This is a genomic window from Mesobacillus boroniphilus, from assembly GCF_018424685.1.
Lineage (GTDB): Bacteria > Bacillota > Bacilli > Bacillales > Cytobacillaceae > Mesobacillus > Mesobacillus boroniphilus_A.
Genome location: NZ_QTKX01000005.1, coordinates 1 through 57,671, shown reverse-complemented (window position 1 = coordinate 57,671; position 57,671 = coordinate 1). Strand labels below are relative to the sequence as shown.

The window sequence follows — 57,671 nt, the reverse complement described above, 5'->3', positions numbered from 1 at the left end:
GAGATATTTTACCGTACGGTAAATCATCCATGGGTTTCCGAGAGCAGCGCGGCCGATCATGACTCCATCTGCGCCTGTCTCGTCAAGCATCCTCCTGGCATCCTGAGGAGTCTGAACATCCCCGTTGCCGATCACAGGAATGTTTACAGCCTGCTTCACGTCACGGATGATATCCCAGTTTGCTGTTCCTTCATACATCTGTAAACGTGTACGGCCGTGTAGCGCAACTGCCTTACCACCGGCGCGTTCTACAGCCTGCGCATTCTGGATCGCGAAAATATGTTCATCATCCCAGCCCATACGCATTTTAACTGTAACCGGCTTTTCAACAGCATCCACTACTGCCGATACCATTTCGTAAATTTTGTTTGGATCTAGCAGCCACTTCGCACCCGCGTCACATTTTGTGATTTTTGGCACCGGGCAGCCCATATTGATATCAATGATATCGGCATTCGTATTTTTATCCACGTATTGCGCCGCCTGGACAAGCGTTTCCTTTTCACCGCCAAAAATCTGCAGGCTGAGCGGCTTTTCTCGTTCATCTATATATAACATATCAAGTGTTCTATTGTTTTGAGAAACAATGCCTTTGTCGCTGACCATTTCGGCACAGACTAGCCCGGCGCCGAATTCTTTTACGGTCAAACGGAACGCTGAGTTGCAGATGCCAGCCATTGGCGCAAGGACAACCCGGTTTTTCATTTCGATATCGCCAATCTTGAGCATAATCTGCCTCCTTTTAATTTATCAATATATCAAACCTATTGCGGTGTTAGTTCATCTAATTCGACACCCAGGAATTCTGCGATTTTGACAATCAGTCTTTCATCAGGCATCCTGTTGCCACGTTCGATTTCTCCAAGGATGGAAACCGATACTCCCAGCTCTTTAGCGAAGCTTTCCTGTGTGTAACCCTTCAGCTTTCGATAAGCGCGAATACGTCTTCCCCATTTTTCTGCTTCCATATTCGTACTCCTTCTCTATCCGGTATACTTAGCAAACAGTTTTTCAGCGGCTCCTTCATGTTCGGGAGCGTGAGATTTGGGTCCATTTCAAGCAACGGAAGGATTACAAATGCGCGTTCGCTCATCCGAGGGTGAGGAATTGTAAGCTTCTCCGTTTCAATATTTTCGTGACTAAACAGTAAAATGTCAAGGTCTAAAGTTCTGGGACCCCATTTTATTTCCCTTTTTCTCCCAAGCTTTAATTCGATTTCAAGGCAGGTATCCAGAAGTTCCACCGGCCCAAGGCTTGTCCTTACTTGGATGGCCATATTTAAAAACTGATCCTGGTCAGTGAAGCCTACCGGGTCGGTCTCATAGATAGAAGAAGTATTTTCCACTGCGATATTTTCATGGCTTTCAAGGAGGATGATTGCCTGGGTCAAATACCCAAACCGGTCACCCATATTAGACCCTAGCGCAATATATGCTTTGTTTTCCACTGTCATCTGCTCCTTGTGATCTCAACTGCGACTGATTTGTAATGGCCAGGTATCGGTGGGTCCGGTTTGATGACTTTTACGTGGCAAGCATCTACAAGTGAAAAACGTTCAAGAATCGTCCCGGCAATTTTTTCAGCAATCGCTTCTACAAGCTTAAATGGCTGGCCTTCAACGATATCCTTGCAGACCATATATAAATCCGCATAGTTAATTGACTCATTAAGATTATCGCTTTCCCCTGCTTTTGAAAGATCCAGTTCCACCGTTAAATCTACCGTAAAACGCTGGCCCAGCCTTGTTTCTTCAGGAAAAACACCGTGGTACCCGTAAAACTCCATTTGGTTCACATGTATTTTATCCACAGTATTCACCCTTTCCCATCATCGCGTCCATCATTTTTGCCATCCGCGACATCTCTTTCACATCATGAATCCGGACAACCTGGCAGCCTTTCTGGATCCCGTAACACACGGTTGCTCCGGTACCTTCTGTTCTTTCCGTAACAGGCAGATCGAGCACACCGCCGATCATCGATTTTTTCGATGTGCCAAGGAGGACAGGATACCCTAAAGACACAAGCGTATCAAGGTGACGCATCATCTCAAGGTTTTCCCTGAGGTCTTTTGCAAACCCGATCCCCGGGTCCAAGATGATTTGCTCGTCGCTGACCCCTGCTTTTTTAGCTATTGTGATACTTTCATACAAGTCATTCAAAACGTCACGGATGAAGTTTGAATATTTGCGATCATTCCGATTGTGCATCAGGATGATCGGAACTCCGGTTTCTGCAGCGACATCCGCAATTTCCGGGTCTTCCTTCGCTCCCCAGATATCGTTGATGATAGCCGCTCCAGCATCGACGGCACTTTTGGCAACCGTCGATTTATAAGTATCTATAGAGATTGGTGCATGAACTTCTTTCGAAATGGCTTCAATCGCCGGCACAACCCTGCTGATCTCCTCTTCGTCGGAGATCCGTTCATGTCCCGGCCTTGTCGATTCACCGCCGATATCAAGAATATCCGCTCCGTCGGCGACCATTTGCTTGGCATGTACGACAGCACGATCAAGGTGATTGTATTTTCCGCCGTCCGAAAAAGAATCCGGAGTGACGTTCAATATTCCCATAATCAGTGTTTTATTGGTGAAGTCCAGTGTATATGGACCGGCTTTTATCACGGTATTCATGTATGTGCTCCTCCATCCAATTTTGTTCTGCTCCATACTGTTTCCCGGCAAGCTTCATATTTGCCAAACAAGCTATTCACCAGCATCCCCGCTTTACCAGGAAAGCTTTTACCAGAGAACTCTGTGACGGGGACGATTTCCTGGATTGAATTTGTCAGGAACATTTCATCTGCAGCCTCCGCTTCTTCCTTTTTGTAAAAGCCTTCACGAACCTCGATGCCTGCGTTGCGGGCAAGTGCGATGACGAACCTGCGGGTGATTCCATTTAAAATTCCCGTTTCAACAGCCGGGGTATGAAGGACACCCTCTTTGTACCAAAAAATATTCGAAACAATCCCTTCGGCCAAAAAGCCTTCACTTGTCAGGAAAATTCCTTCTGTATCCATTGCAGGGCCTGCCTCACGCTTGGCGAGGACATTATTGAGGTAATGGTGGGATTTTAGCCGCTCTGTTCCCTCAGGTGTGTTACGTTTCAGATCCAGCATTAAAGCCTTTTTCTCACTCATACCTCCTGCTGGAGACAGCGGCTTGGCAAAAACTATCACATTCGGCTCCCTATATCTCTCCGTCTGCAATCCTATTTCGCCATTTCCTGCCGAAACATTGAAGCGGATATAGGCATCCCGGAAGTTATTTTTAGCTAATAGCCCATCAAGGATATTCACCGTTTCCTCTCGGGAAAATTCTGCTTCGATGTTCAAAACACAAAGACTGGCATTCAGCCGTTCCAGATGATCATCCAGCAAAAATGGATGGCCATTATAGATTCTGAACGTTTCGAATACACCTAACCCATATAGAAATCCATGGTCAAAAGGAGAAATGGTGATTTCATCCTTTTTAACGAACCGGCCATTTATATAAACAAACATTATAAACTTACTTCCTTAGCAGTCTTATAATGAGCAATGAAATTACGCAGCAACTGCTTTCCAGGCGTCGTCAAAATCGATTCCGGGTGGAATTGGACACCTTCGACAGGCAGCGTTTTATGGCGGAGCGCCATAATCTCGCCTTCCTCCGTCCAGGCAGAGACCTCCAGGCAGTCAGGAAGGGTTTCTTTTTTTACGATGAGCGAATGGTAGCGTGCCGCAGGGAATGGATTCTCCAATCCTTCAAAAATCGTCTTGCCGTCATGGTAGACCAATGAAGTTTTTCCATGCATGAGCCGCTCCGCACGGACCACGTCACCGCCAAATACCTGGGCAATGGACTGATGGCCGAGACAAACACCGAAAATCGGAGTCTTGCCTGAAAAATTCTTGATCGCTTCCAGGCTGATGCCCGCTTCATTCGGGCTGCATGGGCCCGGCGAGATCATCAGGAACTGTGGATCAAGGTCCGCAATTCCTCTTATGGACGTCTGGTCGTTGCGGATGACCCTAAGTTCTTCGCCCATTTCACCTAAATACTGAACAAGGTTATATGTGAATGAGTCATAATTATCGATCATCAATATCATGCTTTACCCTCCGCAAGCTCTTTCGCCTTCCAAAGAGCAATTGCTTTCTTTAACGATTCTTTGTATTCATTTGCAGGAATGGAGTCGATGACAACACCCGCTCCAGCCTGAACATGAGCCATCCCATCCTTAACCAGCATCGTGCGGATAATGATGTTCAGTTCCATATTGCCGTTAAAACCGAACCAGCCAAGCGAACCAGTATAAGGTCCGCGTCTCACCGGCTCTAGCTCTTCAATGATTTCCATCGTCCTTACCTTCGGGGCACCGGTAATCGTGCCGCCAGGGAAGGTCGCGTTTACAACATCGAACCAAGTTTCACCCTCTGCCAGCTCCCCCCTCACATTGGAGACAATATGCATGACATGGGAGTATTTTTCAATGACCATGAACTCATTGACTTCGACCGTACCGTACTTGCACACCCTGCCGAGGTCATTCCTTTCAAGGTCTACAAGCATGACATGTTCGGCGCGCTCTTTTTCATTGTTGATCAGTTCACTGGCAAGCTGCAAATCTTCTTCATCTGTCCGGCCCCTCGACCTCGTGCCTGCAATCGGCCTTGTGCTGACCTCTGAACCTTTAACTTTTGCTAAAAGTTCAGGCGAACCGCTGACGAGCTGGAAGTCTTGAGTATGCATGTAACCCATATATGGAGAAGGGTTAAGCTTACGGAGCTGTCGGTATACTTCCAGCGCTTCCGTCTCAATCGGCTTGGACTGCCTGACAGATAGATTCACCTGGAAGACGTCCCCCTGCGAAATGTAATGCTGTACCTTCTCAACTGCCTCAATGAATTCAGCTTCATCCATGGATACTTGCAATTCTTCTGAAGCAGGCGTTTTTTCAGCAACAACTGCAGGTACGTCAGCATCCCACCGACCTATCCACTCTGTTAGCCTGTCCTCCGCCTGGTTTTCCTGTCCTTTTTCCATTAAGGCCATCAGCCACAGCACATTTGTCTGGTGGTCAAACACAAACCATTCCTTGAATAGTTGAAAATAGACCTCCGGGATCCCGGAATCATCCTTTGCCAGTGAAGGAAGCTTTTCAATATAACGGGCATAATCATAGCTCAGATAACCGATCGAACCGCCCTGAAAATCCGGCAAGCCTTCTACTTCAGACACCTGATATTTTTCCATATGATTTTTCATTAGCTCAAGAGGATTTCCCTCAAGAATATTTGACGAACCATTTTGTGTGATCGTCAATTTATTATTTTTACCCGAAAACACAATCTCAGGATTGAACGCCGCGATACTGTAACGCCCGCCTCTTCCGCTTTCGAGGATGACATGCTCTTTATATTGTTGTGCAATATGATCGTACTGATGAAAAAAACGTGAAGCTGTATATGGGATCGTTTTTGATTGAATGCTATAGTGCGGCAAGCTTTTCACTCCTATTTTTTTCTCTTTATTCATCATACATGATGAAGGGCGTGCTTTCATTTTTAATTATTTATTTTTGTCAGTTTTCTTGGGAATTCAGTTAAAAAACAAAATTAGGTAAAATCAGGAGCCTTTGCACTCAGGTTCATTTAAACCGAAAAAATAACCGCCTTCTTTGGCAGTTATTTTTTGACAAGTCGCAAACATTCATACACTTGCGACACTTGTATTCTTTTCTCCAACTTCATCTGGCAATTCTGCTTCTAATTGACGAACACGAGGGTTCAAATAAATGAATATGGTTGTAATCATATAAATAAACCCTATACAAACGAAGAGTAATCCAATCCCTCGCCCATCTCCAGCACCAATCACAGATCCGACAGTTGCTGCAAGTGGTCCTTCTTTTTCCATTAGGGGCTGAAAAACTTTTTCAACAATCGGTCCTGCTAAAACAATCGCTAACGGACTTAAGGATCTGCCAATCATCGATCGCAATGCAAAAACACGCCCTTGTACTTTCGGATCCACTTTCGTTTGCCACAACACACGACTGCTCGTGTTTGAAATTGGAAGGCTGAAAAGTGCAAAAGTAATCGAACCAATAATAAGAGGTATGGAATCACTCATACCAGCAATGGCTATACACATGCCTATGACAAAACCCCAGCCTAAAAGACCTTTGATTTTATTGGATGGCCCTTCCCAGGAACTCATGAGGATACTTCCTGCCAGCATACCGATTCCAGTGATTGATAGTGCAATCCCCAGTACTTGTTCATTACTAAGGGATAAAATCATTGGCTGAAGAAGGACATTAAAGAATCCTAGCAAAAAGTTTACAGTGGCAAAGTATATAAGAAGCCATTTCAGTCCCGGACGTTGTTTTATATACTTCCATCCAAACTGGACCTCCTTTATGAAAGACGAAAAATTCAATGGTTCCGTTGGCTTTTTCTCGAGTTCCGGAAGCTTTACCAGTAACAAGGTAACAATAGCGATCACGAATGTAATGACATCGATCATGATCAAGGACTCGATCCCGAATGTATGAAGTAAGAAACCTGCTGTAATTGGGGCGATGACAATTGAGGAAGCGTCAGAAAGCTGCATTAAACCATTTGCTCTGCCTAATTGCTTCTTAGGGACCAATAATGATACGGTTGACTGATAAGCTGGCATTTGCAAGGAGCTGAACAATGAGGATATTGCGGTGATGATATAGATATGCCAAATTTCAAGCTGATTAAAATATAAAAGGATAAATAATCCGATGGTGGATACACCTGCTACCCCATCGCTGATGATCATGATCCACTTACGTTTGAACCGGTCCACGATGACGCCAACCAAAGGCATCAGTATGATGCTTGGCAAAGTTGCACTCAGGATGATCATCGAGAATTTTGTAACAGACCCTGTTTGTTGCAGAACCCAAATCCCTAATCCAAAAGCAGTTAAAGATGAACCAATTACCGAGAAAAACTGGCCAAACCATACAACCAAAAAAGTTTTCATACCATTTAATTTCAAGACTTTATTCTCCTCCTTTTTTCGGGTATATCCCGAACACAAGTCCATATAGAAGGCTTTCTTTTGAATCCTGCCCTTTTGCTTTTTCGGCCCATCTTTCGAAGACTTCATCAAGTTCCGCTAAAAATTGTTCTTTTTCTTCTATGGTCAAATCAATGTAAAAGGACATGACTTTTTGTTTTTCTTCTGGAAAATTCTTGGTGCTGTCTTTGATTTCTAATGAAGTATTCCTCAATAAGCTAATTTTCGGATCAACAAAATCCTCATCTATCTCTTCTTTATTCAAATTAACCCGGAATAATTTTGCGACTGGCAGATAATACTTTTCGATGATTCCTGAATTCTCGCGTGTATCCACCAGTTCCAACAAACCAACTTTCACAAGCTCTTTCACATGATAGTGGATCTTGGAGGGAGCCATCCCTAACTCATCAGCGATGTGAGTAGCCGTTTTTGGTTTCTCTTGCAAGAAACACCTCATGATTCTCATTCGTAATTCATGAGAAAATACTTTTGCCTGCTCGATTGTTGTAATTTCATAGACTTCTTTCATTAAGCGAGCTCCTTTCAATTTTACATTATCAAGAAAATATTTTTTATCGTTCAAAATATTTTGAATGATAAATTTAATTTTATTATATAGAATCACCTTCATGATTTCAACCCATATTTTAGAAAAGTTCAGAAAAGCTTCCGATTATTGCACCAAACTTTAAATAACAGCGCAGAACGGCAAAAAGAGACATGCTCAAAGCATGCCTCCCTGCAAAAAGGTGTTTTCACTTCTGGCTTTCTCGTTTTGAAAAAATCAAGATAAAGATAGTGCTGTTAGTCTTCAAATTGGTAAAGTGGCGTGCTCAGGTAGCGTTCTCCGTTACTTGGGATTACCGCCAGTACTTTTTTTCCTTTGCCAAGTTTTTTCGCTGTTTCCAAAGCTGCATAAATGGCTGCACCTGAAGAGATTCCGCCGAGGATTCCTGCTTCTTTTGCCGCGCGGCGGGCATAGTCGAATGCCTGCTCATTTTCAACTTTGATAATTTCATCGTACACTTTTGTATCAAGTACACCCGGAACAAAGCCTGCACCGATTCCCTGGATCTTGTGAGGACCTGGTTTTCCGCCAGACAGTACCGGGGAGTCTGTTGGTTCAACAGCTATAATCTTGATATCCTTGTATTTTTCACGAAGGACTTTTCCTGCTCCTGTGATGGTTCCGCCTGTGCCGATGCCAGCGATGAAGGCATCCAGCTGGTCACCCATCTGCTCAACGATTTCTGGTCCGGTCGTTCTTTCGTGGACAGAAGGGTTGGCTTCATTTTCAAACTGTTGAGGCATGAAGTACCCATTTTCCTTTGCCAGTTCCTCCGCTTTACGGATCGCCCCGCCCATTCCTTCAGGTCCAGGAGTTAACACAAGCTCCGCTCCATAGGCTCGCAGAAGATTCCTGCGTTCCATGCTCATCGTTTCTGGCATGACGAGAATCGCTTTATATCCTTTGGCTGCTGCTACCATCGCCAGGCCGATCCCTGTATTTCCGCTCGTTGGCTCAATGAGTGTATCCCCTTGCTTCAGGACTCCTTTTGCCTCAGCATCCTCAATCATCGCCAATGCAATACGATCCTTGACACTGCTGCCGGGGTTCATGTATTCAAGCTTCAAATATACATCTGCACTTTGCTCATCAACAAGTCCGTTCAGCTTCACGATTGGTGTCTGGCCGATCAGTTCTGTAATAGAATTTGCAATACGTACCAAATTACCCACCCCTTTAATCCGACTATTTTAATTGGTTTTATTAAAATTTACCAGTACTTTCAGCTTATGTCAATTAGTATGATTCGACAAAAACACATCATTTTTAAACTATCCTATTTTATAACCCACTAAACAGGATATTAAAAAAGCACCGGTATTATAACCAGTGCCTCCTATCTATTTCTTCCCGCTGTCACCATAAAACCAGCTAACTTCCGCGTCATTCCAGAACGCCCGTGCAGAAACAGGAATGTCCATTTGTTCAAGGGCAATCTGCCTGCGAATCTGGTTCTTTACTTCGCTATAGGCATATTTCTTCCCTTCAAGTTTTTCATGAAGATAAACAATTGCATAACCATTCTCCACTTTTACAGGGCCTGTCCATTCTTCGGGTTTCAGCGATTTCGCTGCATCGACTACCTCTGGGAAAACAAGCTCGTCTTCTTCGGTAACAAAGCCGATGTCTCCTCCCTCATTCGCTGAAAACTCATCGATCGAACGCTCCATTGCGAGAGCAGCGAAGCTGGAGCCATCTTTTAGCTCTTTCACTGCTGAGTCAGCTTCTTTTTTCGTTTCGACGACTATTTGCGACAGATGATAGGATGCAGGGATGTCAAAAAGGCTATTATTCTGTTCATAAAAGGACTTCATATCCTCTTCCGAAACTTTAACATCCTTCGTTAAAATTTCTTCGAGCAGTAAACTGTATTTAATTTGCTGCTTCCATTTATCTTCTGTCTTCGGCTCATTGCCAGCTGCAGAGTACATCGCTTTATAAATTGTCAGTTCACGCTCTACGGCCTGGTCTGACACTTTGATGTTATATTCATCGGCCATTTGTTTGACGACTTTCTGATCAATCAGGTCCCTGAGTGTTTCCTGACCGTATCTTTCCTCAAGCTCAGTGAGCCACTCCTGGCGTGTGATTGAATCCTTGCTAATCTCCGCAACAATCTCCTTATTCCCCTCGAGGATAGCAGGCTTGGCGATCAGCATCACAAGCGTTATAGCGTTCAATATGGCTAACCCGGCAATAATGTACCAAAGCTGCTTTTTTTCCACTTCTCTTCCCCCAGATTACGCTTATTTCGCTTCTTTCTCTATCTCTTCCAGTTCTTCTTTTGTGAACATGTACTTCTCGTTGCAGAAATGGCAGTGCGCTTCTGCCTGTCCCTCTGTCTCGATCATATCACGGATTTCTTCTGTGCCAAGGCTGATGAGAGCATTGCTGAATCGGTCCTTTGAGCAATTGCACTCAAAATTCACTGGCATTGTATCAAGGACTTTTACATTCTCTTTTCCAAGTAATTCTTCCAACAATTCTTCAGGAGATAATCCTTTTTCAATTAGCTTTGAAACTGGCGGGATAGATTGCAATCGTTGTTCGATCGCTGTAATGGTTTCTTCTGTCGTCCCAGGCATCAGCTGGATGATGAATCCTCCCGCTGCTTTGATCGAGTTATCAGGATTAACCAGCACCCCGACGCCAACGGAAGAATTGACCTGTTCAGAAGTTGCGAAGTAATAAGTGAAGTCCTCTCCTAGCTCGCCTGATACAATCGGCACTTGTCCTGTAAAATAGTCGCGTAAGCCTAAATCCTTAACGACAGTAAGCGTCCCGTCTGTACCAACACCTTGTCTTACATCAAGCTTGCCATGCTCGTTCAAATCGAAGTGGACATGAGGGTTTGAGACAAAGCCCCTTACCTCTCCTTTGGCATTGCTGTCCACAAGAATGAGTCCAAGCGGACCTCCACCTTCGATTTTGATTGTCAATTTATCATCGCCCTTGAGCATAGCACCCATCATTACGCCAGCTGTCATTGTCCGGCCAAGTGCAGCAGATGCTACAGGCCATGTATAATGGCGACGCTGTGCTTCTCCAACTGTTTCTGTCGTTTTTGTGGCATATGCTCTTATCTGCCCGTCAAAAGCCAGTGCCTTTACTAAATAATCACTCATTTTTCTACTCCCTTCGTGCTGTAAAATTGTATGCGTCCTCTCATTAAGGAAGCTTAATTGTTTTTTTCGATATTGCGCTTATAGATAAGCTGCAGTCCCTTTAAAGTTAAAAATGGATCCACAGCATCGATCATATTCGATTCCTGGGCGATTAAGTTTGCCAGGCCGCCTGTCGCGATTACTTTAGGAGGGACTTTACTCTTATCTTTCATCCGTTTAACTATTCCCTCTACTTGTCCAACATATCCATACAGAATACCAGCCTGCATTGCTGAAACTGTGTTCTTTCCTACCACGTCATCAGGTCTGCTGATTTCAATACGCGGAAGCTTGGCTGCCCTGGAATATAGGGCCTCAGTAGAGATGCCAACCCCCGGCGCAATCGCTCCACCCATATATTGATTATGCTCATTAATATAGCAGTAAGTTGTAGCTGTACCAAAGTCGACAATGACCAGCGGGCTTCCATATTCATGAATGGCCGCGACCGCATTGACTATACGGTCCGCTCCGACCTCTCTTGGATTTTCATATTTAATGTCCAGTCCGGTCTTGATGCCAGGACCGACGACCAAGGGCTTAAGGTGGAAGTACTTCTGGCACATCCGCTCAAGCGAGAACATGATTGGCGGAACAACAGACGAAATAATAATTCCATCAATATCTGAAAAAGAAAGTTCGACATGGTCAAATAGATTTTTAACAATCATGCCAAATTCATCTTCCGTTCTATGACGGTTCGTTTCTATTCTCCAATGGTGCTTCAACTCTTCTTTATCATAAACACCTAACACGATATTTGTATTCCCGACGTCAAAAACAAAAATCAAGCTATTCACCAACTTATTAATAGTTTTCTGGATCAATACTGAAAATATCATACCATAATCAATAGGAATTCACTAAATAAACTAAACCGTTTCATCTTGGATTTATGAAGGTTTAACCCCGTCAAACACGCCATGTGTTAGACAGGAAGAATAACTAAGAAAGAAGTACAAAGGGGCAAAAAACAAAAAACAGGTACCCCACAAGGAGCACCTGTTTTTTAGTCTATTCTTTTGGATTTTCATCGATTGCCTTTGGATCTTCGATGACTGAGTCAACTTTCTTATCCGTCTCTTCGATTGCAGGCATTTCATCCTTTTTCTTATTGATCGTTACTTTCATGTCATCGTTCTCAACACTGACTTTGCGTTCAGGAAGACGGCCATGGTCGATCAAATGCTTGATTTGTTCTGCATCAAGAGTTTCAACCTCTAACAATGTGTTCGCAATTATGTCCAGCTTCTCACGATGCTCTGTTAGCAGGTTTTTCGCTCTTGCATAGCAATCCTTGATAATAGTCTGAATTTCAAGGTCGATTTCATATGCGATCTTGTCAGAGTAGTTTTGTTCATTGTTCAGGTCACGGCCTAAGAATACTTGACCCTGTGCCTGGCCGAATTGTAATGGACCGAGCTTATCACTCATCCCGAATTCAGTTACCATTCTTCTCGCAATGCCTGTAGCACGCTGGAAGTCATTATGGGCACCTGTACTTACTTCACCAAAGACGACTTCTTCGGCAACACGGCCGCCAAGGAGGCCAGTGATTTTATCAAGAAGCTCCGGCTTTGTCATGAAGTAACGGTCTTCCTTAGGAAGCATGACAGCATAGCCGCCTGCCTGTCCGCGTGGGACAATCGTTACCTTGTGGACCATTTCCGCTTCATCAAGGACAACCCCGATGACGGTATGGCCAGCTTCATGGAAGGCAACAATATTTCTTTCCTTCTTGGAGATGACACGGGTCTTCTTGGCAGGGCCAGCTATGACGCGGTCTGTTGCTTCATCTAGATCTTCCATGTCAATCTTCTTCTTATCTCTTCTGGCTGCAACAAGCGCAGCTTCGTTCAATAAGTTTTCAAGATCCGCTCCAGAGAAACCTGGAGTGCGGGCCGCAATACTTTTTAAGTTAACTGATTCATCCAGAGGCTTATTTCTAGCATGTACCTTCAATACAGCTTCACGGCCTGTAACATCAGGACGGTCAACTGTGATCTGGCGGTCGAAACGACCCGGACGAAGCAATGCTGGGTCGAGAATATCAGGGCGGTTTGTAGCGGCGACGATGATGATCCCTTCGTTAGCACCGAATCCGTCCATTTCTACAAGCAACTGGTTAAGTGTCTGTTCACGCTCATCATGTCCTCCGCCAAGACCAGCGCCACGCTGACGGCCGACAGCATCAATTTCATCTATGAATATGATACATGGAGCATTCTTTTTAGCTGTTTCGAATAAATCACGTACACGTGATGCACCGACACCGACAAACATCTCTACGAAGTCGGAGCCACTGATTGAGAAGAATGGCACTCCAGCTTCCCCTGCAACAGCACGGGCAAGCAAAGTCTTACCAGTACCCGGAGGTCCTACCAAAAGGATTCCCTTTGGAATGCGAGCCCCAAGGTCAGCAAATTTGCGAGGGTCTTTCAGGAATTCAACAACCTCGACAAGTTCTTGCTTTTCTTCATCTGCACCCGCAACATCCTTGAAGCGGACTTTCTTCTTTTCTTCGTTATAAAGCTTCGCTTTGCTCTTGCCGAAGTTCATGACACGGCTTCCGCCGCCCTGAGCCTGGTTCAGCAAGAAGAAGAACAGAATGAAAATGATGATAAACGGAATGATTGATGTAAAGAACGTTACCCATCCACTCGTTTCCTTAGCAGGCAAAATTTCAACATCTGCATCTGCGGCCGCTTGTTCGATTCTGTTAAGGGTTTCAGGATTGTTCCAGACATATGTGATGAAGCCTTTGCCTTCCTCCTGGCCTCTCAACTGCCCTCTTACTTCATACACACCGCGTTCAGGCTGCAGCGTCAGGTCACCATCGACATTACCTGCCTCTAGTTCCTGCATGAATTTATCGTAAGAGATTGGTTCTGTTGGCTGGTTATTGCCATTAAAGAAACTCACAACTCCGATAATGACTAAAAATATCAATAAATAAAAGATGGTATTACGGAAGATCCGATTCATCCCTTACCTCCTCCCACGGTAGACAAACTATACTAAATAGTATCATAGCAAATTATGCTAATACAAGAAATTAACATTCAGAATATTTGCTTCTTACTCGAAATGTGAAATTTCATTCACTAAATCGTAACCGTTTTAATTTGAATAGACTTCTGGCTTCAGAACACCGATATATGGCAGGTTGCGGTATTTTTCCGCATAATCAAGACCATAGCCGACAACAAACTCATCAGGAACGATGAATCCAACATAGTCAGCAGTAATATCAGCTTTTCTTCCTGTTGGTTTATCAAGCAGAGTGACGATTTTGATTGATTTTGCCTTGCGGTATCTGAATAGCTCAACTAGGTAGCTGAGAGTCAATCCGCTGTCGATGATGTCCTCGATGATCAGGATGTCTCTTCCTTCTACTGAAGTATCGAGGTCCTTAAGGATTTTCACCTCTCCGGAAGATACCATGGCATTTCCATAGCTGGAAACATCCATGAAATCCATCTCAAGATAAGTATCCATACGCTTAAGCAGGTCGCCCATGAATGGCATGGCACCTTTTAAAACTCCAATTGCCAGTGGAAAGCGGTCCTGATATTCATCAGTCAATTGAGCCGCTAGCTGCCTTGTCTTTTCCTGAATTTCCTCTTCTGTAAACAATACCTTTTCAATATCATTTTTCATCATGATCCTTGTGCCCCCTGGAAGATATCAATACTTTATATAAGTTAATAGTAATAACCTGTTTCCTTCTGTTGATTCATGGTTCGATTTTTTCAGGCCTGGAAGCCAAAGGATCCTGCCTTCCCTGTCTGTAACAATCGGCCATTCATCTCTTTGTGATAATGGAACTTTCATATCGATGAAAATATCCTTTACCTTTTTTGAACCCGCCATCCCCTTCAATGACATCCGGTCGCCGTTTTGCCTTGTCCGGATTATCAGCGGAGTCCCTGTCTGCTCCATGTCAACGATAAAACAATCATTGGAAATATCCCTGTCATGAGCACCATTGAGCAATTGAGCCTCAATGACACCACCGGTTGGCAAAATCAGCTGATCTGGTCCCGATAATTCGAAGCGATAGCTTTGCCTTTCTGGCGGATTCAATTCGAAGTGGCAATTTCCATACGATCGTATGATTCTTAAACCGCTGGGGAAATCAAGAGTTCCAGATGGATGGGGATTGCGAATTATTGAAAAAATCTTTTCAATATGTATAGCGGAAAGAGAAGCAGGTTGATCATTGTAAAGATAATTTAATATTAGTTTAATCCCTCTTCTTTGTAAAGGCATTGGCATTTCCTGAAAGGAACTAATACTAATCGTTATCCTTTTGCCCTCTTTCTTCATTACTTTATTCAATTCTTCGCTTGTTAATTCAATAAGATACTCTTCATCCATCTGCAGTTCTTCACTGAAACGCTGGAAGTGCTCATGGACCGCTGGATTCTCTTCTTTTAAAAAAGGGAGAACAAATTTCCTGAACCGATTCCTGCTGTAGTCTGTCTTCTCATTGCTGGGATCGATTCTTGGCTCCAAAAAATTCACGGAGCAATACGTTTCCAATTCCTCTTTTGTCAGGCATAAAAATGGCCTAAAAATTGTGAACGGACCAAATTCCCGCGAAAAAGGCATCCCCGCCCTAGCTTTCCCGGAACTTCCCCTGGTAAGCCTCATCAATACCGTTTCTACCTGGTCATCACCATGGTGGCCCAATGCAAGATACTGAAGATGATGCTTTCCCATTACTCGCTCGAAAAAGTTGTATCTGCACGCACGGGCAGCCTGCTGGGAACTTAGCCCTGTCTCACGTATATAGGCCGGCACATCGACTCTTTCCATCTCGAAGGGGATATCTCGTTTTTCACAAAATGCTTTTACAAACAGGGCATCCTGATAAGACTCATCACCTCGGAACATATGGTCCACGTGGACAGCCACTATCTTCAGAGACATCTGTTCCCGCTGCTCTGATAAAAAGTGCAGCAGTGCAAGCGAGTCCGGACCTCCAGAAACCCCAACTGCAATGGACTTGTTATTCAGCTGAAAATCATGCCTTTCAAGGAAGGCATTTACCTTCTTATCAATCATCTTGTTCTTCCTTACTGATATTGCCGGTTTAAGTCTATACCCATGCCGGCAACCCATTAATCTTCTAAATAAAGAGGTTTATTAATTTCCAGCTTAACACTTTTGGGCATCTTTTTTCAAAATACAGAGCTTTAATCCCTTATGTACGGATGAGGGAGCAAAAAGTTTCAAAAAATCATGTAATCTGGCTATAAATATAGAAAAAATATAATAAAGAGATAATCAAAATAATAGTAACCGTTTCAAGAGCCGAGGATTTTTTCTTTTTCTGCTTGTATCCCATCCGCGCTTGGCGGCCAGCTGGACTTGACTTCGCCCTAGAAGGACTTGATACATTGTGTTGTTGAGTTTGCTTTTGTGGAGCAGCCTTTTGCTGTGCCGTGCTTTTTTTCGATGGAGAAGCCGGCTGATGGACTTGCAGCAAATCAGACCTCATTTCCATGGCAGAAAGGTATTTACCCGCGAGTGCGTTATAAATCACCTTTTCATAAATCCTCAATTCCACGCTTTGCTTCACTTTATCCATTATTTCGCTTATCCCGCCCGACTTCTTCGTAAACCTTTTCGGATATGCCGTGTTGACCATGATCATACCGACAGCGAATAAATCATAGCCAGGTTCTGCTTTCCTGCTCCCTAGCCCCCAATAACCCCGGTCAAAGAATTCGGTGAACTCTTTAATTGACCTGCCTTGCATTGTCGTACCGCCGACATCTATGCATCGTATCCTTGCTGGCGGTCCAGTCACAATCAAGTTATCCGGCTTCAAATCTCCAAATACCCAGCCATTTTCATGGAGCAGCTGCAAATCAGTAAGCAGCTGGAGTATCATCACACCTTTCCAGTCCGGCCCTTTTTGCTGCAGGAAAGCGAGAAAATCTGGTCCTTTAATGAATTCCATAGCATAAAAGCTGACTTTTTTTCCCGGACGTTCCCAATCATCCACATCCAGCAAAGAAGGCCCGAGGGCAGATCCCTGGACCTTGGCAAAAGATTTCAACACATTGACCTCAGAAGTGATCGACATTCCATTGTCGCTCATTTTCAATGCTACTTGTTTATTATTGTACCTCGCCAGATAAACAATCCCATTCGCACCAAAACCAAGCTCTTTTATGATTGTATATCGATTGTGATGCCATTTCCCTTCGATGATCGTACCAGGAATGACCTTACACAGATTCTTCAAAGAAGGATTCATCATCACCGGACAATAGGCTCCTTAAAGATCGTTTTTTATTAAAATGGGAAAGTGCTTCGCGAATGGCAGGACCGGTAGGCGTAATTCCTCCCGTCGTCAGCTTGGCGAAAATGCTCGTGAGCGATTCAAGCTTCGGTGTCCAGTCCAGCAATTTTTCGACATCATTTCTTTTCCCGGGAAATACAAATACCGAAAAGCGATTATCCCCTGACCTTGCATTCAAGCTTAAACTCAAGTCCAGCAAGGCTTCTTTCACTGTAGGCAGCTTGTGCTTCATGCTTGCGCTTGTATCGACAAGAATCAACACATCGAGCTCGACTGTCTCCCCAAGCTCATCCACAACCTCCATCACTTCGCCGCGCTGCTCCGGCGGAAGGTCTTCCACTGTCCGGCCGCCGCCAAGAATTTGCTGGAGTTCCTTGTTCACTACCCCTTGGAGAGTCTGGGTCATCGCTTTCCTTGTCACCATCTGGACTGTCTGGGAAAGCTGCTGGGCGTACACAATCTGGCTGACTCCTCCGCCTGACATAGCAATCCCCTCGATCTCTGTCATGCTCTGTTCATCTATAACATCCTGTTCCATCACTCCAATTACGTTAACGGTAATCCCTTGTTCCTTTGCCATCGCAGCCATCGCAATCGGATCTTCACCCTGGTTTGAGCAGCCATCTGTTATGAGCAATATTTGCCTGATTGTACCTGTTTTCATGCAATCCCCTCACTTCCAGGCTTTTTTACGTTTTACAATCTAGTAAAAGGAAAAAGCCTTTAATAAATTTGTTACCATTTTCGACGAAGTAAAGGGGAATTATACATAAAGGAAGAGTATATTGGTCAAATTAAACTATTAAGCTCTTTTTTGATAATTGGTCACTGGGATAGAAGCCCATTTTGGGATATTGTGGTCGATCTTTGCGACTACAACTGTCATGTCATCCTCAATCGAGCCCTCGCGGGAACGGATGACCTCCTCCATAATCAAGTCTGCGATTGCCTGAGGATCTTCTGTCTGAAGCTCATTGATTTTCCGCTTCATCCATAAATCATAATTTTCGACATGCTTAGGCCCTTCAAATACGCCATCGCTCATCATGACCAGCAAGTCGCCTGCCTTCAGCTGTTCGCTGACGACATCTACCTCGAATTCCTGCAATATTCCCATCGGCAAGTTGCTCGCCTGGACTTTCATTACCTTTCCACCACGCTTGATGAAGCTTGGCGTTGAGCCGATTTTCAAGAAACGGGCAGACGCATTTTGCAGGTCGATCATGACCAAATCGAGAGTTGAGAAAATTTCATCAGTTGTCCTTAAAGATAAAATTGAGTTCACTGACTTGATTGCAACTTTTTCTTCAATACCGGATTGCAGGATTTGCTGCAGCAGTAATAAAGTATCCCTGCTTTCAGAATGAGCTCTTTCTCCATTGCCCATCCCGTCACTGATGGCAATTGCGTATTTTCCGCCGCTCAGCTCAATGGTTGAATAACTGTCTCCTGAAATGAGGTCCCCATCCTTAGCCGCATGCGCCACGCCTGTAGACACTGCATAGGCTTTAGCCGACCGGAATGTCACATGGCAAAAACCATTCGGGAATGTCGAACACTCTTCTGAATTGACAACGATGTTTTCTTTTAGGATATCGGAAAGCATTGGTGCGATTAATTTTTCACATTCACCATGTCCCTGGCAATACGGAATCGTCATGTCAATATCCACATTTCCTTGTTCCAGACTATAGATCTCCACATGCTCGATATGGATGCCGAACTCCTGGAGCGCCTCGAGTATTTGTTCTTCTTGTTTCGAGTGGTTTTCGCGTTCACGCTGGATTTCTTTAGCGAAATCTCCCATTACCTCTGAAACACCAAGCAATTGGTCAGCCACAAGCCGCCTGCTTTCCTGGACCTGTTTCTTGAGTTTCTTGTTCGCCTGATAATAGGTCAGCTGCTGCTGCATGATTTCCATTACTTTTTTCGATCTTGTGCAGTGTTTGTCCCATTCACGGGAGAGCTTTTGCGGTACTGCACCAGAATTTTGATCCATCTCCTGCATAATCTCGCTCATATAGTCATAGGTTGTATTAAAGTTCCTTGTCCAGCAATGGTCTTTCTTAAAGCAAGTCTGGCATGTTTTTTCTGTGACATTGCTCAAGAAATAATCCATATCACGGTCCGTTTCAATTGTTTCATCCTGAACCTGCAATGTAGAAAAGCTTTTCGACAGCGCTTCAAATACATTTGAGAACTGGACGACACGCTGTGCTGTCACATCTCTCATTTTTCTCATATATTGCTGCTGTTCGGCTGAATACTCTGGTGTACCTGGAATATGTTTGGCGATTTTTGACGTAAGTGATTGAGGAGTAAGAAAGAATAGCAAGACTGCCGCTGCTGATTCGGTCAATGTCTGGCCGAGAGCGCCTCCACCCTCGCCATACATGCCAATTAACAGTGTGGCGATAAACAATCCAAGTGCCACCCCTGGTTTCCTTCCCTCTTTTAGCAAGCCGCCAAGCAAACCAGCGAAGGCAAGCAGGCTCATATGGTAAAAGCTCGACACGTTCGCGAGACTGAAAATCAACCCTGTTACGACTCCGACTGTGGAACCCACTGTGGCACCGGCGACAAATGAAAATATGAGGACCAGATAACGGGACATTACGTGCTCTACCGACAAATCATAGATTGTCCAACCAATTGTTCCTGTCATCACTGAAGCAAGCATGATGATCAAACAGACTATTTCCTCCGTTTTCAATGACTGCTTGCGCTTACTTGCTGTCATCAATGGAATGCTTTGCATGAAGATAAATGTCAATACTAGGCCTAGACCAGCTTCGACTCCCGTCATCATTCCCTCATACAAAGTAATATTTCCTGACAAAATAAGAACTTTCACCATTTTGGCTATTAAAATAGTGAAAAATATATAAAACGGAAGGACTTTCATAGAATTCTGGATCCATTTTTTCGTCAGCTTGTATAACAGTAAAAATAAGAATACAGAACCAAACGTGAAAACGGCGTCTGTAAATGACAGGGTTGCAGCCCCAGCAACCAACCCAAACAGCGCGATAGGCGCACGGTCTTTTCGGATAAGATACACAGCCGCAAAAAATGGAAGGCTAAAAGGAGTCAACTTCGCCAGTATCAAGGCACGGCCAAGCAAGAATCCAATGATCAGAAAAATATAGCCTTTTTTCAGGAAAAGGTTTTCAACTTTGGATTGTAGCTTCGACATGCCTTTCGCAAACCTGAATCGTGATTCCTCAAGATGAACTTCACCGATCGGTTCCATCATGTTCCTTTCTACCTTTTGCATTTAATACACTCCCCGTTTTTTTATCGTTGCTGATTATTATAAAAGGGAGCAATCCAGAAGTTTGTCAAAAATAAGGACAAGCAATAAAGTTTCGTTCGACGCATTTCCCCGAAAATAAAGCAATTCCTCGAAATACCACGTATTATTTTAGTAACCACTCCAAACACCGCTAAAAATTACCTATTATTATTTTTGACTTTTCTTTTAAAAATCCATTGACACTATTTTAATATCTATGTATTATATTTCTTGTGCCTCAAAACACAATATCAATATGGCGGTGTAGCTCAGCTGGCTAGAGCGTACGGTTCATACCCGTAAGGTCGGGGGTTCGATCCCCTCCGCCGCTACTTAGAAAAGCGCAAGCGCCTTGGTCAGCCCCGACAAGCGTTGGAGGGCCGACCAGTGAAGTCGCTCTTTGACTTCATTGGACGGACCGAAACGTCTCGAGGGGCTAGGCGCTGAAGCTGGACAATATAAATACAATACTAATACGGCCCCTTGGTCAAGCGGTTAAGACACCGCCCTTTCACGGCGGTAACACGGGTTCGAATCCCGTAGGGGTCATCACACAAAAAACCCTCGTTCCTTTTAAAGGAGCGAGGGTTTTTTATGTATTTCCATGCATTGCAACTGCTGTACTTTTACTCTTTCCTGTGCATTTTCAGGCAATGCAGTCACTCTGCTCTTACCCAATTTACTCTCTAGCTGTTTTTTGGGTAATGCAGCTACTCTACTTTTACCAAAATTCACTTCCGCCCCATTTTTCGGGGAATGCACTCCTAAACAAAACAAAAAGACAAGCCCTTTAAAAGACTTGTCTTGGTATAGCATGATTCCTGCTATTATATATATTCATTTAGCAGCAAGTTACCCTCTTCTAGCTCCTCTTCCGCCGCGCTTAGACTCAGTAGCACGTTTTAGAGTGGACAGGCGGTCTTCGCTGTCCTTCAAGAATTTCGCCATTTTTGATTCGAAATTTTCCGGACGGGCATTGCGGTTGTCGTTTCCTCTGCCGCCACCGCCGCGTGGACGCTGTGAGTAAGGTCTTGATTCAGATCTTTCTGGTCTTGCAGGTCGTTCTGGCCTATCAACAGCCTTCTTGATAGATAAACCGATTTTACCGTCTTTTTCAACATTGATGACCTTCACTTCAACCTGGTCGCCCACTTTGAGGTGGTCATTAATGTCCTTTACATAGTTGTCTGCAACCTCGCTGATATGAACCAGTCCAGTTGAGCCTCCCGGCAGTTCCACAAACGCCCCGAAATTTGTAATACCTGTTACCTTTCCCTGTAGCTTGCTGCCTACTTCGATTGACATAAAAAAGTTTTGCCTCCTTAAAGATATAAAAAATCAAACTTACATTATATTATACAGAATATCAAAAAAGAGTGTCAATAAGGCGAATCTTGGGAGTCATTTTTCTCTTTGGGAAGGTTGAAGATGATTTCATTCTTTTCGGACAGGAAGTATTCCTTGCGGGCAAGCTTTGCTATGTATTCATCATCGTTTAATTTGACGATTTCCTCATCAAGAATCTCCTGCTGTTTTTGAAGGTTTGCTAAATTTTGTTCGAGCTGTTCCTTTTCCTCCTGCTTCTTTTCGAGGGCTGCAGACTGGGAAATGAACGTTGAGATCATTAAATAAGAAATGACCGATGCGAATAGAGCAAAGACTGCGAGGCGCCTGAAAAGCAGTTTTCGCTTCCTGGTTTCTGCAATCCCTGCTTTTTCACGCTGCTGTACATATTGATTTTCAATCTTGGCTATGTTCTTTTTCCTGATGACACCCATTCCTCGCAGTCCTCCTTATAATTTATTTTTTTGCTGTATTAAATTTGGCTGTGGGTTTTAACATTAACAGGGCTTATTTTTTAAACTTCTTTAACCATTTTATCGGCTTAATAGAATAATTCTTTACTATTATTAGAAATCCTGCCAATTTATTATATAACTTCTCGACGCTTTTTTTAACTGTTTTCGGCAAAAGTTTCCAAAAAAGCAGGAAAATCATCTTAATTGGTTTCCAAATTAAGTTATTAAGCAGCCATAGTAAAACGGCAAGAAGCCATTTTACAAGTGCATAAAGGCCTCTTCCCGTCAAAAGCAAAAGTGATAAGGCGGTGGCTGCCAGAAACTGGAGCGGCCTTACCACTAACATCCGGAAAGCTTTCACAAGGAACACATACACATTGATCGTATAGGTTATGGCCCGTTCCAGCATTTTAAGATACAGTTTCTTGAAAAGGCTTTGATAGGCCGCAAAACCGCATAACAATGCCAGGAAGATATAAAAACGCAATTCTCCCATATTCACCGAAAACAAGACATAAAATATCGACAGACCTTGGAACACCCAAAACAGGATGTCATTGATGAAGACGATCCACGACTTTCGTTTTGACCTTTTTAAAAAACGGTTATGTGTATCAAGTGAAGCCCCGAATAAGCTGCCCATCCCAATCATGGCGAGCATCGTCAAAAATTGGGTCGACAGTGTCATCGGAATAACTTGCTAAAGAAACCTTTAGCTTTCTCCCCATGCTGGTCATCTAGATAGACCAGGTCAAAGATTTTCCCCTTGATCGATACGACACCTTTGTCGACATCCAGGTTTTTCATCTGCAGGTTCTGGCCCTTGATCGCAAGGAATCCCATGACAGTCTCTAATAGGAACTCTTCATTATCGAAGCTTTCAACCTGCTTTACTCCCGTAATATCCAGTGTCCGTCGGCCTCTCATCACTAAATCGTGTTCTGGCAAATTACTTTTTGTTTGGTTCGTTTCATAGTATTGGCTCATCATTACCCCTCACAATCATAATGCACTTTTGTACATGTTTATGATTGGATAAGAAAGAATAGAACAAGCCTTCACAGGTAGGATGGTTTACTATTCATCGTCTCCAGGGATACGTTCTTCCCCGAGAAGTGTATACATTCCGGCTGCTTCATCCTTACGTGATGTTTCCTGGATTCGCTCGATTCTTGCAGAAACGACTTTTTGTCCAAAACGGATCGCCAGTTCATCTCCTGCTTTTACATTCGTACTCGCTTTCGCAGGCATACCGTTGACTGAGATCCTTCCTTGATCGGATACTTCCTTCGCCAATGTTCTTCTTTTGATCAATCTTGATACCTTTAAAAATTTATCCAGCCTCATCGTATTTAAACCCCTTTATCAATATTGGTTTCATTTACCTTATAATCCTCGTTTTTTCGCTTCCTCCCAGAAAGCATCCAATTCATCCAGTGTATAATCATCGACACTTTGGCCATTCTCTGCTGCTTTTTGTTCGATATAAGCAAAGCGGTGCATGAATTTCCGGTTGGCCTTGTTCAGTGCCACTTCCGGATTGATGTCATAATGCCTTGCGAAATTGACGAGCGCAAACAATAGGTCACCGTACTCCAACTGGATATCTTCCTGAATGCCATTTCCGGAGATTTCTGCCGAAAGCTCTTCGATTTCTTCCTTTACCTTGTCAAGGATAGGTGCGACCGTCTTCCAGTCAAACCCTACTTTAGCTGCTTCCTTTTGCAGCTCATATGCTTTAAGGAGATTCGGAAGTCCTTTACCGGCTCCCTCGAGCATCGATTTTGGGGCACCGCCCTTTTCCATCTCCTTGATTTCCTGCCAGTTTTTCAATACGTCCTCTTCATTTTCTGCCGTTTTGTCCCCGAACACATGTGGATGCCTGCGGACCATTTTTGCAGAAAGCCCTTCAATTACATCATCAATGGTAAAATAGCCCTCATCCTCACCAATCTGCGCATGCAGCATGACTTGAAGCAGCACATCCCCCAACTCTTCGATCATATGGTCGATATCATCATTGTCAATTGCCTCGAGCAATTCATACGATTCTTCAATCAAGTACTTCTTTAATGTTTGATGGGTCTGCTTCTTATCCCAAGGACAACCATTCGGACCGCGCAGTTCTGATATTATTCCACGCAGTTTCAGAAATTCCTTGTATAATAATTGCTCATTTTCAACAGGCGGGACATAAACAGATGTTAGATTGCTAAGCTCCATCTCCCTGTCGAGTTCATATAAAGGAATTTTCTTGATGACCTCATCACTGCTACCGGCCGCTGTCACGATGAATACCTCATAATTATCAGGCAATTTTTCCATAAGCGTCAGCTTGACGTCAGAGGCAACGAACGCGTCATACACCTGTCCAATGATTGTGTGGCTCCTTAGCAGCAAATCTTCCTTTGATAACGCAGTGCCATCAAGCAGCTGGAAGCCTTCAATCGGATCTATAGCCAGCGACTGGAACATGGCGTCAAGGAAACTCTGGCCGCCGCCAACTTCAATTTCAGTATCCCGCTTCGGCCCTCGTTCTAGCAGGAGCTGCACCGTCCGCTCAGCGATCAATGGATGGCCTGGAACCGCATAGGTTACAGGAGCTTTTCCTGCTTCAGCAAGCAAAAACTCTGTGATTTCTTCATATACTGCCGAAAACTGTTCATGTTTTTCATATACAGCATCGAACGATTGAAACTGCAGACCTTCCTTCTCGAGCTCCGCGACTACTGGATGCTCTTTTGTCCGTAAAAACAGGTTCTGCTCCTGCTTCAACTTTTTATATACACCAAGCGGCAGCTGGTCAAGGTCGCCCGCGCCCAATCCGATGATCAATATCTTTTTCGTCATTTCCCACTTTTCCTCCTTCTTGTATATGGTTCTATTTTAAGAACAATTGGACAATTCTGCTGCCGAAAGGCAAAGTCCCTAGTTCCTCTTCAGTCAAGGCCCTGATTTTAATCAATATGAAAAAATAAACAAGCGCGCCAATAACTACGGCGCTAAATGCTTGAAGTACAGCTCCGAGCCTGTCAGGTTCAATATATTCATAACCGAAGTCAGTTAAATATAAAAATAATCGCAAAATCACAGCCATCACGATCGAGGAAAACAGGATCTTCGAAATGAAAACTACCGATAAAACAGGCTGGCCAAGTTCACGTCTTAGTTTAAAAGTCAGGATGAACATGACAACCAGCATCGCAGCCAATGTGGCAATAGCTGCGCCCATTGTTCCAGCAGCAGGTATGAGTAATGGATTTAATATGTATTTCAATCCAAATCCGGCAAGTATGACTGCAGCCGGAAAGATGGACTTATCAAGACCCTGCAAAATGCTCATAATCGTAAGGATGACAGAGCCAAATAAAATCATCAGGCTTAGTACCCCAAGAACATCGGATCCATTAGCATTCTCAAACAGCATAATATTTAAAGGAACTATGATGCTATATAAACCCACTGCTGCAGCAGCGCCAAAAACCAGGCTTGTCTGAAGCGCGAGTCTGACTTTAGGCAGGATTTTCTCTCGGCGATTACTTGATTTGTCACCAGAAATCGCTGGTACCAGGCTTAATGACATCGAGGTGGCGACAACTGTTCCAAGCTGGATCAGCGGCTGCCCTCTGTCAAAAATACCTTTTGCCGATTTTGCTTCCTCCGCTGTCAGTCCCATTGCAAGCAATGAGGCATACATATTCAAGGAATCTGCCAGCTGGAGCAATATTAACAGCATGCCACTAATGCTGATCGCAAATCCTTGAATAATCAGCGCTTTTACGACCCAGGCTGAATCCTTGAATAAATCCTTAACATGAAAATGCGTGAAGGGATTCGCTCCACCATTTTTCAGGTAAAAAAAGCTGAGAATCAAAACAGAGATGAGTCCTCCTGTTATTGACCCAAACACAGCCCCGGCACCAGTGACATAAAGAGAAAAACCTTGCTGCACTAGTACTGCTGACAGGATTAGAATGGTCGCGACACGGATGAATTGTTCTGAAACCTGGGAAACCGCAGTCGGCACCATGTTTCCCTTTCCCTGGAAGTATCCCCTGAACACAGAGGTAAACGGGAAGATCAAGAATGGGACGGATACGACCTTGAATAAGGGCATTAGTTCAGGGTCACCGATTTTTTCGGCGATCCATCCAGAACCAAAGTAGAAAAATGAAAAAAGCAGCACGCCTATCAAGCCTAGAAAAACAAGCGAGATGGCCAAAAGCCTATCCGCCCTGCCGCGGTTTCCTGCAGCCTGCTGCTCTGTATAAAGCTTGGATATCACAACTGGAAATCCGTATGTAGATAAAACCATGACAATCCCAAAAAAGGGATAAACCTGCTGATAAATATAAAAACCAATGTCCCCGACGATATTTTGAAATGGGACACGGTAAACTGCGCTTAAAATTTTTGTAACAAGGGCTGCCAAAGTGAGAATCATGGCTCCCTTCATCAATTCCTTCGAATCTGCAACGGGCTTCATCGCCCATCTCCTTCCAATTTCAGTTTCAAACGTATTATATCACAAGGGTGAAAGTGACAGTCGCAAGCGTAACAGGCAACATAAATTTGTTAGATAGATGTAACAAAAGAAAAGCGCAAGTGCCTTAGTCAGCCCCGACAAGCGACTTGAGCTGCTTAAAGCTAACGCTTCTCGCAAGATACTCGAGGAAGCCAAATCAGGGATGAAAACTGGCTAGGCGCTGGAACTGGACACTGTTTCTTGTGCAAGAAGTTTATATTCCTAGACACGAAAAGAGGCAGCCTTGTCAGCTGCCCTTTAGGAATGAATCAAATTGAATTAAAATCACGAATCTTGATTATTGCTCCATCTGTCTTGCCAGGAAGCCTGCAGCCGTTTCAACAGCTTTTTGTTCCACATCGCCCAATGATCCTTCTTTAGAGAAGATAATTACTGCCCCGATTGGATCTCCGTTTGCAATAATTGGCCCAATTGTATAAGAAGAAACAGGCTCTTCATTTCCATCAACAAGCGCAATGTTAGACTGCTGGTTCACAAGAGATGAGGTACGGTCTTCCATCGTCTTTTCAACAAGTTCACTGATGTTTTTATTCAGGTAGTCCTTCTTGGAACCTCCTGCTAATGCAATATAAGTATCTCTATCGCAAATCAATACCGGGTTGCCTAAGCTATCATATAGTGCTTCTGCATACTCCCTCGCAAAATCGCTCAGCTCACTGATAGGTGAATATTTCTTTAAAATGACTTCACCATCACGGTCCACAAAGATTTCGAGTGGATCTCCTTCACGAATACGAAGTGTTCTTCTAATTTCTTTAGGAATTACGACACGACCTAAATCATCGATTCGACGAACAATACCAGTTGCTTTCATCCAACGTTGCCTCACTTTCATCTGATGATTATTTTTTTAGGTAAGGTTGTTTTTCGCATTAATTGTTGCTTTTCGGACATAATCACTTTGTCGATTACTGATCGAAAGTTTCGAAAAGTACCTTCGATCTTGATTATGCCTTTATTAATCAACCTTACCAAGATTTGAACTTAGTATCTTTCATATGGAAAGTTCTATACACTTCTCATTATTATTTTCTTTGAAGTGATAAAGGTGCCAAAAACGGATAAACCTTCCAGCTAATAATTGCGTACACACAAAAATTACCCTTGTCTATCTTTTTTGAAACACTTTTTCATTTTACATTTAGATTACAAGTTATTTCCATATGGTTACGATACTGTATTTTCCTGTTCTTTTTGGGAGTCATGAAGTCCCTTAATCATCTCGAAAGTAATGTCAAACCAGCGGTCGTTTTTCATGCCTCTCGTGTGGACGACCATTTTCAGCTTTTTGCCTTCCATTCCAAGGCCCACTGCATTCCTGTATTGGCTGCTTAGTTTGAACACCTTTTGTCCATCAATTCTGCTGCTTCCATCCTCTGTTAAAAGAATGGTTACATCCTGTTTGGCCTGTTTGATCGTCTCCACACTTGCGGTGATTGCATATACCTTAAGTTGAGCCACCTTGAATAAGGTTTCCACCTCTGGAGGATAATCCCCGAACCTGTCGGTAATTTCCTCTTTCAATTCGTCGACATCCTTCAATGTCTCTATACCACGGAAACGTTTATACATTTCGATTTTCTGGTGTCCATCAGAAATATAACTATCAGGTATATAAGCATCAAGTTCAAGATCGATTTCAATTGAAGGCTTGCGTACTTGATCTTTTTCAGGCTTTCGTTCTTCAATAGCTTCTTTCAGCATCTGCGAATACAAATCAAAACCGACTGAATCGATAAAGCCATGCTGCTGGGCACCGAGCAGATTACCAGCACCCCGGATTGATAAATCGCGCATCGCAATCTTGAAGCCAGAACCCAGCTCCGTGAATTCCTTGATTGCCTGAAGACGTTTTTCGGCAACCTCTGTCAGGACTTTGTCCTTTCGGTAGGTAAAATAAGCGTAGGCTACCCTGTTTGAGCGCCCAACCCGTCCTCTTAGCTGATAAAGCTGGGAAAGGCCCATTTTATCTGCATCGTAAACAATCAGTGTATTGACATTCGGAATGTCCACACCTGTCTCTATGATTGTCGTGCTGACCAGCACATCATATTCTCCCGCAAGGAAACCAAGCATGACTGATTCTAGTTCATTTTCGGTCATGCGGCCGTGTGCAAAGGTGACACGCGCATCAGGTACAAGCATGGAAATCTCCTCAGCCTTCCGCTCGATGTCCTCAACACGGTTATAAAGGAAGTATACTTGTCCGTCCCTGGCAAGCTCACGTTCTATCGCCTCGCGGACGAGCCCTCCGTTGTATTCCATGACATATGTCTGGACGGGGAAGCGGTTTTCAGGCGGCGTTTCGATGACTGATAAATCCCTGACACCAAGCATTGACATGTGCAGCGTCCTTGGGATTGGCGTTGCCGTCAAAGTCAGGACATCTACATTCGTTTTCAATTGCTTGATTTTTTCCTTATGCGTTACCCCAAAGCGTTGTTCTTCATCAATAATCAACAGGCCTAGGTCACTGTAGGTGATTTCCTTTGATAAAAGCCTGTGGGTCCCAACGACAATATCAACACTCCCGGCCTTCAATCCCTTTATCGTCTCGGTTTGCTGCTTTCGGGTACGGAATCTGCTCAAAAGTCCGATGTTGATCGGGAAATCCTGGAACCTTTCCCTTAGTGTCTCATAATGCTGTTGTGCCAGGATGGTGGTTGGCACCAGGAAGGCTACCTGTTTACCATCGGCAATAGACTTGAAGGCAGCCCTGATTGCCACCTCTGTTTTACCATAGCCGACATCTCCGCACAGCAGGCGGTCCATCGGGCGCTCACGTTCCATATCAAGTTTGATTTCATGGATTGAACGAACCTGGTCTTCCGTTTCCTGATAAGGGAACGAAGATTCAAAATCGCGCTGCATCTCACCATCAGGAGAGAAAGCATGCCCGACGCTAGCCTCACGCTCTGCGTAAAGCTTGATCAAATCGTCCGCAATATCCTGGACAGAGGACTGAACTTTGCTCTTCACCCGTTTCCAATCACTGCCGCCGAGCTTATACACCTTAGGTTCTTTACCTTCTGAGCCGACGTATTTTTGGACAAGGTCAATCTGCTCGACCGGGACGTAAAGCTTATCCGTTCCCTGGTAGCGGATATGGAGATAATCCTTATGGACGCCATTGATCACGAGCGTTTCGATCCCCAGATATTTTCCGATCCCGTGGTTTACATGGACGACATAATCGCCAATTTTAAGTTCTGAATAACTCTTGATCCGCTCTGCATTCGACAGCTTTTGTCTTCTCGCAGGCTTCTTTGTTTTTTTATTGAAGAGTTCCTCTTCCGTAATCACAGCGATCTTCTGGATTGGGAATTCAAACCCCGTATTCAGGCTGCCCTGGATGATCTGGACTTTCCCAGGAAGCAATTCCTGCTTGCTGCCCATTTTTACTGCATCGATTTCATAGTCTTCAAGAACACGTTCGAGCTTTTTGACTCTTTCGGCATCCGGCCCAAGGAAAATAACCGCATAGTTTCCTTTTCTCCAGCGGTCGACCTCACCTTTAAGCACATGCATCTGCCCATGGAAATTCTGCATCTGCTTGCATGATATATTGATGATGTTTTGCGGGCTCGTGTTTGGAACATGCCTTAGAAATAAAGATAGATACACAATCGGCTTTCCGGCTTTACTCATCAAATCAGGAAGCTGGTGTGATATCTTCAGGTCATGGATGATCTGCCCTTCACCAAGGAGACTCGTATACCATTCTGCTTCTTCCTTGCTAAGAGACTCATTCATTTCCTGTACCCTGCTAATTTCATCGACGAACAGGAAACCATTTGGCGGCAAGTAATCTATTAAACTTTGAGGCTTTTCGTAAGCTATGGATAAGTACTTGAATACTTGGTCAGGTTTTTGCCCATTGCGCAGCTGTTCCAATTCATAGCCTACATTTTGCGACATCAAGGTCTTTGCTTTATCATTCTTAAGCTTCTTCAAACTGCTTGAGAGCCCAGCCTCTAGTCCTGTAATCATACGGTCCAGCTGTTCATTCTCGATCGGGTTTTCTGTCGCCGGCCCAATCGCTACTGTTTTCATTTTTTCCTTCGAACGCTGGTCCTCAAGGGAGAATGTCCTGATTGAATCAACCTCAGCATCAAACAGCTCAATCCTGACCGGATCTGCTGATGTCAGCGGGTAAATATCAATAATCCCTCCTCGGACACTGAACTCTCCAGGAGCCGAAACCATTTCCGCCCTAACATAGCTCATGCTGACAAACCGGTTGAGAACCGATTCGAGATCGATCTCTTCACCAAGCTTGAATGTCAGCTGGAATTTGGCCCATAGATCCTTTGGCGGGAGCATCTTCCTTAAACCAGCCATCGGGACTATCACAATACCCGTCTTCTTTTTGCTCCAATGATTCAGAGCTTCTATCCTCTGTGCCTTCAGCTCAGGGCTTGAAATACTTATTTCAGCGGCAATCAGTTCATTTGCCGGATAAAGATAAACATCATTTTCCCCTATTAAATTAACAAGATCATCATATAGTTTTTGCGCTTGTAATAAATTATGTGTCACGATCAGGACGGGGCGCTTCGTCTGTTCGTAGATCGCTGCTAAAAAGACCGTCCGCGCCGAGCCGGAAAGACCTGCGACGAGCTGTTCCCTAAGCCCCGCATCCATTCCGGAAATAACAGATTGGACATCATCCTGATGACTAAATAGAGCTTTGAGCCCCTGCATCCAAACCTCTCCCTCTCTATAAAAAAATGCTAATCTTTACTTTAAAAATATTACCAATATGCAAACAGAAAAATGCTTTGGATGAGGAATCCAAAGCTTGTCAGTGAATCAGGTAGTCATGCTGGTGGAAGTCTGGGTTGCGTTCCAAGGCTTCCTGACAGTCTTCACAGATTGATTTTATATGGATGTCACCGTTCCCTGCATAAGATATCATCTCCTGGCGCTCTTCCTCGGTCAGCTTATGCAGTCCAAGGCTTTCACTGTGGACAGACATCCTGTCCAGTGAGCCCATATTCGTGCCGCAATGACGGCAATGATAATGTATAGCCATGCCCGTCCCTCCCAAATTAAGTCATTATTCATTATTGACCCTTTGGCAGGAACTTATGCACTTAGCCTATTGTATGATTCTTTTTTTACATTATATTACTTGATCAAAAGATTGGCATGTTTATTTCGCTTTTCTCCGATAAATTCGGCTATTGATTAAATGTATTCATTACTTCTAAGAACGGCTTTTTAATCCATTCTTCACAAGCATCTGAAGATTTCATTACAGCCTCGACCATCTGTTCATTTTCTTCCGAGGTAAAACGGCCAAGTACCCAATCCGTAATGGCCATACCATTTGTCGGGCGGCTAATGCCTACCCTGATTCTCTTGAATTCCTGTGTTCCAGTATGGGCAATCGTCGATTTAATCCCATTATGGCCGCCGGCGCTGCCTTTTTGGCGCAATCTGATTCTGCCAGTCGGCATATCAAGATCGTCATATATCACGACTAAATCTTCCAGATCAATATCATAAAAATCCATAACCGCCCTGATTGACTCACCAGAGAGGTTCATATAGGTTAAAGGCTTAAGCAAGATGACCTTTTCACCACCAACAAATCCCTTTCCGTATAAGCCTTTATGCTTTGCCTGATCCAATGGGATATTCCAGCGTCTTGATAACTCATCAATGACTTCAAAGCCGATATTGTGCCTTGTTTTATCATATTGCCTTCCTGGATTCCCAAGTCCAACAAATAACTTCACTTTCCACACCCCTAACCAAACGCATATCATCTCTTTTAGTTGTTTATTCCACCTTGTTTCGGAGGAAACCAGAAAGAACATCTATTTATAATGTACATGAAAATCGTAAAAGACGTAACCCTTTTCAGGCTACGTCTATTACCACTTTATTCTTCGCTCGCTTCCGTTTCTCTTCCTTCTTCATTTTCAGGCTCTCCTGGTTCTTGCTCTTCTCCGGAGTTAATTTCTTCTTCCACTTTAGGAGGAAGGATTGAAACGACTACCGTGTTTTCGTCATCATTAATTTCGTAATTTCCTGTTTTGATATCAGCTAGTGTCAAGTTTTCATTAACTTGCAGGTTTGTGACATCCACATCAATGGCCTCAGGGATGTTGCTTGGAGTCGCTGTGATGTTCACTTCGTGGATAGGCTGCTGAAGGACTCCACCATCCTTGACACCTGCGGCCTCACCAACAAGGTTCACCCTGACGCTCGCATGTACCTTGGAGCTTTTATCGACAACAAGGAAGTCAGCATGGAGAATTTCATTCTTGATATGGTCTTCCTGGTAATCCGTCAGCATGACACTATGCTGACTTCCGCCCACATCAAGTGAAATGACACCATTTCGGCCATTTTCGCGGATGGTCTTCACAAACTCGATGCTGTCCACATAAATGGACTTACTATCAGTAGTCCTTCCATAAACCACTGCCGGAATGTTGCCCTCCTGGCGTAACTTCCTCAAGGTAGAACGTTGAGTACTTGTGCGCTCATTTGCTTTCAATACTGCACTCATGGTTTTGTCCCCTTCCTATTTCGTAAGTTCTTGTCTATATAAAAAATGCCCCAAAATAGGAAGGTCTAAACGTTTTACTTTTTTTTAGAGGCTCTATTAAATATGGCTGTTGAGTTTCGTTCCAGGCACTTCGCTCTCCGCGGGAAATTACTACAGGTTCTTGACAGCTTTGACCCTGTATCCTCAAAAGCTGTCTCAATAACGAGCTTTTCTTGACAGCTTTGGCCCCGTATTCTCAAAAGCTGTCTCAATAACCTGCTTTTCTTGACAGCTTTGGCCCCGTATTCTTAAAAGCTGTCTCAATAAAGAGCTTTTCTTGACAGCTTTGGCCCCGTATTCTTAAAAGCTGTCACAATAACCTGCTTTTCTTGACAGCTTTGACCCCGTATCCTTAAAAGCTGTCTTAATAACCTGCTTTTCTTGACAGCTTTGGCCCCGTATTCTCAAAAGCTGTCACAATAACCTGCTTTTCTTGACAGCTTTGACCCCGTATCCTTAAAAGCTGTCTTAATAACCTGCTTTTCTTGACAGCTTTGGCCCCGTATCCTCAAAAGCTGTCTTAATAACCTGCTTTTCTTGACAGCTTTGGCCCCGTATTCTCAAAAGCTGTCACAATAACCTGCTTTTCTTGACAGCTTTGACCCCGTATCCTTAAAAGCTGTCTTAATAACGAGCTTTTCTTGACAGCTTTGGACTATTCTCCTCAAAAGCATGAAAAAGGAAAACGCCTTGGTCACTTTCATGCTGCAAATTAAAGCAAAGAGAAACAAGAGTAGGCTTGCCTAATGGCAAGCCTGTCATTCCTTATTAAAATTAATCAAATAGGGTGCTGACTGATTGCTCTTCGTGAACGCGGATAATCGCTTCCCCGATCAATGGAGCAACAGACAGTTGGTGGATCTTTTCAACGCGCTTTTCTTCTGCTAGTGCGATTGAATTTGTCACAACCAGTTCTTTAATCTTGGAGTTTTCGATACGCTCAATAGCAGGACCTGACAATACAGGGTGTGTACAGCAAGCGTATACTTCAAGTGCCCCATTTTCAACTAACGCATTTGCAGCCAATGTAATTGTTCCTGCAGTATCGATAATATCGTCAATCAAAATGGCAACCTTGCCTTCAATATTACCAACGATGTTCATTACTTCAGCAACATTTGGCTTCGGACGGCGCTTATCGATGATTGCGATAGGTGCTTTCAATCTTTCAGCCATCTTTCTTGCACGTGTAACACCGCCATGGTCAGGAGATACAATGACAACATCTCCGTTCAATTCCTTGCTCTTGAAGTGGTCAGCAAGAATTGGCACACCCATTAAGTGATCGATTGGAATATCGAAGAATCCTTGGATCTGTGGAGCGTGTAGATCGAGCGTGATGACGCGAGTAGCGCCAGCTGTCTCAAGCAGGTTTGCCACAAGCTTAGCCGTGATTGGTTCACGTGCGCGTGCTTTACGGTCCTGCCTTGCATAGCCGTAATAAGGCATAACAATATTGATTGTTTTAGCTGATGCACGCTTTAATGCATCGATCATGATCAGCAATTCCATGATGTTCTCATTTACTGGAGAGCTAGTCGACTGGATGACATACACATCACAGCCACGGATGCTTTCTTCAATGTTAATCTGGATTTCTCCGTCGCTGAACTGGGATACAGAGCATTTTCCTAGCTCTACCCCGATTACCTTCGCGATTTCCTGGGCAAGTTCAACATTTGAGTTAAGTGAAAAAACCTTTAAATTTGGGTCAAGATACTGGTTTGACATTGCGGACCTCCAAGACTCTTATTTCTTTACGTTCATTTTCCCTACATAATCTTCTTTGTTGACTTGACGAGCACGTGCAAGCGCTAGTGCTTCACCTGGAACATCTTCAGTGATTGTGGAGCCGGCTGCTACATATGCGCCTTTTCCGATCTTCACTGGTGCAACAAGATTTGAATTACAGCCGATGAATACGCCGTCTTCTATCTTGGTCAAGAATTTGTTTTTGCCATCATAATTCACTGTGATGGAGCCGCAGCCGATATTCACATCAGCACCGACTTCTGCATCACCGATATAGCTAAGATGGGATGCCTTGCTTCCTTTGCCAAATACCGCTTTTTTAATTTCGACAAAATTGCCGATCTTCACTTCATCATAGATATCAGATTCTGGCCTGATATGCGCGAAAGGCCCGATGTTGACTTCGGAGCCAATCTTGCTGTCGAAGGCCGCTGATTGGCGGATAACCGTATTGTTTCCAATCTCGCAGCTGCTGATTTCAGTATTAGGTCCAATCTGGCAATCAGAACCGATGACTGTGCTGCCAGAAAGCGTCGTTCCCGGGAAAATAACCGTATCCTGTCCAACTTTTACATCCGGTCCAATATACGTGTTATCTGGATCAATAATCGATACGCCATTACGCATATGATACTCATTGATCCGCTTTTTCATCGTGCGTTCAGCTTCCGCAAGAGCAACACGGTCATTGACACCAAGTGTCTCCGCAAAGCTATCCGTCACATATGCTGAAACGATTTCACCCTGGTTTTTCAGGATTTCGATGACATCTGGAAGATAGTATTCCCCCTGAACATTATCGTTTGATACATTCTGGATCGCTTCGAATAACATTTTATTATCAAAGCAATATGTACCGGTATTGATTTCATTGATGCTTCTTTCCTGCTCGTTCGCATCCTTATGCTCAACGATTTTCTCAACAAACCCTTCTGCATTCCTGACGATACGGCCATAGCCAGTTGGATCCTCAGCTCTCGCAGTCAGGATGGTTGCTTTGGCACTTGTCTCTTCATGATGCTTGAAAAGGGCTTCCATTGTTTCAGCCTTGATCAGCGGAGTATCACCGCAAACAACGATTGTGACTCCTTCTTTGTCTGCAAGCATTTGCTCGGCTTGCTGCACAGCATGAGCTGTTCCAAGCTGTTCTGCCTGAAGGGCATACTGGCTATCTTCACCAAGCTGATCTTTAACTTTTTCTGCTCCATGGCCGACAATTGTCACGATTTCGTTTATATCAAGACTTTTCACCTGGTCAATTACATGCTGTACCATTGGCTTGCCGCATACAGGGTGAAGTACCTTATACAACTTGGACTTCATTCTTGTTCCCTGACCGGCTGCTAAAATGATTGCATAACGATTAGACATTAGCAGGCCTCCAATTTACCTTTTTATCCATTACGAATATATCTTAAATAGCCGGGTATTTCAAGAATAGAAGAACAAGTACAATTATTTGTCAGTTTAGGGGGGAGAGTATTAAGTAAAAAGCGGAGGCGACTGTCTAACTCGGACAAGCGCTGCCCTCCTATAACGCCACGTCCTGTGGCTGGCGGGTCTAGCACTTCGTGTACCTCGGAGGGCCTGACAGTGAAGTCGTTCTTTGACTTCATTGGGCGGATTGAAATCGAAAAGTATAGCCGACTGTCCAGAAACGAAGAAACTGGAGACTCCGGCAAAGTAGCGCTTTTTGCTTCTGCAGGAGGAGTTGAAGTTTCGAAGTTTCTAGGAGGCGACACTGGACAAGCGTTTCGAGGAGCTAGGCGCTGGAGCTAGACAATTATAAAAGTGAATTTTTTTTTAAAAAAGGTTTACCAGGGGACAAATCGGGGAAATAAAAAAGAGCCTAACTTATGCAGCAGGCTCTTGATGTTATACACTTATATATTCTAGGAAGCGCCAGCTTCTTCGAATTCGACTTCTAACTCACCTAAACGGTGGTACTCTGCCAAAACGGCATCCTGGATCTTTCCGCGTGTACCCGAATTGATCGGATGCGCGATATCACGGAACTCGCCATCAGGAGTGCGTTTACTTGGCATTGCAACAAATAGGCCGTTGTTTCCATCAATCACCCTGATATCATGGACAACAAACTCGTTGTCAAGCGTGATGGAAGCGATCGCTCTCATCCGTCCATCTGTATTAACGCGGCGTAATCTTACGTCAGTTACTTCCATTCTGTTCACCACCTTTACAAATAGATAAAATTCTAGTTAAATAATTCCACGTTGAAATCAAATCTCCTTCTTTTACAAGAAAATTTTTTTGAAAAAATAGGTCGAATTTGTGAATTTTTTCATACAATAAGCCTTTACATATAAGTTTCCCCTTTTAAAATAGGCTTTTTCGGCTATTGACGAGTGAGTGAACCTTCTCTGAAAAAACTACTTTTTATATCATTTTTTTGACCTTTTTATAAAAAAAGTTTTTGTATTATAAATGTACTATTGTCACCAAAGGTCAGAAGGGAGAGGATAAAACCTTCCTGCAGCGACCGAAATCGCGGTTCTCCTCCTTTATCGGACACCTCCTAAATCTCTTTGCAAATAAAAAAAACGCCCGTTTATTTAACGAGCGCTACTACTTCGATTTCCACCAAGGCATCCTTTGGCAGTCTTGCCACTTCCACTGTTGAGCGAGCTGGCTTATGCACATTGAAATACTCTGCATATATTTCATTCAATTGAGTGAATTCATCCATATTTTTGATGAAGACAGTTGCTTTTACCACAGTTTCAAGTGAGGCACCTGCAGCCTCAAGTACAGCTTTCAAGTTTTTGAATACCTGATGTGTCTGGGCCTGGATATCTCCTTCGACCATTACACCCTCTGGAGTCAATGGAATCTGGCCTGAGCTGTAGAAAAGATTGTTCACAACCACACCTTGCGAATATGGACCGATTGCAGCAGGCGCATTTGAAGTTTGTACAATATTCATATTGTCACCCCATCTATTTTTTTATATGAACAACTATTCTCTGCGAGCGAAGTAATTTCCTTCACTCACGGTAATTTTCCGTTCTTTTACGTCTACATCTGAAAGGCGTACGAGTGATAGATACTCATCGACAAGTCTTTCTTCGATGTTCTCCGATTCAACCAGTACCGCTATTCCCGCTAAATCTGCATTAAACTCTTCAAGCAAATTAATCATGCCATTGACGGTGCCGCCCGCTTTCATGAAGTCATCGACTATCAGAACCTTCGAGCCCTCTGCAAGGCTGCGCTTTGAAAGCACCATCGTCTGAATCCTTTTTGAAGAGCCTGAAACGTAGTTGATGCTTACCGTCGACCCTTCAGTCACTTTGCTATCCCTTCTTACAATCACGACAGGAACATTCAAGTTGCTTGCTACTGCGTAAGCGATTGGAATCCCCTTTGTAGCCACCGTCATGACAACCTCTATATCCTTTTCAGCAAAAGCAGATGCGAGCAGCCTTCCCACTTCCTGCACAATTGCTGGATTTCCGAGGATATCATTCATGAAAAGATAACCGCCTGGCAGTAATCTATCAGGACTTGCCATCACCGTACATAGTTCATCGATTACCTTCCTGGCTTTTTCATCACTGACATGGACATGGAACTTGACTCCCCCGGCAGCGCCTGGCACAGTCTGAAGGACACCGATTCCCCGCTGTTCAAATGTTTCTTTGATGATTCCGAGATCTTCACTGATCGAGGACTTAGCTGAACCATACTTCTCTGCAAAATAGGTTAACGGTACCAATTGGCGCGGATGTTCCAGTAAATAGGTCGTCATATCGATCAAACGCTCGCTGCGTCGAAATTTCATTAAAGAACCTCCAAAATCCGAATATTTAAGGTTAATATACCACCATTATACGGATTTAATCAAGAGTATGGCGCTCTCCAAGCATTCTCACTGCGAATACCTGGTCGCAAAACCCTCGTAGACCGTTATAAATACGATGCATCCGCGAATCATGTGCCACAAGGCTGAATACCGTCGGGCCACTGCCACTCATTAAGACGGCATCAGCACCGAACCTCTTCATTTGGTCCTTGATTTGCGCTACCTCAGGATAAAGCGAAAGCGTCACATCTTCCAAAACATTGCCGACACTGTTGCAGACTCCATTGAAATCTCCATTTTCAATCGCGGATATCATTTGCTTTGTAGGCGGATGCTGAACCTTCTCTACATTAAGACGGCGATATACCTCCGCTGTCGATACACCGATAAATGGCTTCGCCAAAACGACCCAGCACGTCGGTGGTGCTGGAAGTTCCTCAATAATTTCTCCTCTGCCTGTTGCAAGCGCTGTCCCTCCGTATACACAGAAAGAAACATCTGAGCCAATTTCAGCGCCGAGCACGGCAAGCTCGTCCAATGACAGTCCAAGCTTCCATAGCTTATTCAAGCCTCTTAACGTTGCCGCTGCGTCACTGCTGCCGCCAGCAAGCCCTGCTGCCACCGGAATAGTCTTCTCAATACCGATGACAACACCTTGCTTCACCTGGAACCTCAGCTTCAAAAGATGCGCTGCCTGGTAAGCAAGATTCCGCTGATCATCTGGAACAAACCGATTATGGGAATGGATCACGATCCTGTCTTCTTCTAGTAAACTAAGTTCGATGCGATCAGCCAAATCAATCGTCGTCATGACCATTTCCACCTCATGGTAGCCGTCCGGACGTTTGTGCAAAACATCAAGTGACAAATTGATTTTTGCTGGCGCCTTCACTAAAACCTTCACAACTTCCACCTACTTTAAACGAATTCCACATTTTGTCCTATTTTACCACAAAAAGAATAGAAAAGCGCAAGCGCCTTGGTCAGCCCCGACAAGCGCTGAAGCTGGAAAATTATCTAATTTTTCAAAAATACTCTTTGAGTAAAATAAGTAAGACTCCTCTGCAAGAAACATTCCTTTATTTTATCATTTGCGTAATGGCGAATACAGTAATTTCACAAAGAATTAGAATTGCAGGAGGATACATGGAAGTTGCTCTTCGTTATTTCCATAGAAAAAGCCGGAGCAAGAGCCCCGGCACCGCGATGGATCTGAATTTTATTGGCAACTGCGAAAAACAGCTATGTGGCAGGTTACAAAGAAATTTTTCATCTGGTCAGCGGTTTTGGTTCGTAAGCTGCTGTTCGGCCAGCTCAATCGCTCGCTTAACCATGTTACCTGCATCCTTGGCTTTGATTCCGCCCCATCCTTCATTCTGGACGACATCATAGAAGCCAAGTTCTTTTGCAAGCTCTTCCTTCAACCTTTCAGACATAATTCCTCTTCTTCTGCCCAATACTACCAGCTCCTTTCACCACCGCGGTTATTTTAGTATTTTTGAAAAAAGAGATTTTCATGTGCTCCTTATTTATCCTGCTTTCTGGAAAATTAGGCAAAAATAAAAAGCAGCTAACTCGAAAGTTGACTGCCTGTACTGTATTGAGCCAAGAATTAGCTCAAAGCAATTGATCCTGTTGTATCTTCAAAGAAGGTAATTTCCACTGTTTCAGTTAAAACATCTGCGTAGCTGTACGAAACACGTTCAAAAGCATTTTCATCCTGGTCAAGCTCGATGACGAAAACTGAAGGATAAGTTTCCGCTAACACGCCAGAACGTTCAATCGTCTTTCTTCGTCCTCCGTTGGCCTTTAGCATGAGTCTTTTTCCTAAGTTTGAATCAAGCGCTTTTTTGATATCCGATAATGTTTTTGGCATTCGGTCCACCTCACTGTGTAAAGTATAACACGCTGACACCATTTAGTCAAACAAAAACATAAATTATAACAGTACTTAAATTTAAAAGTCAATATATTTCGGTCTTCTTTTTCTTCTAAATTTCAACAATTTTAGAGTAGCCTTTAATGCGATAAAATATGTACAAAAAATAAAAAAACGCCGGACCGTATTCTATTCAGTCCGACGAATTTTTCTTATATGGCATTCCCGTCCTTAGTACTCCCTTTGTTTCGATCCCGCCCAGGCCTTTATCCCCAGTCAGTGTGTTCCGAAGTACATCCCACACGTTTATGCGCTCCATGAATGGCGTAAAGCTGATTTTAGCGACGATATAGACTGGGTCAAGCGCATGGATATTAACTCTTGAAGGTGAACTGGCAAAGTTAGCCCCGGCGTGGATTAACGACTCAAAATGAGACTGGCACGCTCCGGCAAAAATGACCAGTTGGTCCAGATGGGGAACTTTCTTTCGTGCCTCTCTTACTGTCTGCACAAAATGCTTGGAGTGGCGATAAGCATTGATATCATCCATAGCTCCTTTAGACTTTGAATAGGCATCATGCCCTGTTATGACCAATATATCCGGCCGGTAATAATCAAGCAGCATCCCGACTTTCTCCGGCATTTCTTTTTCATTGCAATGAAATCCATAAACAGGGACCCCGACTTTCTCATAAAGGGTCAGGCACTTTTTTAAATAATTTGGATCTCCATCTATATGGAGCACCTTCCCAGGCATCTGAAAGTAGTTATATGACTTGCTGTATCCCTCTGTAACTTCATATTCCTGTTTTTGCTGTAATAGGTCAACATCCTGCCTGAAAAGCTTATATGACTGTTCTTCAAGTGACCGGAATTCCTTTGTCAGCCTCATGCGCATACTAGGATCGATTTTTATTAAATCTTCATAGGGCGCATCCGCAATCAATCGGAAATCCTCACCGTATAATATCGCGATTTTTTTGCCATGTTTCTCTCTGATATCGATAACCCGGAACATAATGTCGCATTGATGCGAAACCCTGCCGACGATATCCATGAGGTTAATATTCATCATCCTCACTCCAATTGCCCCGCACACAGGCTGCGCTAAATGGTATTCTTACATAAAATATGCAGATACCCATAGACATGTGCTTTTGGGACTCTGAAGGATTGCCCTAGGACAGAATTTCCTTGGATTTACTGGTTATTTTCCTTAAATTTATCTAAAAGCTTTTTTCCTGAAAAATAGTTTATATTTCTTATTTACAGTTTTTATTCATAAACGCAAATAAAGCCCGGAAGTCTCCGGACTTTAGTGAAAATATGGATAAAGCGCATTGCTCAATTGTGCGAATTCTTCGATCGTGAGAGTTTCTCCCCTGCGTGACTCTTCTACTCCTGCCTGCCGGAGCGCCGCCTGTATACTTTCTTTCTTCTGCTTTCCGTCCGGCAGCTGGCTAGTCAGGTTATTCAGGATCGTCTTCCTTCGCTGGGCAAAACTTGATCTGGTGACGTGGAAGAAGAATTTTTCATCCTTTACCTTCACAGGCGGTTCATCATGCAATGTCAATCTTATGACGGCTGAATCTACGTTCGGCTGTGGCATAAACACCGTTTTTGGAACAATCATCACGGTTTCAGCCTTTGTGTAATACTGAACTGCAATAGACAGTGAACCATATTCCTTCGTTCCCGGCTTGGCCGAAATTCTGTCGCCAACCTCCTTTTGGAGCATGCAGACGATCCCCCTGATCGGCAGCCTTTCCTCAAGCAGCTTCATCAGAATAGGTGTTGTTACGTAATATGGCAGGTTGGCAACGACCATAACATCCTCTTGCTTCTCAAATTCCTGCTTCATCACAGCTTGAACATCTGCTTTCAATACATCACTATGGATGACTTTTACGTTTGGATAAGGGGATAGTGTATCCTCCAATATCGGCAGCAGGCGCTGATCAATTTCAAAAGCGACTACCTTTTCCGCTCTTTTCGCCAACTGCTCAGTCAACGCTCCAATTCCCGGTCCAATTTCTATCGCACCGCTATGGTCGGTTAACTCCGCATGGTCGACTATGCGATTCAGGATATTCGTATCGATCAAAAAGTTCTGTCCAAGACTCTTTTTAAAAGAAAAACCGTACTTATCAAGTATTTCCTTCGTTCTCATCGGGGTAGCAATATCTTTATGCATTTTGTTCCTCCTTAAGGATTTCTGCCAGTGCAGCTGCGAAATCCTTTCTTTTCACCTGAAACATCATCAGGCGCTTGTGTAGCTGTTTCCCATTTGTATAACCAATACGCAGCAGCCTGCCAAGCTTCTCACGCCTCTCCCTGGAGCCAGGGCCGCCGATCAGACCCGCAACAATTAAGTCTTCCTGGGTAATCTCCTCGACTGCCTTTGCGTCCATTACCTGAGCATCCTTCAGTGCTTCTCGGATCACTTCTGGAGATGCATGTTCCACACCAATGCCTCTCCCGGATTTGGGCTTGGCCAGCTCTTTTGGAATAAAAGCATGCTTGCACCCTGCAACCTGCTCTGAAATGGTTTTGCGGATTTTTTCACCTGGAAAATCAGGATCGGTAAAAACAATGACTCCCCGCTTTTCATGGGCATTCCGAATCCGTTCAATGGTATCCGAATTAATCGCCGACCCGTTCGTTTCAATTGTATCCGCGTCAACAGCACGCCTGATCGCCGTCGTATCATCCTTGCCCTCAACTACAATGATTTCTTTTAACTTCATGGTTCCTCCGTTAAAAATGCATACGCCAATTTATTTAAACAGCATTGGATTCGTTGAATATAAATTTATGAAAGTAAAAATTTTTTCTTTGAAATAAATGAAACATTTCTGAAATATAATCGTCTATATAGGTGTAAAGTTTTTAAGCCATTATGCTTTTCTTATTATACCTTAAAGATTCATTGAAAAAACAAAAATGCAGAGGAAGGTTCCCCTGCATCCATGAATTAATTTAGGATTTTAATTTTGACGCGCTTACGGCCCCAGCGGTATGCATCCGCCTTTGAGGCAAAAAAGACATCGATCTTATTGCCTTTGATAGCTGATCCTTTATCGGCAGCTATTGCATAGCCATAGCCTTCAACATATACTTTTGTTCCTAGAGGGATAACACTTGGATCTACCGCAATGACCTTGATATTAGGGTTTGCCCTTAGGTTGATCCCAGTAGCCGTGTAGCCTGAGCATCCGTTACAGTTAGCAGTATACGCTGTGGAAGAAACATAGAATTCCTTTCCTGCCGGTTCACTTGAGCCACGGGATACTTGAGCTACGATGACCTTCGTTCCCATTGCCACGACTTTATCCTGTTTTTCTTTCAATTTCTTTTCACTGACCAGTTTTCTTGATACTTCCTTGCCGTTTTCAAGGATTACTTCATATTCCTTGGAAAGCAAGCCTTCCTGGCCTTCCGTTACGACTTTCTGTTTTCCTTTTTCCAGTTTGCTGTCATTTTTCGTAATGACTGCATAGCTAATTGGTTCTTCCACTACATCGGTGACTTTTTCAACTCGAATGACATTAATCACGGCATCTTTTGTGACTGTCTGCTTTAACGCAGGCTCAACACGGTCCATTTCGTTCAGTGCGATTCCTTGCTGTGATAAAAAGTCAGCGACCGTAGTCGAAGTCGACCATACATCTTGCTCTTTTCCGCCTACTACAAGCTTAAGCGGGAAAGCTCTTTGAATGGCAATCTTCAAATCTTGCTTTAATTTAGCGTCTGGGTTTAGGTTTAACTTGTCGTGTTCATTTATAACGATATTCTGTTCTTTCAGGAATTCCTCTACAGTATCGGCTGCTGTCCAATACGTTTTCTTTTCCTGATTCTGTATTAACTCTACCTATTTTGCCGGTTTCCACACGATTGATAGGTTGTTCTTAACCTCCGTGTTTGCCGCCAGCGATAAATAATCCTCTGAGCGCAATGAAATATTGAGATCATTAAATATATCTTGGATAGTATTTGCGTGTGTTTTAATGACTCTTTCTTCGCCATCCAGTGTCAATGCGACTGTCTTTTTGGTCCCTTCATACATGAAGAACCCAAGAGCAGCGGCAAAAACTACGAAACTAGCAGAAAAAATCACCAGTTTCTTCTTACTCAAAGTCTTGGAAAACAGGTTTTTCATACTATTAATCACGATGAAAAACGCCTCCTCTTCTCGGAGTGATTATAAAGATATTGTTGCCGACTTGTCAACCCAGACACCCTTGCCAAGCGTAGTCCCTATTATGCAAGATGCTCCATAAAAAGAAAAGCAAGAGTTATCGACACGGTTATCCTATGTCGTAAGTGAGACATGTAGAACTTTTTAGAAACATAAAAAGTTTGGACAACCTTGTTGAAAAATCGACAACATTCCTTATCACTTTATGCCGAATAATTTTTTTGCATTTTTGGCTGTTTCGTCTGCCACTTCCTCAAGAGTTAACCCTTTCAGTTCTGCAATTTGTTCGGCTACCAATTTTACATAGGCTGGTTCATTTCTCTTTCCGCGATATGGATGCGGCGTCAAGTAAGGGCAGTCTGTTTCGACCAAAAGACGGTCTAAGGGAACAGCCTCTGCTACTTCCTTCGGTTTTTTCGCATTTTTAAATGTTACCGGCCCTCCAAGCGAAATATAAAAGTTCATCTCAATGCATTCAAGTGCGGTTTCCACACTGCCGCTGAAGCAATGCATGATTCCGCCTACTTCTCCGGCATCTTCTTCCTTTAAAATTTCAACTATGTCCGCTGTTGCATCACGATTATGTATGATTATAGGAAGTTGAACTTCTTTTGCCAGCCTGATTTGCTTGCGGAAGACCTCTTTCTGGATTTCCTTCGGCGACTTGTCCCAGTAATAATCCAGTCCCATTTCCCCAAGTGCCACTACTTTTGGATGACTCGCCAATTCTTTTAGCCAATCCAAATGCTCCTGAGTCAGATCAATTGCATCGACTGGATGCCATCCGACACTCGCATAAAGAAAGTCATAACTTTCCGCCAGCTCTATTGCCTTTTTTATAGTGATTTCATCGAACCCGACAACTACCATATTCGTAACACCTTCAGCAATTGCGCGGTCAATGACGTCCTGGAGATCTTCGTTGAATTGTTCTGCGTTTAAGTGCACATGTGTATCAAAAAGCATGTCAAAACTCCTTTGCTGCAATGCCCGCAGTTCCATTCTATACATCCTTAGCTAGAGGTAGAATAGACTTACTGCGATGTTCTTATTATTGTGATAAAGATGTGTCGATATCATAACTTTTTTTCGATGTCCAGGTCAAATTTTTCGGGTTCGCTTTCATAAAAACCCGACAAGTGTCGGGAGTGCTTGGTATCTAACTCTCTTACTATCATAAATCACTCTTTTAAAAAAATAGCTTTTTTAACACAAAAAACCTGAAAATGTTACACATGAAACATTTCCAGGTTTTCATTTTTAATTATTGGCTGTTTTCGTAAAGATTGTTGTTAAAAGAAAAATAGTTCATTCACTCTTTTTTGTGGTCATTAGCAACAAAGTTTGAGAAAAGAGCCTAATTATTTAACTTTAGCACCGATAGAAAGTGCATCGTCTACTGTTGCGAGTGACATGACACCGTCTTTTTCCCCGGCAAGGATCATTCCCTCGGAAAGTTCCCCGCGGAGTTTGACCGGCTTGAGGTTCGTCACGCAAATTACCTTTTTGCCGACAAGATCTTCCGGTTTATAGTACTTCGCGATTCCAGAAACTACCTGGCGCTTTTCATAGCCTAGGTCCAATTGAAGCTTTAGCAGTTTATCCGCCTTTTTAACAGGCTCTGCATGAACAACCTTCGCAACACGCAGCTCGACTTTCATGAAGTCATCAATCGTGATTTCATCCTGAATTTCAGGCTTTTCTTCCTCTACAGGTGCTGCCGGAGCAGATCCCTGCATCTTTTCCTTGATGAACTCAACTTCTTCCTTCAACTCTAGTCGCGGGAAGATCGGCTCTCCTTGAACAACCTTTGTACCAGCAGGAATCTGGCCGAATTCCTCTAAGCTTTCCCATGTTTGAAGTGCTTCGGATTCAACATTCAGCTGGGCAAAGATTTTATCCGGAGTTCTTGTCAAGAATGGCTTCAAAAGGACCGCCACTCTTCTCAATGATTCAGCAAGGTGGACCATCACATCAGCCAATTCAGCCTTCTTTTCTTCATCCTTTGCCAGCACCCATGGCTGCGTTTCATCGATGAACTTATTGCAGCGGCTGATCAATTGCCATACAGAAGTAAGGGCAACGGAAAACTCCATTTTCTCCATAGCTTCTTCATACTTCTGGACTGTTTCCTTGTTCACTCCGAGCAGCTGCTTGTCAAATTCCCCTTCGGAACCATTGTAAGCTGGAATTTCTCCGTCAAAATACTTGTTGATCATCGCTACCGTTCTGTTCAACAAGTTTCCAAGGTCATTCGCAAGGTCAAAGTTGATTCTTTCGACAAACCCTTCAGGAGTGAACACTCCATCAGATCCAAACGGAACTTCACGAAGCAGATAGTAACGAAGTGCATCAAGGCCATAGCGGTCAATCAGTGTAACTGGGTCGACTACGTTCCCCTTGGATTTCGACATTTTTCCGTCCTTCATCAAAAGCCAGCCATGGGCGAAAACCTTCTTAGGAAGCGGAAGGTCAAGTGCCATCAGCATAATTGGCCAGTAGATTGTATGGAAGCGGACAATTTCTTTACCGACAAGATGGACATCAGCCGGCCAGTAATTCAAGTACTTGGAATCATCGTCCGTTCCATAGCCAAGAGCCGTAATGTAGTTCGACAATGCATCGATCCATACATAAATGACATGCTTCGGATCGCCAGGGACCTTTACACCCCAATCAAATGTTGTCCTGGATACAGCCAGGTCCTCAAGTCCAGGCTTAATGAAGTTATTGATCATTTCATTTTTACGTGATTCAGGCTGGATGAAGTTCGGATTCTCTTCATAATATTTCAGCAGCCTGTCTGCATATTTGCTCATTTTGAAGAAGTATGATTCTTCCTTAACCTTTTCGACAGGACGGCCGCAATCCGGGCAGTTGCCATTTTCAAGCTGTCTGTCTGTGTAGAAGGATTCACATGGAGTACAGTACCAGCCCTCATATTGATCAAGATAGATATCACCTTGTTCAAGAAGCTGGGCGAATATTTTCTCTACAATCTGCTTGTGTCGGTCCTGGGTCGTACGGATAAAATCATTGTAGGAAATATCCAGCTTGCCCCAAAGCTCCTGGATGCCTTCGACGATTTCATCTACATATTGCTGCGGAGTAATACCTTTTGCCTCGGCATTCCGCTGAATTTTTTGACCGTGCTCATCCGTACCTGTCAAATACATGACATCATAGCCGCGAAGTCTTTTATAACGGGCCATTGCATCGCCAGCTACCGTCGTATAAGCATGGCCGATATGTAAATTGCCGCTTGGATAATAAATCGGGGTTGTAAGATAAAAGGTTTTCAGTTTCTCTTCCATGAAGATCCTCCTTAACTAAAACTGCTAGTTCATTCTAATAGTAGTTATTATACCAGTTAATGCACTGGGATTCATAACACTTTAATGCAAAACAAAGGCCCATTATAAATGGTTTCTATATTCATTTAATATAAGGCAATGAATAAAGAGGAATTTGAAAAAACTTTCTCCACTACGGACATTCTCCCTATAAAGTTTACGAATTTTGTCAGTAGAGAATTTAAATGTGGACTATACTTTATCAAAAAAGCCCTGCCTTAATTCTTGGGCAAGAGCTTAATAGCCGATTATAGTATTCTGCATAATTAAATCATAACCAAATCCATTAATAGAATATACCTGATGCCAAAATAATGTCCATGCCATTGAGAATTTGTCGAATTTGTGACATTTGTGTCGAAGAACATTGTAGAATTTTGTCGAATTATGCTTCGAATATTATTCCCGCAATAATACTTTTCTTCTATCCTCATTTTGAGAAAACCTCACCACTCCTTATTTTCTCTTGATTTTTTAATCCATAAAGCTTGGTATGAAAAGGTTTTCGCAATTGTGTTAAAAATTGTTAACAGAAGAAAAATAAAATAATTGACGGTTATTGGAATCGCTGGTATTATAAAACCAATAAGAGAAAAATGTCGAAAAATGACGAACTTAATATAGGGGAAAATGAGAGGAGATTAATTTATTATGAAATCTACTGGTATCGTACGTAAAGTTGATGAGCTTGGCCGTGTGGTAATTCCAATCGAACTTAGAAGGACTCTTGGCATCGCAGAAAAGGATGCTTTGGAAATTTATGTTGATGATGACCGCATCATCCTTAAGAAGTACAAGCCAAACATGACTTGCCATGTTACTGGTGAAGTTTCTGACAACAACATCACATTGGCAGGCGGCAAACTGATTCTTAGCCGTGAAGGTGCTGAACAGCTTCTTAAAGAAATCCAGGGAAGCTTCGAACCTGTAAAAGCTTAAATATAATATTCAAGGCCGTGGATAAATCCACGGCCTTTTTTATGTGCTGTTTTCACACAAGATCACGTTATCCTTTTACATGATACGCCTGATAAACCTCTCGCTTTTGCATCCCTCTATCTTTGGCTGTTTGCTTAATTGCATCCTTAGAGTTCATTTGTTCTTTGGAAATATAATGTTCGACATGCTCTTCCATGCTTAATTTCTCCCACCATTGGTTCTCTTCTTCGGCAATGGTATTAGGAGAAGCTCCTTCGACAATCAATACAAATTCCCCACGGACTTCTTCTGCCTCTGCCCATGCCATTGCCTCTAAAATCGTTCCCCTCAGGAACTCCTCATATTTCTTCGTCAGTTCACGGCATAGGACAATTTTTCGATCACCAAGTCCATCAAGCATCAAAGATAGAGTTTCCTTCAGCCTGTGGGGAGATTCATAAAGGACGATGGTTGCAGTCTGCTTTGCCAGCAGCTCAAGTTCCTTCTTCTTATCCTTTTTTCCTCTCTGGAGGAATCCATAATAATAGAATGGCTGAGGAAGAATGCCAGAAGCAATCAAAGCTGTCAAGGCAGCATTCGCCCCTGGCAGCGGAACGACAGTCAGCCCCTCGGCGATTGCTTCGGCCACCAATTCCGTGCCTGGATCAGAAATGGTTGGCATTCCTGCATCACTGACAAGCGCGACTTTTGCTCCCTCCCTGATCTTTTCAATCAATTTATGTCCGCTGCTTTCCTTATTATGTTCATGATAGCTGGTAACGGGCGTTTCAATCTCAAAATAATTGCATAGCTTTTTCGTGTTCCTCGTATCCTCAGCCGCAATCAAATCGGCTTCCTTCATCATCCTGATCGCCCTGAATGTCATGTCCTCAAGGTTCCCGATAGGAGTCGGCACAAGGTAAAGAATCCCTTTTTCATGTTCCCGTTCAAAGCTTTTCTGCTGCTGCATGTAAATCACCCGTTTCTCTTTGCTTATTTGCTTCCATATAACATCTCTTTAATAACTGGTGTGTACTCATTATTTTCATCATATACCGTCAATGGTTCAAGGATTTTAAGGTCTGGGCTCCCATCCTTGATCGCCTCTACCAAAAGCGTATTCGCTTCCTTCCCGGCCTTTGGATAAACAAACTGGATCCGCTTAGGCTCAAGCCGATATTTCCTCATGATTTCGATGATATCGATCAATCTGCCTGGACGGTGGACAAACGCAACCTTGCCGCCCTGCTTTACTAGCTGGCTCGATGATTTAATTGCATCCTCAAGTGTGCAGAGTATCTCATGACGCGCAATCGCCAAATGTTCATTCATATTTATTTCTTCCTTTGAAGGTGTAAGAAAATAAGGAGGATTGCATGTTACGACATCATACTTCTCGTAGCCGAGCTCTTTGGCCGCATCCTTAAGATCACCATGAATCATATGTAATCGATCTTCAAGATTATTATATTCGATACTGCGGACTGCCATATCATACAACCGCTCCTGAATCTCCACTCCGGTGATTGTCCCCTTTGTCCTTGCGCTTAAAAATAGCGGAATCACCCCATTGCCGCTGCAAAGGTCGACAATCTTGCCTTTTTGGATTGGCACCCAGACAAACCTTGCAAGCAGTACAGCGTCCAGCGAAAATGAAAATACATTCGGGCTCTGGATAATCCTTAAATCCTCTGCCAACAAATAATCCAATCGTTCATCTTCCCGTAAGTTAACCATTATAGATAGTTCCTCCATATGCATTAGGTAAATCGCCCAGGCCGTGATGGCTCTTTGGTTTTTAACATTATAAAAATAGCCTTCCCTATTAAGGAAGGCTGCCAATTATTTTTTATTAAGAAAGGATAGACAGAACAGGCAATCCTCTTTGCGCGGGCTTCCGAAATGCAGGTTACAGATGTGGAAGCCTTCCTGATAAAGACGGGCAAGGTTGTCGTAGCCTTCACCGATGTCGACCACGTTTTTATCATCTTGAGTCTGATTGCTGTTTCCCTTATCGCTTTTCTTAATGGTTGGATCTTTTTTACCTATGGATTGATCCAGACGGCGTCTTAAATGCTCATTTTCCAGCTTTAATGCATTATTCTCTTCCAAGACCTCTGCCAAATGCTGTTTTAACTCACCAAGCTGACGGTATAAATCACCAATCTGCGATTCCATATTACTTACTGAGTCAAAGATATCTTTTTTATCCACCTGTTCCACCTCATTAATCTGTGGATGATTGCAACGATACAGCTCCTGCTTCCTGTATTTCCTCAAGTGTATATTCCAGCACGCGTTCCTGGCCAGGTATATCGACTTGCATGACTCGTTCCAGGATGTTCAACCCGACAACTTTTCCAGTACCATCAGGTGTAACAATCATTTCACCCAGGTCAGGCAGCTGCTCTTTCGCTGATTCATATTCGTCGTTCTCATATTTCAAACAGCACATGAGCCTGCCGCAAAGGCCGGAAATTTTCGTTGGGTTAAGCGAGAGGTTTTGATCCTTGGCCATCTTGATTGAAACTGGATCAAAGTCCCCAAGGAACGTTGAACAGCAAAGCATTCTGCCGCATGGTCCTATCCCGCCAAGCATTTTCGCTTCATCCCTTACGCCAATCTGGCGCAGTTCAATCCTTGTCCGGAAAATCGAGGCCAAGTCCTTGACCAATTCCCGGAAATCGACGCGGCCGTCAGCCGTGAAGTAGAAAATGACTTTATTGCGGTCAAATGTATATTCAACATCAACAAGCTTCATATCAAGCTGATGTTCATTCACTTTATCACTGCAAACGTCGTACGCTTCCTTTGCAGCTGTTTTGTTCTCCTCGACAATAAGGCGATCCTTCTGATCTGCAATTCTGACTACCTTTTTCAGAGGCAGGACAACATCCTTCTCGCCGACCTGCTTACGGGGAGTTACCACTCTGCCGTACTCTACGCCCCTTACAGTTTCGACAATGACGAATTCGTCCTTTTGAATTGAGAGATCGCCGGGATCAAAATAATAAATCTTCCCCGCTTTCTTGAAGCGGACACCTACTACATCATACAAGTGTAGATCCCTCCTGCAATTTTAACACCAGCTCTTCCATAAGCAGCTGGGGATTCATATTGGCATGCAGCTTCCTCTTCGCCTCCAGAATGGCTGCCATTTGTTCGGTAAGACGCCGTCCGGATGTCTGTAATGCAAATTGTTCTAAACGTGAGCTTTCGCTTAGAAATACAACCTGGTCTTTCTTGCCAAGCTGAATGTATAGTAAATCCTTAAAAATAAGAAGTAATAAATCCAAACCTCGATCGATTTGTTCTTTCTCTTTAAAGTGCATAAACCAGTTCTCTTGAAGCGCGACCATAGCTTCAAGTGAATTCTTCTTCAGCACTTCATATAATTTTAACACTATTTTTTGTGCTTGTGCAAACCAATCATCATTACTTATCTCTAAAGCTTCTTCCAAATTATTGGTTAACTGGGCCAATAGCGGTGCCATCTGCGGTTGTATCCCAATGGCTATCAATTGTTCTGCCATATTTTTAGGAGATAAGGGTGTAAAATTGATCAACTGGCATCTCGACAAAATCGTCGGCAGCATTTGCTGTGCCTGCTCGGTGATCAATACGGCAACAGTTCCTGCATGCGGTTCCTCAAGGAACTTAAGCAAACTGTTCGCCGCATTTGTCGTCATCCGATCGGCATGGACGATAGTGTAAAGCTTATTTTTTGACTCTACACCTGTTTTCGAAAACTCCTCCTGAAGCTGCTGGATCTGCCCTTTCTTGATCGACAGGCCATCAGGCTCGACAAGATGGATATCCGGATGGTTGCCATGGTTGATCCTTTTGCAGTTCAAGCAGCTTTCACAAGGTTTATAGCCATCAACCGGAGCATGGCAATTGATGCTCTTGGCAAGAAGAATACTAATCTCCTTTTTGCCAGTGCCCCTCATTCCTTCAAATAAATACGCATGGGCTATTCGATTTTTCAGGATGCTGTTTTTTATCATCTTCAAAACATTCGGCTGAAGTCTCTCCAGCTCGTCCCACGTCTTTGCCAATGCGATCACTCACTTACGTATATAAATTGATCAACAGCCCGTTGATTTCCCCCATTTTGCCGAGGATATCAATCTGTTCATCTTTATTATCCATTAACTCTTCTGTCAACTCGACAAGCTTCTCATCAATTGTTTCTACAAGCTTCAGTGACCTGCCTTCACCATATTGGTTCGAGCTATGCGAGTGCTTCAGCTCCATACCAAAGTTGACAGTTTCTTTTACAAACTGCTTAACCAGTGTCTTGAACTTGGCCAGGTCCTTAAACGTCCTCGACCGGGCAAGCCTCTCACCGGCAGACTCGACTTCCTTCATTAATTGCTGCAGCTGTTCAAGCTGCAATTTATGTTCTTGATTCTGCACAAGGTCATTGAACTTGATTCTGCCCCCTAGCTGTTGTTTTGATCCTGACGGACTTTATCTATGTTAAGGCGCATATCCTGATTAATCTCATCTCTTGCTAAACCTCCGGGTATTTCCCGTTAAAATTGATGAAACTGCTCAACAGGCAATACGAATACAGTCGCTCCCCCAACCTCTACTTCCACAGGGTAAGGAACATATGAATCCGCATTCCCTCCCATCGGGGAGACAGGTGCTACCAGCTGGTCACGCGATTTACAGTTATCCCTGATGACCTCCAATGCCTTTTCTACCCTGATGTCTTCAGTTCCTATGATAAAAGTGGTGTTTCCGGACTTCAGGAACCCACCAGTACTAGCCATCTTTGTTGCGCGAAAATTATGGTCTACTAATGCATTTGATAGACGGTTGCTATCCTGGTCCTGGACCACAGCTAAAATTAACTTCATTCATTATCCCCCTAGACTTATTTCGTAGACTTGCTGCTTTCATAACCTAATGTACCGATTGGCTCATCACGCAACAACCTTGCGAAAAGTATTTTTTCATTCCGTAACATTTGTATCTTCATTATAACAGGATTCATGTGACAAGACATGATTTAAACGCAAAATCCCATCGGCTTCCAGTTGAAATTCACATATCTGTATATCGCTTGATTTTATTAGCAAATTATAGATCTTCATTCGAGAAAATAACCTTTTATTCGCAAACTTACGGTGTTTATTTGCAAATACCACCTTCTTATTCGCAAACAGGAAAAGTTTCCAGCAAAAAACAAAACAAGCCTGATAGAAAACAAGGCTTGTCTTACTGGATATTATCTATTCAATAGCTCTTTAATTTTGCCTTCAGCTTGTTGATAAACTGCTTCTAATTCCTTTGAAGCGTCAATTTTGAGAATCCTGTCCGGGAATCTCTCGGCAATCATCATATAGCCTTCTCTCACCTTTTGGTGGAATTCGAGCTTCTCCATGTCAAGGCGATTCACTTCGCGTCCCTTATTTTTATTGATCCTTTCCAGCCCAATCTCCGGCGCAACATCAAAGTATAGAGTCATCACTGGCATCATATTTTCTATCGCAAATTCGTTGATTGAATAGACCTCATCAATACCTAAACCACGAGCATGTCCTTGATAGGCAAGAGAACTATCAACAAAACGATCACACAAGACGATTTTCCCTTCTTTTAAAGCAGGCTTCACTTTTTCTGCGAGATGCTGCCTCCTCGCCGCTGCATATAAAAGCGCCTCTGTACGCGGGTCCATCGCAGTATTTTCCGGATCCAGGATGACTTTCCTGATTTGTTCGGCAATCTCGATGCCTCCAGGCTCACGTGTGGCCACAACTGCGTATCCTTCTTTTTCAAGATTTTGCGCTAGCATTTGAAGGATCGTTGTCTTTCCAGAACCATCCGGACCTTCTATCGTAATAAAAATTCCTTTTTCCAATTTAAAGCCCCCAACTCTTAAACACTTTTATTTTACCAGCATGCAAATATACTCCGCCCTGGATTTTCGCTTCTTTTTCTTTTAAAAATAAAATTGTATCAATATCATCTTCTGTCAGAATTTCACCAGGGAGACAAAGCGGAATGCCTGGCGGATAAGGAATGATTTGTTCAGCACAGACTCTTCCTGCGGATTCCTTCAACAGGACATATTCAGTCTGTTGAAGCTCCATCTCTTTATAACTGACATTTAAAGTTGAAATACTTTTATGAACAATCTTTGATTCAGGTTTATTTCTTCCATCAGGCATAGTACTTGCAACCTCGGCAATCTTTTCAGCTGCTTCATGCAAGCGATGCTTCATGCCATGCTTCAATAAAGGAAGTACGAGCAGCACGTTATATGGGTCGGCCAGTTCCGTGAAGATCCCATTTGATTCAAGTCTTGATTGCATTTCGAAACCAGACCAGGCGCCATTTGACTGGATAGTCAACTTTAGTGGGTCATCATGCTGCAATATACGAATCGCATCTAATTTTTGCAGCTTTTTTTTGAATTCCTCTATCTCATCTTTCAGATACGAGATATCTTCCTTAGTATAAGTACCCAGATAACTGCGTGCCAAATCAAGGGAAGCCATCAATGGATACGAGGGGCTGCTTGACTGCAGAGCCTGCAAATAGAACTTTAGCTTGCTGAGTGATACACGATTCGTTTGATAATGAAGAAAGGCCCCCATGGTCATCGCTGGCAATGTCTTATGAGCTGACTGTACGACAAGATCAGCTCCAAGTTCAACGGCAGAAGCCGGAAAATAATCCCCTGCGATAAAATGGACTCCATGAGCCTCATCCACCAAGACAGGAATGCTATATTCATGAGCTAAATCTATAAGGCTCTTGAGATCATAAGTTAGTCCGTAATAATTAGGGTGCGTTAATATAAGTGCCTTTGCATTCGGATACTGGCTGATTGCTGATTTAACCCCATCAATGCTTAACCCTGCAGCCACTCCGTATTCTCCATTGTATTCCGGGCTTATAAAAACGGGTTTTGCTTTTGCAAGTCTTATAGCATTCATGATTGATTTATGGGAATTTCGCTGAACAAGCACCACATCATCTTCATCAATCACAGCCATAATCATCGCAAGATTCCCAACAGTGGATCCATTTATTAAAAAAAAGCTTTTTTCCGTACTATAAAAATCCCTAAGTAATTCTTCAGCATCAAAAATAACTCCCTCGGGTGAATGAAGGTCATCCAATCCCGTTATTTCAGTTGCATCCAATTTTAAAATTTGATTATAGAAGGGTTGTCCCTCTTCGGGAAAAAAAGCCCCATTCTTGTGCCCCGGTACATGGAACGATAAAGGGCTTCCGCTTGTATGCTTAACCAATTGAGAGTACAAGGGTGTTTTAGATTGATCCATAGTCTCACCTGTATATATATAAATTCACACCTATCTATTCTAACACTGTTTTTTAGCAAAAAAAAATAAAAGCTCGAAATGAGCTTTTAACTGTAAATGCCAGGTTTCGTTACTTTCCTTAGCTTTTCTACGTAATATTTATATTTAGGATCACTCGTATCTGTCTTAATCATGATGCTCTCACAGTCTGTGCATATAAAAGAAGTATACAGGTGTATGCCAGCCGTTTTCGTCTGTTCGCAAATCACACACGTTTCCCCAATTTGATTTTTAGCTAAAAGCGAACCCAAATTCTCCACCTCCGTACACCTATTGTTGCCAGGATCCTTTTTTTGTATACAATTTTCCGAATAATATTTTAGAAAGTTTAGTTGTTTTATATTTTATGATTGACATTCGATTTCCTTGTATGTCTTATAACAATTTAGGTTGGTTTTATTATTTGATTAAGCTGTTCGCAAGGGGAAACAAGGGACCGTTCTTATGTTTTATAATAATATGGCAGCTTGAGGACAATTTTGAAGATCCAGGACAATGTTTTTGTGATATGGATGAAATGAATTTCCCGTAAAAGGGGGCCTGAGAATGGTTCAACAATATCATCTTTAAGCTTTATTGGCGATTTTTTGATTTTATCGACCACATTATTGAATATATCGGCGAATCTGTTATTATATCGACCACATTTTAGAATATTTCGACCAACTTGATAAAATGGGGAAACAGTTTAAATTCATGATGTTTAATTAGCCATTACTTTTCTAATATGCAAAAAAAGAACAGCCATTACAGCTGTTCTTTCATGTGCCCGGCGGCGTCCTACTCTCACAGGGGGAAACCCCCAACTACCATCGGCGCTGAGAAGCTTAACTTCCGTGTTCGGTATGGGAACGGGTGTGACCTTCTCGCCATCGCCACCAGACTATTTGGTTTGAGGAAAATTATTTTGCTTGCGCAAAAACTTTGTTCCCTCAAAACTAGATAATGTGTAAGAAGAATTTAGAAGAACGAGTAATCTAATTTGGTTAAGTCCTCGAACGATTAGTATCAGTCAGCTCCACACGTCACCGCGCTTCCACCTCTGACCTATCAACCTGATCATCTTTCAGGGTTCTTACTAGCTTGCGCTATGGGAAATCTCATCTT

58 protein-coding genes, 2 tRNA genes, 2 rRNA genes and 1 pseudogene (1 of these 63 running past the window's edge) are annotated in these 57,671 nt (G+C 43.3%); 4 read left to right on the top strand and 59 right to left on the bottom strand.

Translation table 11 applies throughout. From position 1 onward, the window contains the following. The 20 genes from dusB to spoIIE all read right to left on the bottom strand — a co-directional run. Positions 1 to 729 carry the 5' portion of a tRNA dihydrouridine synthase DusB gene (gene dusB, locus DYI25_RS21520; protein WP_213372762.1) on the bottom strand. It extends 273 nt beyond the left edge of the window, so the window shows 729 of its 1,002 coding nt (coding positions 1–729); it begins with the start codon at positions 727 to 729; the stop codon falls past the left edge of the window. A gap of 35 nt (positions 730 to 764) precedes the next feature. Further along, positions 765 to 968, bottom strand: a complete 204-nt coding sequence (locus DYI25_RS21515) for a helix-turn-helix domain-containing protein (RefSeq protein ID WP_213372760.1) — start codon at positions 966 to 968, stop codon at positions 765 to 767. Next, positions 920 to 1,447 carry a 2-amino-4-hydroxy-6-hydroxymethyldihydropteridine diphosphokinase gene (gene folK, locus DYI25_RS21510; RefSeq protein WP_213372758.1) on the bottom strand — a complete coding sequence of 176 codons (528 nt, stop codon included), beginning with the start codon at positions 1,445 to 1,447 and terminating at the stop codon, positions 920 to 922. The genes DYI25_RS21515 and folK overlap by 49 nt, the downstream gene beginning before the upstream one ends. Positions 1,448 to 1,449: 2 nt before the next feature. Continuing rightward, positions 1,450 to 1,809 (bottom strand): dihydroneopterin aldolase, encoded by a 360-nt coding sequence (gene folB, locus DYI25_RS21505; RefSeq protein ID WP_213372756.1) that lies wholly within the window; start codon positions 1,807 to 1,809, stop codon positions 1,450 to 1,452. Further along, entirely contained in the window at positions 1,802 to 2,635 is an 834-nt protein-coding gene (folP, locus tag DYI25_RS21500; RefSeq protein ID WP_213372754.1) for a dihydropteroate synthase, read from the bottom strand. The genes folB and folP overlap by 8 nt, the downstream gene beginning before the upstream one ends. After that, positions 2,632 to 3,507 (bottom strand): aminodeoxychorismate lyase, encoded by an 876-nt coding sequence (gene pabC / locus DYI25_RS21495; RefSeq protein WP_213372752.1) that lies wholly within the window; start codon positions 3,505 to 3,507, stop codon positions 2,632 to 2,634. The genes folP and pabC overlap by 4 nt, the downstream gene beginning before the upstream one ends. Then, entirely contained in the window at positions 3,507 to 4,097 is a 591-nt protein-coding gene (gene pabA, locus DYI25_RS21490) for an aminodeoxychorismate/anthranilate synthase component II (RefSeq protein ID WP_213372749.1), read from the bottom strand. Before pabA ends, pabC begins: the two co-directional genes overlap by 1 nt. Then, positions 4,094 to 5,491: an anthranilate synthase component I family protein gene (locus DYI25_RS21485; protein ID WP_425374544.1), complete on the bottom strand. Its 1,398-nt coding sequence runs from the start codon at positions 5,489 to 5,491 to the stop codon at positions 4,094 to 4,096. The genes pabA and DYI25_RS21485 overlap by 4 nt, the downstream gene beginning before the upstream one ends. Positions 5,492 to 5,698: 207 nt before the next feature. Beyond that, complete coding sequence (locus DYI25_RS21480) at positions 5,699 to 7,024, bottom strand: MFS transporter (RefSeq protein WP_213372747.1); 1,326 nt, start codon at positions 7,022 to 7,024, stop codon at positions 5,699 to 5,701. 4 nt (positions 7,025 to 7,028) lie between these two features. Next, positions 7,029 to 7,577, bottom strand: coding sequence for an ArsR/SmtB family transcription factor (locus DYI25_RS21475; protein ID WP_213372745.1), 549 nt, complete (start codon positions 7,575 to 7,577; stop codon positions 7,029 to 7,031). A gap of 275 nt (positions 7,578 to 7,852) precedes the next feature. Next, the gene (gene cysK, locus DYI25_RS21470) at positions 7,853 to 8,779 is read right to left on the bottom strand and encodes a cysteine synthase A (RefSeq protein WP_249745617.1); all 927 of its coding nucleotides are present in this window, start codon (positions 8,777 to 8,779) and stop codon (positions 7,853 to 7,855) included. A 177-nt stretch (positions 8,780 to 8,956) separates the two neighbouring features. Continuing rightward, entirely contained in the window at positions 8,957 to 9,841 is an 885-nt protein-coding gene (locus DYI25_RS21465; RefSeq protein WP_213372743.1) for a peptidyl-prolyl cis-trans isomerase, read from the bottom strand. 21 nt (positions 9,842 to 9,862) lie between these two features. Continuing rightward, positions 9,863 to 10,741: an Hsp33 family molecular chaperone HslO gene (hslO, locus tag DYI25_RS21460; protein WP_213372741.1), complete on the bottom strand. Its 879-nt coding sequence runs from the start codon at positions 10,739 to 10,741 to the stop codon at positions 9,863 to 9,865. Positions 10,742 to 10,794: 53 nt separating this feature from the next. Beyond that, complete coding sequence (locus DYI25_RS21455) at positions 10,795 to 11,571, bottom strand: type III pantothenate kinase (RefSeq protein WP_213372739.1); 777 nt, start codon at positions 11,569 to 11,571, stop codon at positions 10,795 to 10,797. Between the two features lie 223 nt (positions 11,572 to 11,794). Continuing rightward, positions 11,795 to 13,765: an ATP-dependent zinc metalloprotease FtsH gene (gene ftsH, locus DYI25_RS21450; protein ID WP_213372737.1), complete on the bottom strand. Its 1,971-nt coding sequence runs from the start codon at positions 13,763 to 13,765 to the stop codon at positions 11,795 to 11,797. A gap of 135 nt (positions 13,766 to 13,900) precedes the next feature. Next, the gene (gene hpt, locus DYI25_RS21445; RefSeq protein ID WP_213372776.1) at positions 13,901 to 14,440 is read right to left on the bottom strand and encodes a hypoxanthine phosphoribosyltransferase; all 540 of its coding nucleotides are present in this window, start codon (positions 14,438 to 14,440) and stop codon (positions 13,901 to 13,903) included. Between the two features lie 27 nt (positions 14,441 to 14,467). Then, positions 14,468 to 15,850, bottom strand: a complete 1,383-nt coding sequence (gene tilS, locus DYI25_RS21440) for a tRNA lysidine(34) synthetase TilS (RefSeq protein ID WP_213372735.1) — start codon at positions 15,848 to 15,850, stop codon at positions 14,468 to 14,470. A gap of 175 nt (positions 15,851 to 16,025) precedes the next feature. Beyond that, positions 16,026 to 17,054 carry a protein kinase domain-containing protein gene (locus DYI25_RS21435; RefSeq protein WP_213372774.1) on the bottom strand — a complete coding sequence of 343 codons (1,029 nt, stop codon included), beginning with the start codon at positions 17,052 to 17,054 and terminating at the stop codon, positions 16,026 to 16,028. Then, positions 17,023 to 17,760 carry a vWA domain-containing protein gene (locus DYI25_RS21430; RefSeq protein ID WP_213372733.1) on the bottom strand — a complete coding sequence of 246 codons (738 nt, stop codon included), beginning with the start codon at positions 17,758 to 17,760 and terminating at the stop codon, positions 17,023 to 17,025. The genes DYI25_RS21435 and DYI25_RS21430 overlap by 32 nt, the downstream gene beginning before the upstream one ends. 138 nt (positions 17,761 to 17,898) lie before the next feature. Continuing rightward, a complete protein-coding gene (spoIIE, locus tag DYI25_RS21425) occupies positions 17,899 to 20,373 on the bottom strand; it encodes a stage II sporulation protein E (RefSeq protein WP_213372731.1) in 2,475 nt (824 codons plus the stop codon). Between the two features lie 276 nt (positions 20,374 to 20,649). Between spoIIE and DYI25_RS21420 the strand changes: the two genes are divergently transcribed. Further along, positions 20,650 to 20,723: transfer RNA gene (locus DYI25_RS21420), tRNA-Met, on the top strand. 145 nt (positions 20,724 to 20,868) lie between these two features. Next, positions 20,869 to 20,940: transfer RNA gene (locus tag DYI25_RS21415), tRNA-Glu, on the top strand. A gap of 24 nt (positions 20,941 to 20,964) precedes the next feature. Here the strand turns inward: DYI25_RS21415 and DYI25_RS21410 are convergent. The 15 genes from DYI25_RS21410 to glmU form a co-directional block, all read right to left on the bottom strand. After that, entirely contained in the window at positions 20,965 to 21,207 is a 243-nt protein-coding gene (locus tag DYI25_RS21410; RefSeq protein WP_213372729.1) for a hypothetical protein, read from the bottom strand. Between the two features lie 36 nt (positions 21,208 to 21,243). Next, complete coding sequence (locus tag DYI25_RS21405; protein WP_041963897.1) at positions 21,244 to 21,696, bottom strand: S1 domain-containing RNA-binding protein; 453 nt, start codon at positions 21,694 to 21,696, stop codon at positions 21,244 to 21,246. A 74-nt stretch (positions 21,697 to 21,770) separates the two neighbouring features. Further along, the gene (locus tag DYI25_RS21400) at positions 21,771 to 22,169 is read right to left on the bottom strand and encodes an FtsB family cell division protein (protein ID WP_213372728.1); all 399 of its coding nucleotides are present in this window, start codon (positions 22,167 to 22,169) and stop codon (positions 21,771 to 21,773) included. Between the two features lie 73 nt (positions 22,170 to 22,242). Continuing rightward, entirely contained in the window at positions 22,243 to 22,878 is a 636-nt protein-coding gene (gene yabQ, locus DYI25_RS21395) for a spore cortex biosynthesis protein YabQ (protein ID WP_213372726.1), read from the bottom strand. After that, positions 22,875 to 23,177 carry a sporulation protein YabP gene (gene yabP, locus DYI25_RS21390; protein WP_213372772.1) on the bottom strand — a complete coding sequence of 101 codons (303 nt, stop codon included), beginning with the start codon at positions 23,175 to 23,177 and terminating at the stop codon, positions 22,875 to 22,877. The genes yabQ and yabP overlap by 4 nt, the downstream gene beginning before the upstream one ends. 90 nt (positions 23,178 to 23,267) lie before the next feature. Continuing rightward, on the bottom strand, positions 23,268 to 23,537 hold the full coding sequence (locus DYI25_RS21385) for an RNA-binding S4 domain-containing protein (protein ID WP_213372724.1): 270 nt from the start codon (positions 23,535 to 23,537) through the stop codon (positions 23,268 to 23,270). 39 nt (positions 23,538 to 23,576) lie between these two features. Next, positions 23,577 to 25,040 carry a nucleoside triphosphate pyrophosphohydrolase gene (gene mazG / locus DYI25_RS21380; protein WP_213372721.1) on the bottom strand — a complete coding sequence of 488 codons (1,464 nt, stop codon included), beginning with the start codon at positions 25,038 to 25,040 and terminating at the stop codon, positions 23,577 to 23,579. Positions 25,041 to 25,071: 31 nt separating this feature from the next. Continuing rightward, positions 25,072 to 26,676 carry a putative polysaccharide biosynthesis protein gene (locus DYI25_RS21375; protein ID WP_213372719.1) on the bottom strand — a complete coding sequence of 535 codons (1,605 nt, stop codon included), beginning with the start codon at positions 26,674 to 26,676 and terminating at the stop codon, positions 25,072 to 25,074. Between the two features lie 337 nt (positions 26,677 to 27,013). Continuing rightward, complete coding sequence (spoVT, locus tag DYI25_RS21370) at positions 27,014 to 27,550, bottom strand: stage V sporulation protein T (RefSeq protein ID WP_213372717.1); 537 nt, start codon at positions 27,548 to 27,550, stop codon at positions 27,014 to 27,016. Positions 27,551 to 27,903: 353 nt separating this feature from the next. Next, entirely contained in the window at positions 27,904 to 31,440 is a 3,537-nt protein-coding gene (gene mfd, locus DYI25_RS21365) for a transcription-repair coupling factor (protein ID WP_213372715.1), read from the bottom strand. A gap of 100 nt (positions 31,441 to 31,540) precedes the next feature. After that, entirely contained in the window at positions 31,541 to 31,771 is a 231-nt protein-coding gene (locus tag DYI25_RS21360) for an anti-sigma-F factor Fin family protein (protein WP_213372713.1), read from the bottom strand. Between the two features lie 148 nt (positions 31,772 to 31,919). Continuing rightward, on the bottom strand, positions 31,920 to 32,480 hold the full coding sequence (gene pth / locus DYI25_RS21355) for an aminoacyl-tRNA hydrolase (RefSeq protein WP_342032553.1): 561 nt from the start codon (positions 32,478 to 32,480) through the stop codon (positions 31,920 to 31,922). 146 nt (positions 32,481 to 32,626) lie between these two features. Continuing rightward, entirely contained in the window at positions 32,627 to 33,259 is a 633-nt protein-coding gene (locus DYI25_RS21350) for a 50S ribosomal protein L25/general stress protein Ctc (RefSeq protein WP_213372709.1), read from the bottom strand. Between the two features lie 813 nt (positions 33,260 to 34,072). Continuing rightward, positions 34,073 to 35,029, bottom strand: a complete 957-nt coding sequence (locus DYI25_RS21345) for a ribose-phosphate diphosphokinase (protein WP_102264801.1) — start codon at positions 35,027 to 35,029, stop codon at positions 34,073 to 34,075. A gap of 18 nt (positions 35,030 to 35,047) precedes the next feature. Further along, complete coding sequence (glmU, locus tag DYI25_RS21340) at positions 35,048 to 36,421, bottom strand: bifunctional UDP-N-acetylglucosamine diphosphorylase/glucosamine-1-phosphate N-acetyltransferase GlmU (protein ID WP_213372707.1); 1,374 nt, start codon at positions 36,419 to 36,421, stop codon at positions 35,048 to 35,050. 222 nt (positions 36,422 to 36,643) lie between these two features. Here glmU and DYI25_RS21335 point away from each other — a divergent pair, with 222 nt between their 5' ends. Then, the gene (locus tag DYI25_RS21335) at positions 36,644 to 36,829 is read left to right on the top strand and encodes a hypothetical protein (RefSeq protein WP_213372704.1); all 186 of its coding nucleotides are present in this window, start codon (positions 36,644 to 36,646) and stop codon (positions 36,827 to 36,829) included. A 113-nt stretch (positions 36,830 to 36,942) separates the two neighbouring features. Here DYI25_RS21335 and spoVG read toward each other — a convergent pair whose 3' ends face one another. From spoVG to metG, 12 genes and pseudogenes are all read right to left on the bottom strand, one after another. Next, positions 36,943 to 37,233 carry a septation regulator SpoVG gene (gene spoVG / locus DYI25_RS21330; protein ID WP_023613316.1) on the bottom strand — a complete coding sequence of 97 codons (291 nt, stop codon included), beginning with the start codon at positions 37,231 to 37,233 and terminating at the stop codon, positions 36,943 to 36,945. Positions 37,234 to 37,619: 386 nt separating this feature from the next. After that, positions 37,620 to 37,994 carry a RidA family protein gene (locus DYI25_RS21325; RefSeq protein WP_213372702.1) on the bottom strand — a complete coding sequence of 125 codons (375 nt, stop codon included), beginning with the start codon at positions 37,992 to 37,994 and terminating at the stop codon, positions 37,620 to 37,622. 33 nt (positions 37,995 to 38,027) lie between these two features. After that, the gene (gene purR / locus DYI25_RS21320; RefSeq protein WP_213372700.1) at positions 38,028 to 38,852 is read right to left on the bottom strand and encodes a pur operon repressor; all 825 of its coding nucleotides are present in this window, start codon (positions 38,850 to 38,852) and stop codon (positions 38,028 to 38,030) included. 55 nt (positions 38,853 to 38,907) lie between these two features. After that, the gene (gene ispE / locus DYI25_RS21315) at positions 38,908 to 39,777 is read right to left on the bottom strand and encodes a 4-(cytidine 5'-diphospho)-2-C-methyl-D-erythritol kinase (protein WP_213372698.1); all 870 of its coding nucleotides are present in this window, start codon (positions 39,775 to 39,777) and stop codon (positions 38,908 to 38,910) included. Between the two features lie 373 nt (positions 39,778 to 40,150). Continuing rightward, complete coding sequence (locus DYI25_RS21310; RefSeq protein ID WP_213372696.1) at positions 40,151 to 40,330, bottom strand: small, acid-soluble spore protein, alpha/beta type; 180 nt, start codon at positions 40,328 to 40,330, stop codon at positions 40,151 to 40,153. Between the two features lie 155 nt (positions 40,331 to 40,485). After that, positions 40,486 to 40,749 carry a biofilm formation stimulator Veg gene (gene veg / locus DYI25_RS21305; RefSeq protein ID WP_023613322.1) on the bottom strand — a complete coding sequence of 88 codons (264 nt, stop codon included), beginning with the start codon at positions 40,747 to 40,749 and terminating at the stop codon, positions 40,486 to 40,488. 196 nt (positions 40,750 to 40,945) lie between these two features. Continuing rightward, positions 40,946 to 41,824 carry a sporulation peptidase YabG gene (yabG, locus tag DYI25_RS21300; protein ID WP_213372770.1) on the bottom strand — a complete coding sequence of 293 codons (879 nt, stop codon included), beginning with the start codon at positions 41,822 to 41,824 and terminating at the stop codon, positions 40,946 to 40,948. A gap of 243 nt (positions 41,825 to 42,067) precedes the next feature. Beyond that, on the bottom strand, positions 42,068 to 42,946 hold the full coding sequence (gene rsmA / locus DYI25_RS21295; protein WP_213372694.1) for a 16S rRNA (adenine(1518)-N(6)/adenine(1519)-N(6))-dimethyltransferase RsmA: 879 nt from the start codon (positions 42,944 to 42,946) through the stop codon (positions 42,068 to 42,070). Beyond that, positions 42,939 to 43,499 carry a ribonuclease M5 gene (gene rnmV / locus DYI25_RS21290; RefSeq protein ID WP_213372692.1) on the bottom strand — a complete coding sequence of 187 codons (561 nt, stop codon included), beginning with the start codon at positions 43,497 to 43,499 and terminating at the stop codon, positions 42,939 to 42,941. The genes rsmA and rnmV overlap by 8 nt, the downstream gene beginning before the upstream one ends. Positions 43,500 to 43,726: 227 nt before the next feature. Further along, a pseudogene (locus DYI25_RS21285) lies at positions 43,727 to 44,911 on the bottom strand (ubiquitin-like domain-containing protein). 237 nt (positions 44,912 to 45,148) lie between these two features. After that, positions 45,149 to 45,916 (bottom strand): TatD family hydrolase, encoded by a 768-nt coding sequence (locus tag DYI25_RS21270; protein WP_213372688.1) that lies wholly within the window; start codon positions 45,914 to 45,916, stop codon positions 45,149 to 45,151. A 395-nt stretch (positions 45,917 to 46,311) separates the two neighbouring features. Continuing rightward, positions 46,312 to 48,264, bottom strand: coding sequence for a methionine--tRNA ligase (gene metG, locus DYI25_RS21265; RefSeq protein ID WP_213372686.1), 1,953 nt, complete (start codon positions 48,262 to 48,264; stop codon positions 46,312 to 46,314). Positions 48,265 to 48,954: 690 nt separating this feature from the next. Between metG and DYI25_RS21260 the strand changes: the two genes are divergently transcribed. Continuing rightward, positions 48,955 to 49,242, top strand: coding sequence for an AbrB/MazE/SpoVT family DNA-binding domain-containing protein (locus DYI25_RS21260; protein WP_041968001.1), 288 nt, complete (start codon positions 48,955 to 48,957; stop codon positions 49,240 to 49,242). 67 nt (positions 49,243 to 49,309) lie between these two features. Here DYI25_RS21260 and rsmI read toward each other — a convergent pair whose 3' ends face one another. The 12 genes from rsmI to DYI25_RS21200 all read right to left on the bottom strand — a co-directional run. After that, positions 49,310 to 50,191, bottom strand: coding sequence for a 16S rRNA (cytidine(1402)-2'-O)-methyltransferase (gene rsmI / locus DYI25_RS21255; RefSeq protein WP_213372684.1), 882 nt, complete (start codon positions 50,189 to 50,191; stop codon positions 49,310 to 49,312). Between the two features lie 23 nt (positions 50,192 to 50,214). After that, complete coding sequence (locus DYI25_RS21250) at positions 50,215 to 50,958, bottom strand: tRNA1(Val) (adenine(37)-N6)-methyltransferase (RefSeq protein WP_213372682.1); 744 nt, start codon at positions 50,956 to 50,958, stop codon at positions 50,215 to 50,217. Between the two features lie 105 nt (positions 50,959 to 51,063). Beyond that, complete coding sequence (gene yabA / locus DYI25_RS21245) at positions 51,064 to 51,435, bottom strand: DNA replication initiation control protein YabA (RefSeq protein ID WP_213372680.1); 372 nt, start codon at positions 51,433 to 51,435, stop codon at positions 51,064 to 51,066. A gap of 13 nt (positions 51,436 to 51,448) precedes the next feature. Next, positions 51,449 to 52,279 (bottom strand): PSP1 domain-containing protein, encoded by an 831-nt coding sequence (locus tag DYI25_RS21240; protein ID WP_102264785.1) that lies wholly within the window; start codon positions 52,277 to 52,279, stop codon positions 51,449 to 51,451. Beyond that, complete coding sequence (holB, locus tag DYI25_RS21235) at positions 52,272 to 53,279, bottom strand: DNA polymerase III subunit delta' (protein WP_213372678.1); 1,008 nt, start codon at positions 53,277 to 53,279, stop codon at positions 52,272 to 52,274. The genes DYI25_RS21240 and holB overlap by 8 nt, the downstream gene beginning before the upstream one ends. 13 nt (positions 53,280 to 53,292) lie before the next feature. After that, positions 53,293 to 53,640: a YaaR family protein gene (locus DYI25_RS21230; protein WP_342032552.1), complete on the bottom strand. Its 348-nt coding sequence runs from the start codon at positions 53,638 to 53,640 to the stop codon at positions 53,293 to 53,295. 119 nt (positions 53,641 to 53,759) lie between these two features. Further along, the gene (locus tag DYI25_RS21225; RefSeq protein WP_023613337.1) at positions 53,760 to 54,089 is read right to left on the bottom strand and encodes a cyclic-di-AMP receptor; all 330 of its coding nucleotides are present in this window, start codon (positions 54,087 to 54,089) and stop codon (positions 53,760 to 53,762) included. A gap of 371 nt (positions 54,090 to 54,460) precedes the next feature. Then, positions 54,461 to 55,093: a dTMP kinase gene (tmk, locus tag DYI25_RS21220; RefSeq protein WP_213372676.1), complete on the bottom strand. Its 633-nt coding sequence runs from the start codon at positions 55,091 to 55,093 to the stop codon at positions 54,461 to 54,463. 1 nt (position 55,094) lies between these two features. Continuing rightward, positions 55,095 to 56,525, bottom strand: a complete 1,431-nt coding sequence (locus DYI25_RS21215; protein ID WP_213372675.1) for an aminotransferase class I/II-fold pyridoxal phosphate-dependent enzyme — start codon at positions 56,523 to 56,525, stop codon at positions 55,095 to 55,097. Positions 56,526 to 56,611: 86 nt separating this feature from the next. Next, entirely contained in the window at positions 56,612 to 56,815 is a 204-nt protein-coding gene (locus DYI25_RS21210) for a sigma factor G inhibitor Gin (RefSeq protein ID WP_213372766.1), read from the bottom strand. 516 nt (positions 56,816 to 57,331) lie between these two features. Beyond that, positions 57,332 to 57,447 (bottom strand): 5S ribosomal RNA (rrf, locus tag DYI25_RS21205). A gap of 99 nt (positions 57,448 to 57,546) precedes the next feature. Continuing rightward, positions 57,547 to 57,671, bottom strand: a 23S ribosomal RNA gene (locus DYI25_RS21200); the annotation flags it as partial.

What these genes read in the sequence shown, in the direction of transcription:
- DYI25_RS21515 (WP_213372760.1), bottom strand. Translation starts at nt 968, where the DNA reads ATGGAAGCAGAAAAATGGGGAAGACGTATTCGCGCTTATCGAAAGCTG.
- folP (WP_213372754.1), bottom strand. Translation starts at nt 2,635, where the DNA reads ATGAATACCGTGATAAAAGCCGGTCCATATACACTGGACTTCACCAAT.
- pabC (WP_213372752.1), bottom strand. Translation starts at nt 3,507, where the DNA reads ATGTTTGTTTATATAAATGGCCGGTTCGTTAAAAAGGATGAAATCACC.
- pabA (WP_213372749.1), bottom strand. Translation starts at nt 4,097, where the DNA reads ATGATATTGATGATCGATAATTATGACTCATTCACATATAACCTTGTT.
- DYI25_RS21475 (WP_213372745.1), bottom strand. Translation starts at nt 7,577, where the DNA reads ATGAAAGAAGTCTATGAAATTACAACAATCGAGCAGGCAAAAGTATTT.
- hslO (WP_213372741.1), bottom strand. Translation starts at nt 10,741, where the DNA reads ATGAGTGATTATTTAGTAAAGGCACTGGCTTTTGACGGGCAGATAAGA.
- ftsH (WP_213372737.1), bottom strand. Translation starts at nt 13,765, where the DNA reads ATGAATCGGATCTTCCGTAATACCATCTTTTATTTATTGATATTTTTA.
- hpt (WP_213372776.1), bottom strand. Translation starts at nt 14,440, where the DNA reads ATGAAAAATGATATTGAAAAGGTATTGTTTACAGAAGAGGAAATTCAG.
- tilS (WP_213372735.1), bottom strand. Translation starts at nt 15,850, where the DNA reads ATGATTGATAAGAAGGTAAATGCCTTCCTTGAAAGGCATGATTTTCAG.
- DYI25_RS21435 (WP_213372774.1), bottom strand. Translation starts at nt 17,054, where the DNA reads ATGATGAATCCTTCTTTGAAGAATCTGTGTAAGGTCATTCCTGGTACG.
- DYI25_RS21430 (WP_213372733.1), bottom strand. Translation starts at nt 17,760, where the DNA reads ATGAAAACAGGTACAATCAGGCAAATATTGCTCATAACAGATGGCTGC.
- spoIIE (WP_213372731.1), bottom strand. Translation starts at nt 20,373, where the DNA reads ATGCAAAAGGTAGAAAGGAACATGATGGAACCGATCGGTGAAGTTCAT.
- DYI25_RS21410 (WP_213372729.1), bottom strand. Translation starts at nt 21,207, where the DNA reads ATGCTATACCAAGACAAGTCTTTTAAAGGGCTTGTCTTTTTGTTTTGT.
- DYI25_RS21405 (WP_041963897.1), bottom strand. Translation starts at nt 21,696, where the DNA reads ATGTCAATCGAAGTAGGCAGCAAGCTACAGGGAAAGGTAACAGGTATT.
- DYI25_RS21400 (WP_213372728.1), bottom strand. Translation starts at nt 22,169, where the DNA reads ATGGGTGTCATCAGGAAAAAGAACATAGCCAAGATTGAAAATCAATAT.
- yabQ (WP_213372726.1), bottom strand. Translation starts at nt 22,878, where the DNA reads ATGACACTGTCGACCCAATTTTTGACGATGCTCGCCATGATTGGGATG.
- yabP (WP_213372772.1), bottom strand. Translation starts at nt 23,177, where the DNA reads ATGAGCCAATACTATGAAACGAACCAAACAAAAAGTAATTTGCCAGAA.
- DYI25_RS21385 (WP_213372724.1), bottom strand. Translation starts at nt 23,537, where the DNA reads ATGAGGCTGGATAAATTTTTAAAGGTATCAAGATTGATCAAAAGAAGA.
- mazG (WP_213372721.1), bottom strand. Translation starts at nt 25,040, where the DNA reads ATGACGAAAAAGATATTGATCATCGGATTGGGCGCGGGCGACCTTGAC.
- DYI25_RS21375 (WP_213372719.1), bottom strand. Translation starts at nt 26,676, where the DNA reads ATGAAGCCCGTTGCAGATTCGAAGGAATTGATGAAGGGAGCCATGATT.
- spoVT (WP_213372717.1), bottom strand. Translation starts at nt 27,550, where the DNA reads ATGAAAGCAACTGGTATTGTTCGTCGAATCGATGATTTAGGTCGTGTC.
- mfd (WP_213372715.1), bottom strand. Translation starts at nt 31,440, where the DNA reads ATGCAGGGGCTCAAAGCTCTATTTAGTCATCAGGATGATGTCCAATCT.
- DYI25_RS21360 (WP_213372713.1), bottom strand. Translation starts at nt 31,771, where the DNA reads ATGGCTATACATTATCATTGCCGTCATTGCGGCACGAATATGGGCTCA.
- DYI25_RS21350 (WP_213372709.1), bottom strand. Translation starts at nt 33,259, where the DNA reads ATGAGTGCAGTATTGAAAGCAAATGAGCGCACAAGTACTCAACGTTCT.
- DYI25_RS21345 (WP_102264801.1), bottom strand. Translation starts at nt 35,029, where the DNA reads ATGTCAAACCAGTATCTTGACCCAAATTTAAAGGTTTTTTCACTTAAC.
- glmU (WP_213372707.1), bottom strand. Translation starts at nt 36,421, where the DNA reads ATGTCTAATCGTTATGCAATCATTTTAGCAGCCGGTCAGGGAACAAGA.
- spoVG (WP_023613316.1), bottom strand. Translation starts at nt 37,233, where the DNA reads ATGGAAGTAACTGACGTAAGATTACGCCGCGTTAATACAGATGGACGG.
- DYI25_RS21325 (WP_213372702.1), bottom strand. Translation starts at nt 37,994, where the DNA reads ATGAATATTGTACAAACTTCAAATGCGCCTGCTGCAATCGGTCCATAT.
- purR (WP_213372700.1), bottom strand. Translation starts at nt 38,852, where the DNA reads ATGAAATTTCGACGCAGCGAGCGTTTGATCGATATGACGACCTATTTA.
- veg (WP_023613322.1), bottom strand. Translation starts at nt 40,749, where the DNA reads ATGCCAAAAACATTATCGGATATCAAAAAAGCGCTTGATTCAAACTTA.
- yabG (WP_213372770.1), bottom strand. Translation starts at nt 41,824, where the DNA reads ATGAATATTAACCTCATGGATATCGTCGGCAGGGTTTCGCATCAATGC.
- rsmA (WP_213372694.1), bottom strand. Translation starts at nt 42,946, where the DNA reads ATGCATAAAGATATTGCTACCCCGATGAGAACGAAGGAAATACTTGAT.
- rnmV (WP_213372692.1), bottom strand. Translation starts at nt 43,499, where the DNA reads ATGAAGTTAAAAGAAATCATTGTAGTTGAGGGCAAGGATGATACGACG.
- DYI25_RS21270 (WP_213372688.1), bottom strand. Translation starts at nt 45,916, where the DNA reads ATGCTTTTTGATACACATGTGCACTTAAACGCAGAACAATTCAACGAA.
- metG (WP_213372686.1), bottom strand. Translation starts at nt 48,264, where the DNA reads ATGGAAGAGAAACTGAAAACCTTTTATCTTACAACCCCGATTTATTAT.
- DYI25_RS21260 (WP_041968001.1), top strand. Translation starts at nt 48,955, where the DNA reads ATGAAATCTACTGGTATCGTACGTAAAGTTGATGAGCTTGGCCGTGTG.
- rsmI (WP_213372684.1), bottom strand. Translation starts at nt 50,191, where the DNA reads ATGCAGCAGCAGAAAAGCTTTGAACGGGAACATGAAAAAGGGATTCTT.
- DYI25_RS21250 (WP_213372682.1), bottom strand. Translation starts at nt 50,958, where the DNA reads ATGGTTAACTTACGGGAAGATGAACGATTGGATTATTTGTTGGCAGAG.
- DYI25_RS21225 (WP_023613337.1), bottom strand. Translation starts at nt 54,089, where the DNA reads ATGAAGTTAATTTTAGCTGTGGTCCAGGACCAGGATAGCAACCGTCTA.
- DYI25_RS21215 (WP_213372675.1), bottom strand. Translation starts at nt 56,525, where the DNA reads ATGGATCAATCTAAAACACCCTTGTACTCTCAATTGGTTAAGCATACA.